A 51,881-nucleotide genomic window follows, 5' to 3' on the forward strand; every position below is an offset into this window, starting at 1 on the left:
GGCCACGGCCGCCTCGGCGTCGGCGACGGAGGCGTCCGGCGCGTAGCCGAGGACCTCTCCGGTCGCCGGGTTCAGCGACGGAAACGTCCGGTCGGCCTCGAGCAGCTGCCCGCCGATCAGCAGCCGGCGATCGGCGCGGGGTGAGTCCCCCCCGGCATCCCCGCCGTCCCCGCGATCACTCGAGATCGTGGCTGTTTCCTGCATCATCCTCCTCAGGGAGCGGCACCGTTGGTGTGACTGAAGTGGGCTCACGTGCCCAAATGTGATGGAAACTGCATTCTCATCTTCGGCGAATCATACATTCGCGAGGAGAGAACTCAAGAAAATGCGAGGAACCGTCGGGGCCTGCGCAGAACTGTGCGACAAAGCGCCGCCAAACGTCTCACCAGTGCGAACGCGAGGGGTGCCATGTCTTGCGATAAGGCAGTATGCGAGAGTACGGTTCTCATAATCGGAAGGATGATTCTTGATGCTTGAGGGCTGCGCGTGAAAACCGCTGTCGTAACCGGGGGCGCCTCCGGCATCGGCGCCGCGATCGCAGACCGGCTGCGCGCCGACGGCCTCCGGGTGGCGATCATCGATCTGAACCCCGGCGAGGAGAAGTTCTCCTACGCCGCCGACGTCACCGACCGCGCGGCCGTCGACGCCGCGCTCGGCGAGGTCCGCGCCGAGCTGGGCCCGATCACCGTGCTCGTCAACGCTGCGGGCCTGGATCGCTTCAAACGGTTCACCGACCTGTCGTTCGACGAGTGGCAGAAGGTCATCGACGTCAACCTCAACGGGACGTTCCACTGCATCCAGGCGGTGCTGCCCGACATGCTCGAGGCCGGCTGGGGCCGCATCGTGAACATCTCGTCTTCGAGCACGCATTCCGGCCAGCCGTTCATGTCGCCCTACGTGGCCGCCAAGTCCGCGGTCAACGGGCTGACCAAATCCCTGGCGCTCGAGTACGGCCCGCACGGCATCACCGTCAACGCGGTGCCGCCCGGATTCATCGACACCCCGATGCTGCGCAAGGCCGAAGAGCGCGGATTCCTCGGCGACACCCAGAAGCAGATCGAGGCCACTCCGGTGCGCCGCATCGGCCGACCCGAGGACATCGCCGCGGCCTGCGCGTTCTTCATCTCCGACGAGGCCAGCTACATCACCGGACAGATCCTGGGCGTCAACGGCGGCCGGAACACCTAGCGACAGCGAAAGGAAGCCACATACATGGGACGCGTTCAGGGGAAGGTCGCCTTCATCACCGGCGCCGCACGCGGGCAGGGCCGCAGCCACGCCGTACGGCTGGCCGAAGAGGGCGCCGACATCATCGCCGTCGACCTGTGCGAGGACTTCGAGACCATCGGCTATCCGATGGCAACCACGGCCGACCTCGAGGAGACCGCCGCATTCGTGGAGAAGACCGGCCGGCGGGTCGTCACCGCCAAGGCCGACGTCCGGGACGCCGCGCAGCTCAAGAAGGCCCTCGAGGACGGCATCAACCAACTGGGCGGCCTGGACATCGTGGTCGCGCAGGCCGGCATCGCCGGCATGAAGGGCAACCCGCCGATGCAGGCGTGGACGGACGTGATCAACACCAACCTGGTCGGCACCATCAACGCCATCCAGGTGGCGCTGCCCCACCTCAATGAGGGCGCGGCGATCGTGGCGACCGGCTCCACAGCGGCCATGATGGACGCGCACAACAAGCCGAACCCGGGCGCCGACCCCGGCGGGATGGCCTACATGACCTCCAAACGTCTGCTCTCGCAATATGTTCACGATCTGGCGACGAACCTGGCGGTGCGAGGCATCCGGGCCAACGTGGTGCATCCGACCAACTGCAACACCGACATGCTGCAGAGCCCGCCGATGTACCGGTCCTTCCGGCCCGATCTGGAGAATCCCACCCGGGCCGACGCCGAGCCGGTGTTCGGCGTGCAGCAGGCGATGAAGGTCAATTTCATCGAACCCGAAGACATCAGCAACGCGATCCTGTGGCTGGTGTCCGACGAGGCCAGGTATGTCACCGGCATGCAGATGCGTGTCGACGCCGGTGGCTATTTGAAGTGGTACGACTACCACGTCTAGGAAGGACAGTGGCGTGAAGGTTTTTGTTGACTCGGGACGGTGCCAGGGGCACACGCTGTGTTCGATGATCGCCCCGGACTCCTTCGAACTCAGCGACATCGACGGGACGGCCTCGCCGATCAACGAAGTCGTTCCGGCCGATCAGCAGGATGCGGTCCGCGAGGCCGCACACTCCTGCCCGGAACAGGCCATCTCGATCGAGGAATGACCGTCGCAGCCCTTGCGACAGCAACTGAAGATCACAGCCAACTGATCCGAAAAACACAGAAAGACAAGAGCCTTGAGTGTCGATGACGTCGTAGACGGCACCGCCGACGACAACCGCAGGCAGCCGACCTATCACTTCGACCGGCACACGCCCGAGTACCGGCTGCAGTTCGAAAAGATCACCGAAGAGATGCAGACCAAGTGCCCGATGGCGTGGACCGACACGTACAGCGGGCACTGGGTGGCCGCCGGCAGCAAGGAAGTATTCGAGCTGGCGCGCTGCCCGGTGGTGTCCAATCACCACGACATCTCCGGAGACACCCCCTACCAGGGCATCACGATCCCGAAGGCCAGTCGCGCCACTGTCGTGCGCGGCGGCATCCTCGAGATGGACGAGCCCGAGCACAGCATCTACCGCGGTGCGCTCAACCCCTATCTGTCCCCGGCGGCGATCAAGCGCTGGGAACCGTTCATCGATGAGATCACCCGTGCCGCACTCGATGAACACATCGATTCCGGCCGGATCGATTTCGTCGATCACCTGGCCAACGTGGTCCCCGCGGTGTTCACGCTGGCGATGATGGGCATCGAACTCAAGAAGTGGAACGTCTACAGCGAGCCCACCCACGCATCGGTGTACACCCCGGAGCATTCGCCCGAACGCGAGAAGATCAACGAGCAGCACCGCGAGATGGGCATCGACATCATCAACAACATGATGGAGATTCGCGAGAATCCCCGTCCTGGGCTGGTGAATGCGTTGCTGCAGTTGCGTATCGACGGTGAGCCCGCGCCGGACATGGAGATCCTGGGGAACCTCGGTCTCATCATCGGCGGCGGGTTCGACACCACCACGGCGCTGACCGCGCACGCCCTGGAGTGGCTCGGCGAGCACCCCGCCGACCGCGACCGGCTCAGCCGCGAACGCGACACCCTGCTGCACCCGGCCACCGAGGAGTTCCTGCGGTTCTTCACCCCGGCTCCCGGTGACGGCCGGACGTTCTCCGAGGACGTCGAGATCGACGGACACCAGTTCAAGCAGTACGAGCGGCTCTGGCTGTCCTGGGCGATGGCCAACCGCGACCCTTCGGTTTTCGAGGACCCCAACGAGATCATCATGGACCGGAAGGGCAACCGGCACTTCAGCTTCGGCATCGGCGTGCACCGGTGCGTGGGGTCCAATGTGGCGCGCACGGTGTTCAAGTCGATGCTCACCGCGGTCCTCGACCGGATGCCCGACTACGTGTGCGACCCGGAAGGCACCGTGCACTACGACACCATCGGGGTCATCCAGGGGATGCGGAATCTGCCCGCCACCTTCACCCCGAGCAAGCCGCTGGGCCCTGGCCTCGACGAAACACTGGACAAGCTGCAGCGCATCTGCAACGAGCAGGAGCTGGCCAGGCCGATCACCGAGCGCAAGGAACGCGCCGTCATCGATTAGGGCTGATGCTGCCCATGATTCGTAACGAAGTGGTTCGATAGGCATTCCATGGTATGAGCCGAAGCTTGGGAGGTGGGCGATGAAGCTCAAGATCACGTCTGCGTTCTCGGCGCTCTTCGTCATGGCGACTTTTCTGGCTCCACCTTCGTCGGCCGGCATGCAGCTCGGTAACTACGACCTGTGGACCAACCGGTATGATCGCGCGTCATGGTTCTGGTACGTCGCATTGTGCATCCCCGAAAAATCGCCGGACTGCGTCTACGTCTCGGGGGCCCCGCGGCTGGCCTACTACGCGCCTTACTCAAGCAAGGCGTGGTTGGTCGACGGCCGGTATAGCTTCACCGTCGACGTGCCCGACGGGCTGCGCTGCCCCGGCTACAACCTGCCGACCCATGAGACGTATTCCTGGGACGCGGTGACGCTGGTCGGCACCATCGACTCGAAGTACGACGTCGGGTGTTTCAACGGTCCACCCGGTACCCAATTCTGGACGTTCAAGCTCGTGCGGCTCTAAGGAGTCACAGCGACGCGTAGCGCTGGCGAATCCCGTTGAACCGCTCCCACATCTGGGCCACCCGCTGCTCCTCGGTGACCGACACGGTGTCTGCCGGAAGCTCGGCGGCCAGGTCGGCGTGCTTCACCAGCCGGGTGTGCAGTGCCGCGGGCTGCCCGGCGAGCATGTGCCGATAGGTGACATTGCCGCAGTCGAAGCCCTGGGTGTCCATCCAGTTGTGAAAGCCGGGATCCCGGTGGCCCAGGATGATGCGCACTCTGCCGTCGGAGTCCACCGTGGTGCGGCTGGGCGTGTAGCTGACCGGGCGGTACCGGAAGTCCATGCTGTCGAAGAACACTCCCATGTTGGTCAACATCCACAGACCGTCGTGCGCATCGAAGGAGATGATCAGCGCTTCGTCAGAGGCCAGCTTCCAGTGCATGTTCGTCGCCGCCCGTCCCCGTTTGGCGTCCGCATCGGTGGAACCGGCCGCCGGGAAACTGTTCGGCCGGGTGGCATCGACTCCCCCGTGGCTGAACGGATACTCCGGCCAGTCGTGCATCAACCCGGTGACGAAGTCGCCGGCCCACCCGATCGCATCGGCCAGTTGCCCCACGGTGGGCAGCGGCTGCGGTGAATCCATGTCCACCCGCTCGATGCGCAACCGTGCGGGCCGCTCATCCCAGGAGTCGAACCCCTGCCGGATGAACACCTTTCGCGACTCGGCTGTGGTGGGCAGCCAGTTCGGGCCGCGCCGGGACCCGCCGACATGGATCTCGAATGTCCCGTCCTCGGCCACCGCCAGCCGGTCGCCGGCCAGGTTGGCCTCGGGCACATCCCCGAAGGGTTCGTGCAGCACACCCGGTCCGTCCCGGCGTGCGCCCTGCACGGTGATGTTCAGGAAGCGCGCGCTGCCCCGCTCACCGGCGATGCGGTAGGTCGAGGAGCCGTCGATCCAGGCCTGCTGATAGGTGAAGTCGGCGCAGTCGCCGCCGAGCTTGCGGGTGGGTCCACAGAAGGCGTGCAGACTCGGATAACGGGTGTCCCTGGTCTCCAGTGCGAGGTCGAAGGCCTGGCCGAGGTTCTGCGTCAGGAACCGCAGTGCATCGACCCGGTGTGCGTCCGAGGTCGGGTTGAGGTCCTTGAACGCCTGTTCGCCGGCGGCTCTGAGGGCGTCGCAGAAGCCCGCCCACGCCTGGTACAGCTGCGCATCCGCGGACCCGTCACCCAGCGCCATCGTCAGTCCAGGTCCAACCGGGCCAGCATCGCCGACACCGTCTCGCAGGCCCGGACGGCGGCGGCCAACCGGCCCTCCCGCTCGATCCGTGGCCCGATCAGTTCGAGATCGATCCCGTGGCAGTACCCGCTGCCGAGCACCTGCCCGAGCAGCGCTTCGAGCGGAACCGCGCCGTCCCCGGGCACGGCGCGGGCGGGCAGCGCCCGGTCCCCCAGGACGTAGTCGCTGACTTGGAGCATCTCCATGCGCGGCATGGCGCGGTCCAGCAGCGCGGGTAGGTGTGCTTCGGTCCAGCAGTGGAACAGGTCCACGCAGATGCCCACGCCGGCCATGTCGGCCAACTCGATGGTGTCGCGCAGAGAGTGCGCGATGTGCAGGTCGGCGTACAGACCGGAGGCGTTCTCGATCGCGAGTGCGAGGCCGGCATGTTTCGCCTCGGCGATGCAGGGGGCCACGCCGTCGCAGAACCGCGCGGCGGCATTCTCCCAGGACGACTCGCCCCGGCCGCCGGTCAACATGTAGACGACCCGGGCATCCACACCGGCCGCGGCCTCGATCACCCGCCGCAGGCCGTCGGTCGAATCGAACAGGTGGTAGACGGACTCGACCGAATACCCCTCGCCGTCGATGACTTTCACCAGCTCCGGGTCACCGAGCTGGGCGTCGATCAGACTGAGCCGCGACACCCCGAGTTCCCGCCACGTCACACGCATCTCGTCGAGCGTCGCTCCGAGGAACGTCACGCTGTGCACCGACAGACGCGGGTCAGTCACGCGACTCGATCTCCACCCCGAAACGCTGCCGGAACGGCGCGAACTCCTCGTGCAGGGCGCCGAGGTCCTCGCCGATGTCGGTGAGCAGCGTCGTCGAGTACCGGAACTTGCCGTGCCGGTCACCTTTGTTGTTGCGCAGGTAATCCCGCATCGCCGACTCGGCCGCAGCACCGAGTTCCCGGCCGCAGAAGCGGTGGTAGCGGCGCACGGTACCGACCGGGTCGGCGACGAAATCGGTGTAGCGCACGTGCAGGATGCGCGGATCGTGCACCAGCGGTTCGGACATCGTGTTGGCGATGCCGGCGCGGGTCAGCTCGAGATGCATCTTGGCCGCCGCCCGCAGGTCCACCGGTCCGACGATGCCCTCCAGGATGTCGGCCATCATCATCGTGCGCGAGGCCGCGACCTGAACAGGGTCGCGGTGCAGCCACACCAGCCTCGCGTCGGGATATTCGGCGAACATCTCGGCCAGCCGAAAACCGTGGAATCCCTTCAGCACCCAGTACTTGTGGGGGCGGCCGTACTGGCACTGCTGCAACATCGCCTTGTGGACGCGGTACTGCGCGGCGGCATCGGTGGGCAGGCCGCCGACCACCGTCTGCATCGGCACCCGCCACCACGCCGTGGGTGTCAGCACCCGGAAGTCGAAGGCCCAGGTGCGCTCGTCCTCGGGCAGTCCGTCGCCCAGCATGTCGTTGTAGGGATGGCTGTGCAGCCATTTCGGCATCGTGGCGTTGATCTCGCGCCAGTCCGCGTCGGCCAGCGCGCGCCGCGGGTCATCGGGACCGGTGCTGCCCGGTGGCGGCGACGGGTACATGACCTCCCAGAACCGCAGCGCCCGCGCATCCGGGTCCACCGACATCAGCGCGTGCATCAGGGTGGTGCCCGAGCGGGGCTCACCGGTGACGAACATCGGCGCTTCGATCACTTCGTCGGGCACCGGATAGCGGCGACGATCGGCGAAGAACTCCAGGCGGCTGGTCAGCAGGCCGTGGCAGACGGCCTCCGCGCGGCGGCAACCGTCCTCGTCCATGCCGAGGCTGTTGAGATGGTCGACGACGAGGCCGAACCGCTGCGGCAGCGTCGGGTCCCCGTAGTCCGAGGACCCGGTCTCGGCCTCGGCGCGGGCGAGTATCTGCCCGGCACTCAACCGCACCGTCATCGAACGGCCCCGCACAGAGCCATCAGTTCGTCCTCGGCGGCCCGGACGTTCTCGGCCGAGGCGGCGGCGAAGTCGAGCCCCGCCATCGCGCCGTAGTCCAGGATCTTGGGCACCCGCAGCCCTGCCTCGACGTACTCGGAGACGATTCGCGCGACCTGTTCGGGCGTGCCGTGCGGGACCACCGCCAGAATCATCTCGGGTTCGACACGACCGAGGAACTCCAGGATCCGCTCCCGCGTCAGCACCGCCGGGTCGATGTCGTGGAAGCCGCGCCAGTCCGGCCCCATCGGATGCTCGAAACCGTGGCCGGCCAACAGCTCCGCCGAGACCTGCAGCAGGAAGGATTTCACCAGCGGCGCGTCGAGGATCTTCGCCAGGTCGGCGTCGTCGCGGCCCAGCACGCACACCTGGATGAAGCACGGCGTGATCGCCATCGGGTCGCGGCCGGCCCGCTCGGCCGAGGACCGCACCCGGAAGAGCTTGTCGGCATAGTCCTCCGGGGTCCACGCTCCCGCCGGCCACCACCCGTCGGCATAGCGACCGGCGATCTCCAGTGAGCGCGGGCCGCTGGCCCCGATCCAGATCGGTGGGAACCGGCCGTCATAGGGTTCGGTGTCCAATCGGGCGTGGGCGAGCCGATAGAACCGCCCGTCGAAGTCGACCGGTCCGTCACTTTCCCAGAGCAACCGGATGACCTGCAATGCCTCCTCGAAACGGCCGACCGGCCGGGTGAAGTCGAATCCGTAGGGTTCGATGTTCTCGCTCTCGCCGCTGCCCAGGCCGAGGATGAACCGGCCCCTGGACAGATGGTCGATCGTCAGAGCGCTCTGCGCCAACGAGGCCGGATGGCGCCGGACGGTGTCGACCACGCTGGTCGCAAGCGGCACGTTCTCGGTGAGCACCGCGGCTGCGGCGGCGACTGCCATACCGTCGAGGTGGCGGTGCGGGGACGGTGAGGCGAGCGCCAGGTCGGTGAACTCCGGAGTCCAGATCGAGTCCGGCCAGAAACTGACCATGTGGTCGGGCAGCCAGATCGAGTGGTAGCGACCGCTGTCGAGCCGCTCGAGCACCCCGAGGTCCAGCGGCAGCGTGGTCCGCAGGAACGCGGCCGGCTGCACCTTCACTGGCGTGTCCTCGCTACCCGCTCACCGCCGAGGTAGGCCGAGGACCTGCTGGGCGATGATGTTGCGCTGGATCTCCGAGGTACCGCCGGCAATGGTGCCCCCGAAGCTACGGGCGTAGCGTTCGAACCAGCTCGCGAAGTAATGGTCCAGATTCATGTGTTCGTAGGGCCCCGATGTCGACGGGTGCACCAGCCCCTCCGGACCGGCCGACTCCAGCGCCAGTCCCTCGACACGCTGCTCGGCCTCGGCGCCGAACAGCTTCGGGATCGACACCGACGCCACGTCGACCTCGCCACGGGCCGCCTTGGCGATGCCGACCGAGCCGAGCAGGCGCAACGCCTCATAGTCCATGATGCTGGTCGCCAGCGCGTCCCGCTGCAGGACGTCCTTCGGCTTGAAGTCGGCGATGCAGTTGGCGATCCGGTCCGCGAAGCCCAGCCACATCATGGTCCGCTCGTGCCCGAGGGAACCGTTGGCCACACCCCACCCGCCGTTGAGCGGGCCGACAAGGTTCTCGGCAGGCACCCGCACATCGGTGAAGAAAACCTCGTTGAAGTCGAGGTTCTCCATGCCGCACATATCGGCGAACGGCCGGCACACCACACCGTCAAGACCGGTGGGGATCAACAGCACGCTGATGCCCTTGTGTTTGGGCGCATCGGGGTCGGTGCGCACGAACGTCAACAGGAAGTCGGCGTCGTGGGCGCCGGAGGTCCACACCTTCTGACCGTTGACCACGAAGTAGGGCGCTCCGTCGCCGTCGGAAACAAACTGAGCTTTGGTGCGCAACGACGCCAGGTCGGATCCGGCGCTGGGTTCACTCATGCCCAGTGACGCGGTGCGTTCTCCGCGCAGCACCGGAACCGCCCACTGGTGCTTCTGCTCGTCGGTACCGAAGGTGAGCAGCGACGCGGCGATGATGTTGACGCCCTGCGGATTGAAGCTGTGATAGATCCGGCGCCGGCACAGTTCCTCGGCGTGCACGAAGGTCTGGAGCACGTTCGCGTTGCGGCCGCCGAACTCGGGCGGTTGGGCAGGCAGCAGCCAGCCGTTGTCGAACAGCAGCCGCTGCCAGTCCCGCGCCCATTGCGGCATGTGCGACACCGAGCGGGGCCGCTCGAGGGTCTGGGCCGCGGTGGGGGTGTGCTCGTCGAGGAAGGCGGAGAACTCGGCGCGGAACTCCTCGACGTCGGAATCAAAGGTCAGCTGCATTAAATTCCTCCGCAATCAATGCGCGGTGCTCGGCGGCACCGCCCAGCATCAACTCACCGGCCTTCGCGCGCTTGAGTGCGAACTGCAGGTCGTTCTCCCAGGTGAAGCCCATGGCGCCGAACAGTTGGACACCGTGCTTGAACACCAGCGTCTGGCACTCACCGGCCGAGGCCTTGGCCATCGCGGCGGCCAGCCGGCGGCGCGGGTCGTCGGCGGCGATGGTCAGCGCGGCGAAGTAGGACAGCGCCCGCGCCCGCTCGATCGCCACGTACATGTCGGTGGCCTTGTGCTGCACCGCCTGGAACGTGCCGATCAGCACGCCGAACTGCTGGCGGCTCTTGGCGTGTTCGAGCACCAGATCGAGGATGCGCTGGCAGGCCCCGACCATCGTGATCGCCATGCCCATCAGCGCGACGTGCTGGGCCCGCTCGGTGTCGGCCGGCAACCGGTCGGCGTCGGCCACGCGCGCACCGAGGAACGACACCTCGGCCACGTGCAGGACCGGATCGAACACCTCGACACGCCGGGCGGTGACCTGGTCGGCACCGACCAGGAAGACGCCGGCCGGGGTGACGACGGCGAATCGCTCGGCACGGTCCCCGTCGAGCACGAACCGGTCGGTGCCGGTGAGCACCCAACCCTGTTCGTCGCGGATGGCACTGACCCCCGAGTACACGGCGGTACCGGAGCTCATCGGGTCGAAGCGGTCCCCGACCAGCGGCGCGAACTGGGACAACGTGGCCAGAAACGGCGTCGGGTCGGTGGCCCGGCCCAACTCCTCGAGCACGATCGCCAGTTCGACGGCGTTCTCGGGGTCGGCCAGTTCGGTCCAGCCCGCTTCGAGGTAGCTGTTCCACAGCGGAGCCGGGTCGACACCGTTCTCGGCGATGTCGCGGATCAGCGAGGCCGGGCATTGCTTGGACACCGCGTCACGCACGGTCTCCTGCCACAGCCGCTGGTCAGCATCGAATTCCAACAGCATGCAGCGCCTCCGAGGCTCGACAACGGTATTCGGAGAATATCATTCTCTTTAGGTGTAGTAACCGTTCTCCCGCTACGGTCATCGGATTTCAGCCGGGCAATGCCACGTCTGGCCTCTGACCTGCACAGAAGTAAGCACTTTGCTTGGAGAACCTTGTTCTTGCCAATGAAGAACTACGATCTACACTGGGTCCATGTCCGGTATCGACGCCTGCTGCCGTAGCGCTGGCGCCGGTCAGCCCACCGGGCGATTCTGAGAGGACTCGCGTGATCGAGATCAACGACGGCACCCAGACGGTGAAGACTCCCGTCATCGATGCCAGCGTGCACATTTTCTTCGGCTCGAACAAGGACCTGCGGCAGAACTTCCTTCGTGAACCGTTCTCCAGCCGGGGCTTCCCCGACTACGAGATGGACTGGTACGGCGCACCCGGCGGCGAGTACGCCAAGGGCACCAAGGGGCCGAACAAGGAATACCCGGGCTCCGACGTCGACGTCGTCGCGCAGCATCTGTTCTCCGACCGGGGTGTCGACGTCGCCGTGCTGCACCCGATGACCCGAGGCATCATGCCCGACCGCCATCTGGGCACCGCGCTCGCCGCTGCCCATAACGAGATGATGGTGACCCGCTGGCTCGACCACTCCGAGTTCGGTGAGCGATTCCGGGGAACCATCCGGGTCGATCCAGACGACATTCCCGGGGCGATACGCGAGATCGCCAAGTACAAGGACCATCCGCGCGTCGTGCAGATCGGCATCCCGCTGCAGTCGCGCGAAGTCTACGGCAAGCCGCAGTTCTGGCCGCTGTGGGAGGCTGCGGTCGACGCCGGGCTACCGGTCGCGGCCCACATCGAGGTGGGCTCTGGAATCGCCTACGCCCCAACCCCTTCGGGCAACACACGAACATACGAGCAGTACGTGTCGTTCATGTCGCTGAACTACATCTACCACCTGATGAACATGATCGCCGAGGGCGTGTTCGAGCAGTTCGACGACTTGAAGTTCGTCTGGGCCGACGGCGCCGCCGACCTGCTGACCCCGTTCATCTGGCGGATGGACTGCTTCGGGCGCCCGCACCTCGAGCAGACCCCGTGGGCGCCCAAGATGCCCAGCGACTACCTTCCGGGTCACGTCTTCTTCGTCGACGGAGCGTTCGACGGCCCGGGCGATGCGGAGTTCGCCGGTGAGTGGCTGGGCTTCACGGGCAAGGACGACATGCTGATGTTCGGTTCCAGCTATCCGCACTGGAACCTCGCCGAGTTGGAGGTGCCGAGTTCCTACTCGGCCGAGCAGCGCGACAAGTACTGCTGGCGCAACGCCGCACAGCTCTACGGGATAGACATACCGGCCGGTCTGGTCGCACAGTAGACGCCAACCACAGGAGAGGCCAACGCATGACTGTCACAGCCACGACCCACACCCAGGACAGGATGACCCCGGCTGAGCGCGTTCCCATCCGGTGCGTCGACTCCGATGTCCACCCGACTCCGCGCCGCGGCGAACTGGTGCAATACATCCCCGAACCGTGGCGCAGCAAGTACTTCCTCACCCGCAATATCGGCGAGCAGATCTACTACGACGCCCCGGACTACGCGCACTCCTACGCGATGCGCGTCGACTCCTTCCCGTCCGACGGGGAGTTCGCCTGCAGTGACCCCGATCTGGCTTTCAAGCAGCTGATCATGGAAGCCGGTTCCGACATCGCCGTTCTCGAACCGGCCGCATATCCGGCGCGCCTGCCGGAAGCCAACCACGCGATGAACGTCGCCCTCAACCACTGGCAGGCCAACCACTGGCTCGACAGCCACAACAACTGGCATCAGCGGTGGCGCGGTTCGGTCTGCGCGGCGATCGAGATGCCCGAGGATGCCGCTCGCCAGATCGACGAGTGGGCCGACCATCCCTACATGGCCCAGGTTCTCATCAAGGCCGAGCCGCGCCCCTCATGGGGTGACCCCAAATACGACCCGATCTGGGCGGCCGCCACACGCAACGACATCACCGTCAGCTGCCACCTCTCGCGCAGTCATCACGAAGAACTGCCCATCCCGCCGGTGGGGTTCCCCAGCTACAACCACGACTTCATGGTTTCCTACTCGCTGCTGGCGGCCAACCAGGTGATGAGCCTGGTCTTCGACGGGGTCTTCGATCGGTTCCCGGAACTGCGCATCGTGTTCGTCGAGCACGCCTTCACCTGGATCCTGCCGCTGATGTGGCGGATGGACGCCATCTACGAGAAGCGCAAGTCCTGGATGGACATCAAGCGCAAGCCCAGCGAATACGTCAAGGACCACATCAAGTTCACCACACAGCCACTGGACTACCCGGAGGACAAGACCGAGTTGATGCGCGCCTTCGAATGGATGGAGTGCGAGAAGATCCTGCTGTTCAGCAGCGACTATCCGCACTGGACGTTCGACGACCCGCGTTGGCTGGTGAAGCACCTGCCCGAGCACGCCCGCGAAGCCGTGATGTTCCGCAACGGAATCGCGACGTACAAGCTGCCGGAGACCGTCCCGGCACTCGAGGGTCAGGTTCGGGTTTTCTGATCCATGCGGAGGGCAGGAGCGAAGCGACCAGGGAAGGATTGATGGACCAGCAGAAGACACCCCGCCTCGCGCAGGGCCGCGAACATGTCGTCGCCACCGTTGACGAGATCCCTCCCGGCACACACAAACTGGTTCCGATAGGGCGCCACGGCGTCGGCGTGTACAACGTCAACGGTACGTTCCACGCCATCGCGAACTACTGCCCGCATGAGGGCGGTCCGCTGTGCTCCGGGCGTGCCCGGGGCCGCAACATCGTCGACGAAACCGTTCCCGGCGACTCGGTGATGGTCCGCGACCTGGAGTACATCTACTGTCCGTGGCACCAGTGGGGCTTCGAGCTGGCCACCGGCACCACCGCGGTCAAACCCGAATGGAGCATCCGCACCTACCCCGTTCGGGTCGTTGGCGACGATGTGTTGGTGCAGGCATGACGACGACGGCATCCTCAGGACCCGAGCTGAAGCCGGGTGAACGCACCATCGAGATCAACGGCGGCAACGTCGTCTACGAAATCCTCGGCGAAAAGGGCGATTTCATCGTCCTGACGCCCGGGGGCCGGTTCAGCAAGGACATCCCCGGGCTGCGGCCGCTGGCTGAGGAACTGGTCAAGGGCGGCTACCGGGTGGTGCTGTGGGACCGGCCCAACTGCGGCAAGTCCGACGTACAGTTCTACGGCCAGAGCGAATCGCACATGCGCGCCGAGACCATGCACCAGCTGATCACCAAGCTCGACATCGGCCCGTGCATCATCGCCGGCGGCTCGGGCGGTGCCCGCGACTCGATGCTGACCACGATGCTCTACCCCGAGATAGTCCGCAAACTCGTGGTCTGGAACATCGTCGGCGGGGTCTACGGATCGTTCGTGCTCGGTTCCTACTACATCGTCCCGAGCATCCTCGCGGTGCGCGGCACCGGCATGAAGGGCGTCGTCCACATCGACGAGTGGAAGGAGCGCATCGCCGAGAACCCCGCCAACCGGGAGCGGTTCCTGGCCCAGGACCCTGACGAGTTCCTCAAGCTGATGCTGCGCTGGCTCAACGCCTTCGTACCCAAGCCGGGTCAGACGATCCCCGGGGTCGAGGACGAGATGTTCGACAACATCACGGTTCCGACGCTGATCATCCGCGGCGGCGAGAACGACCTGGATCACCCTAAGCGCACCTCGCTGGAGGTGAGCTGCCTGATCAAGGGGTCGACGCTGATCGATCCGCCGTGGCCCGAGGACGCTTGGGAACGTGCCGCAGAGGACCGCGCGTCAGGAAAGGTCAAGCATTTCAACATGTTCGACACCTGGGTCCAGGCGGCACCACCGATTCTAGACTTCCTGGGCCGATGATGAGCGGTCCGAACGACTCACCCCTGGACGACGATGCGGACCTCGCAGTTGGTCGCGGCTTCCAGCGCGGTGTGGACCCGGCTTTCCGGTATCCGCAACAGGTCGGACTTGCGCAGGGTGACCGTGATGATGTCCCAGCCCTCGTCGCCCGGGACGCGCTCGATGATGCCGGCAAGACCGAAACCCTCCAGGACTCCGCGGGCGTCGTCGTCGGTGCCGTGACTGACGAACGTGAGCACACCGAGCACAGGATCGGTCGGGAATGCCTTGGCGCACAGGCCGGCAGCCACCCTCTGCAGGCTGCCCGGGTCGCCGCCCGTCATCAGGATCTCGACCTCCCGGCGCTTCGGTGGCAGCGCGGCCAGGTTGTTGTCGATCACCTCGGCGTCCACCCCGGTGGCGAGCCGGGTCAGTTCAGCCATTCCCTCGGCCAGCTGATCGCCGGTCAGCTCGCCCGCAGGGTCAACGCCGATCCGCACCACAGCCGTTCGCATGCAGCAAAGGGTAGCCGGGCATGCACACAGAACGCGTGATCCACGTACGCAGGAGGTATCGATGAGCACGGCGATGAACACCGAACTGACCGTCGCCGCCTGGCCCGGACTCACCCCCCGACTGCTGCGTGACGCCTCCGGTGTGGAGACCGCTGCCGAGTACCGCGCGGCCGGCGGCTATCTGCCGTTGACCGACCCGGGCGCGCTCCTCAACGGAATCGGGGAAGCCGGCGTGCTCGGACGTGGCGGAGCCGCATTCCCGATGGCGGTGAAGTTGTCCACGGTTCGCCAGGCCTCCCGGCGAGGCTCGGACACCGTGCTGGTGGCCAACGGCGAGGAGGGCGAGCCTGCCTCGGTCAAAGACCGCTGGCTGTTGCGCAACCGGCCACACCTGGTGCTGGACGGTCTCCGCCTCGCCGCCCAGATCGTGGGCGCGCCCGTCGCGCACGTCTACGTGTCTGACCCCGCGGCCGGTCAGGTGGTGCAGTCCGCTCTGGACGAACTCTCCGGGCCCGAACTCGACGGGGTCACCGTCAGCGTGCGGGTCGTTGACCCCGGCTATGTCGCCGGTGAGGAGACCGCCGCGGTCCGGGCCATCAACGGCGGCCCGGCCAAACCGACCGACAAGCCCCCACGGCCGTACGAGCAGGGCGTGGGCGGACTGCCCACTCTCGTCAGCAATGTGGAGACACTGGCCAACCTGCCATTCGTGCACGAGCACGGTGCGGTCGCGTACCGCCAGGTGGGCACCAAGGACTCCCCGGGCACATTCCTGGCGACCGTGACCGGCGGAGCCGGCCCGGCCGGCCTGTACGAGGTGCCGTTCGGCATCGCCGCCGCCGAACTCCTCGCGACGCACGGTGTCGCCGCCGATCAGGTGCAAGGCGCTCTGATGGGCGGATACTTCGCCGGGCTCCTCGACCGCAAGCTCCTCGACATCACGCTCGATCACGAAACTCTGCGCGGCCTGGGCAGCGGCCTGGGATGCGGGGCGATCTCCGTGTTGACCGGCGAATCTCCGGTGGCCGTGGCTGCATCGGTGCTCGCGTACTTCGCCCGCGAGAACGCCGGGCAGTGCGGATCGTGCTTCAACGGCACCGCCGCCATGGCCGCCGCGGCCGTGGCGTTGCGCGACGGCATCGCGAGCCAAGACGATCTGGACCGACTGAAACGGTGGTCGGTGGTGCTGCGGGGCCGTGGTGCCTGCGCGACTCTGGACGCAGCCACCAACATCGCCGCCAGCCTGCTCACGCTGTTCCCCGAGGACGTCGCCCGACACCTCGGCGCGCAGGACACGGCGGCGGACGCACCCGCATTCACTGCCGACCGTCCCTTCGAGGTGGAGCCACTGTGACCGAGAACATGCGAGTCAAACTCGACCGAACGCTGTGCGACGGGTTCGGCATCTGCGCCAAACACGCACCGGAGTACTTCCCCCTCGACGACTGGGGGTATGCGGTCCTCGCCGGTGACGGCAACATCCCCGAGCGTGACCACGACGCGGTCGCGCGGGCACTCATGGACTGTCCGGTGCACGCCATCATGGAGCTGGGCGAACGACGCCCCGATGACGCGCCGCCCCCGGAGCTGATCGAGCCCGACCTCGAGGACTTGAAGACCGAGAACAACGAGGCGGAATGGGGATTCACCCGGTGAGCCGTCTCCCCCTGCCCCAGCTGACTTTTGACAACGAGTTCTTCTGGACGTCAGGAGCCGACGGGGTACTGCGGATCCAGGATTGCGGCGACTGCAAGTCGTTGATCCATCCGCCTCAACCGGTGTGCCGCTACTGCGGCAGCCGCAACATGGGCGTCCGGGAGGTCTCCGGACGCGCTGTGCTGTCGGCGTTCACGGTCAACGAGCGGTTCTCGATTCCGGGCCTGCCCGCACCCTACGTCGTCGCACAGGTCGCCATCGAGGAGGATCCGCGCGTCCGGCTGACCACCAACATCATCGACTGCGACCCCGACGAGCTCGAACTCGGCCGGGTGGTCGAGGTGGTCTTCGAGCAGAACGAGGACGTCTGGCTGCCGCTGTTCACCCCGACCGCCGAGCCCGAGACGGGACCGCTGCCGGCCGACGAGATCGCGCCGGAGGATTTCGGCAAGTTCGTCCGGCCGATGTTGACCACCGAGAAGTTCGAGGACGCCGCTGCCATCACCGGCATCGGTGCGTCCCGGATGGGCCGGCGGCTGATGGTCTCGCCGCTGTCGCTGACCATCGACGCCTGCGAACAGGCGATCGCCGACGCCGGACTGACGCTGGCCGACATCGACGGGTTGTCGACCTACCCGGCTATGGATGCGATGGGCATGGGCGAAGGCGGCGTCACCGCTCTGGAAGGCGCGCTCGGCATCAGGCCGACCTGGATCAACGGCGGGATGGACACGTTCGGCCCCGGCGGCTCGGTGATCGCCGCGGTGATGGCGGTCGCCACCGGCATGGCCCGCCACGTGCTGTGCTTCCGCACCTTGTGGGAGGCGACGTTCAACCAGCTGATGAAGGAGGGCAAGGCGGCCCCGCCCGGCGGAGCCCGGGTCAACAACTGGCAGGCGCCGTTCGGCGCCACCTCGGCGGCGCACACTCTGGCGCTCAACGCGCAACGGCACTTCCACCGCTACGGCACCACCAAGGAGACGCTGGGCTGGATCGCGCTGAACCAGCGCGCGAACGCCGCCCTGAACCCGACGGCCATCTATCGCGACCCGATGACGATGGACGACTACCTCAACGCCCGCCCGATCACCACCCCGTTCGGGCTCTACGACTGCGACGTGCCCTGCGACGGCGCCGTCGCGGTCGTCGTCTCGGCGGTCGACGCCGCGGCCGACTGCCCCAAGCCCCCGGTGTTCTTCGAGGCCGTCGGCACCCAGATCATCGAGCGCACCGACTGGGACCAGACGACGCTGACCCACGAACCGCAGGTGCTGGGCCAGGCCGCGCACCTGTGGACGCGCACGTCGATGCGTCCCGCCGATGTCGACGTCGCCGAACTCTACGACGGCTTCACGTTCAACTGCCTGTCCTGGCTGGAAGCGTTGGGGTTCTGCGGGATCGGCGAGGCCAAGGACTTCCTCGACGGCGGTGCGGCAATCGCCCGCGACGGCGTGATACCGCTGAACACGCACGGCGGTCAGCTGTCGCACGGACGCACCCACGGCATGGGACTGGTGCACGAGGCCGTCACCCAGCTGCGCGGCGAGGGCGGCGAGCGGCAGGTCACCGACGCGAACGTCGCGGTGGTCAGCAGCGGCGGGCTGACGCCCAGCGGGGTGCTGCTGCTCCGGACGGAGGCCTGAGGCCTCCGTGACCGACCCCGCAGCCCGCCCCCGCGTCGTTGTCGTGGACGGCGTCCCGATGTCGGGGCTTGTCAGCGCGGCTTCGGAGCCACGCGCGGTGATCGTCGCGGTGCACGGCGGTGCCACCTCCTCGGCGTACTTCGACTGCCCCGGGCATCCGGAGCTGTCGCTGCTGCGGGCGGCCGCCGAGCGCGGATTCACCGCGATCGCCCTGGACCGGCCCGGCTACGGCGCCTCTGCGGTGTACGCCTCAGAGTTCGCCGACCCCGCCCGCCGGGTCGGCGCCGCGTTCGCGGCGGTGGACAAGATGCTCGGCGCCGGCGGACGCGGAGCGGGACTGTTCCTGGTCGGCCACTCGGCCGGTTGCGAGCTGGCACTGCGGATGGCGACCGCCGGCGCGGAGGTCATCGGCGTCGAGCTGGCCGGCACCGGCCTGCGCTACAGCGAGAACGCCAAGAGCATCATCAGCGAGGCGACCGTCACCTCGCGGCCGGCCGGACTACGGGATCTGTTGTGGCAGCCCACCGATCTCTACCCCGACGATGTGCTCACCGGAGCGCTCTCGGCCCCGGGTGTGGCCTACGAGTCCGAGGTCACCGCGAACTGGGCGCGGCGCGACTTCCCGGCCATCGCCGCAGACGTGCAGGTCCCGGTTCAGTTCAGCGTCGCCGAGCACGAAAGCGTGTGGGAGTCCACCGCGGAGGCACTCGCCTCGATCACCGGATTGTTCACCGGGTCGCCGCACGTCGGGCTGAATCCCATGGCAGCCAGCGGCCACAATCTCAGCGTCGGCAAGACGGCCGGCGAGTATCACGCAAAAGTGTTGTCGTTCATCGAAGAATGCATCGCGCGCTGCGGCCGCGATCGAGACGAAGAGGAGGCGAGCTGATGCGCGTCGGATTCATCGGCCTGGGCAGTCAGGGCGGACCCATGGCTCGGCGGATCGCCGAAGGCGGATTCGAGACCACGCTCTGGGCGCGCCGGCAGGCCAGCCTGGAGCCCTACGCCGACACCCCGGCCAAGACGGCGGCCACGCCCGCCGAGATGGCCGCCGCCAGCGATCTGGTGTGCCTGTGCGTGGTCGGTGACGACGACGTGCGCCAGGTCCTCGACGGGGAGACCGGTGTGCTGGCCGGACTGGCCGAGGGCGGGATCGTCGCGATTCACAGCACCGTGCACCCCGACACCTGCCGCGAGATCGCGGAAAAATGTGCGGCGCAGGGCATTTCGGTGATCGATGCTCCGGTCAGCGGTGGCGCACCCGCCGTCGAGGAAGGCACCCTGCTGGTCATGGCCGGGGGCGATGAGGAGGTCGTGGACCGCTGCCGGCCGGTCTTCGGGACCTACGCCGACCCGATCGTTCACCTCGGGCCGCTGGGTGCGGGGCAGAGCACCAAGATCCTCAACAACCTGCTGTTCAGCGCGAACCTGGGAAGTGCGGTGAGCACGCTGGAGCTGGGTGAGGCGCTGGGCATCGCCCGCGACAAGCTGGTCGATGTCCTCAACCGGGGCTCGGCGACGAGCAAGGCGGTCGGCAGCATCTCTATGTTCGGCGGCACGCTGGAGGGCCTCGCACCGATCGCCGGGGCGCTGCTGCAGAAGGACGTCCGGCATGCGGCCAGCCTCGCGGCTGCCGCCTCGGCGCCGGAAGGGGCGGTGTTCACCGCCGCCGACGCGGCGCTGGAGTCCATGGAGCACGGCCGATGAGCGCTTGCGCGAAGAGAAGAGCAGTACGGTGAGCCGGGTCGGTTTCGTCGGCGCCGGCCGGATGGGCGCACCGATGGCGCGCCGACTGGTCGAGGCCGGTCACGAGGTGCGGGTGCTGGGCCGCACCCCCGAGAAGCGGGAAGCGATCGGCGAACTGGGCGCCACCGCGGTGAGCACGCTCGCCGAGGTCGCCGAGGCCGCCGATGCGGTGGTGCTGTGCGTGTTCACCGCCGATCAGGTCACCGAGATCTGTGCCGATGACGGGCTGCTGGAGATGATCCCGGCCGACGCGGTGCTGATCATCCACACCACGGGCAGCCCCCGCACCGTGCAGGCGCTCGCCGCGCGGCGCCCGGCGCTGGGGGTGCTCGATGCGCCGGTCAGCGGCGGACCCCACGACATCGCCGCCGGTCACATCACCCTGTTCGTCGGCGGCGACGAGGCCGTCCTCGAACGGGCCCGCCCGGTGCTGTCGGGCTACGGTGATCCGATCCTGCACGTGGGCGGACTCGGGGCCGGTCAGTGGGTCAAGTTGATCAACAACACGCTGTTCGCCGCGCATCTCGGCGTACTGCGTCAAGCGGCCGCGTTCGGTGCCGAGGTGGGCGTCGACGAGGCGGGGCTGCTCAGCGCCGTCTCGCACGGCAGCGGCGCCAGCAAGGTGGGTGACATCGTCGGGACGCGCGGATCGGTGCAGGGCTTCATCGATTCGGTCGGCGAGTTCATCGGCAAAGACGTCGCGGTGGTCCGCACCATCGCCGCGGAGGCGGGAAACGACCTGGGACTGCTGGGGCCGCTGCTCGACAGCGTCGTGCCGGCGCGGTCCGAATCATGAGTTTCGCAAAATCCTTGGCGCGAAGCCTGAGTGCTGGATAACGCCAACTGTTAGCGTTACAGTTGTTTCGACTACCGTAACGCTTCCCGGCCCTCAGCCAGCCGCGAAGGAGGAACCCAATGACTGCTCCCAAGCTCGTCTTCAACCCGGTCTCGCAGGAGTTTTTCGACAACCCCTACGAGATCTACCAGCGAATGCGTGACGAGGAGCCGCTGTACTACGACGAGACAGAAGACTTCTACGCGCTGACGCGGCACGCCGACGTCGCCGCGGCCTTCAAAGACCACGAGTCCTTCTCGTCCGCCCGCGGGTGCGACCTCGGGATGGTGCGTTCGGGCGAGGTGCCGCAGAAGTCGATCATCTTCATGGATCCGCCCGACCACCGGCACATGCGCAGCCTGCTGAACAAGGCGTTCACGCCGCGGGCCGTCCAGGCGCAGCGCGACACGGTGATCGAACTCGTCCGGCACTACCTGGACAAGGCCGACCCGGACAACTTCGACGTCGTGCAGGATTTCTCCGGCCCGTTCCCCGTCGAGGTGATCACCCGGATGGCTGGCGTGCCCGAGGAGTACCGCCAGCAGGTGCGGCACTGGATCGACACCAGCCTGCACCGCGAGCCGGGGCAGATCGACTGGAGCGAGGAAAACCAGCAGGCCAACATCAACTCGGCGATGTACTACTTCAGTCTCGTTGAGGAGCGCCGCAAGAATCCGCAGGAAGACATGATCAGCCGGCTCATCGCGGCCGAGATCCCCGACGACGAGGGCAACCTGCGCAAGCTCGACGACATCGAGATCACCGCGTTCGCGACGCTGCTCGGCGGCGCCGGCGCCGAGACGGTCACCAAGCTGATGGGCAGCGCGGTGGTGGTGTTCGCCCAGCACCCCGAGCAGTGGCAGATGCTGCTTGAAGATCGCAGCAGGATTCCGGACGCGGTCGAGGAACTGCTGCGCTATGTCGGCCCGGTGCAGTACAACGTGCGCTACAGCCTGCGCGACGTCGAGTTGCCCAGCGGCACCGTGCCCGCCAACAAGCCGGTGTTCCTGATGGGAGCGGCGGCCAACCGGGATCCGCGGGCGTTCACCGATGCCGAGACGTTCGACATCACCCGCGACCGCACCCAGTCGCAGAACCTCGGCCTCGGGTACGGCATCCACAGCTGCCTGGGCGCGGCGCTGGCCCGGATGGAGAGCGCGATCGCGCTGGAGCACCTGCTGGATTTCATGCCGCGCTTCGAGGTGGATTTCGACGGTCTGCAACGGGTGAGCATGCAGAACGTCGCGGGCTATCACCACGTGCCCGTCAAGGTGTTGCGGTGAGCAGGGGATCCCGATGACGCAGAAGATCGAAGTCGATTTCGGCCTGTGCGAAAGCAACGGGGTGTGCATGGGCATCATCCCCGAGGTCTTCGATCTCGACGACGACGACTACCTGCACGTGCTGCAGGACGAGGTGACCCCGGACAACGAGCAACAGGTCAAAGAAGCTGTCCGGCAGTGCCCGCGGCAGGCCATTTCGATCGTCGAGGCCTGACCGGGCCCGGATGCGGTTCGTCCTGGTCCACGGCGGGTTCCATGCGGCGTGGTGCTGGGAGAAAACCGTCGCGGAACTGCGCGCGCTGGGACACGAGGCGGTAGCGGTCGACCTGCCCGGCCACGGGGCACTGGTCGATCAGGAGTCCACGCTGGCCAACCGCCGGGATGCCGTCGTCACCGCGATGCAGTCCGGGACCGGCCCCTGCGTGCTGGTGGGGCACTCCGGCGGCGGTTTCGACGCGACGCTCGCCGCCGATGCCCGCCCCGATCTGGTGCACCACATCGTCTACCTCGCCGCGGCGCTGCCGCGCGAGGGTCGCACCTATCCCGAGGCGATGGCCATGCGCGACGATGACGATCAGCTCGCCGAGGACTTCGACGGGGACGTCGGGGAGATGTTGGGCTACTTGACGTTCGACGACGACGGTGCGATGACCTTCGCCGATTTCGAGGGTGCGTGGAAGTACTTCTACCACGATTGTGACGAGCAGACCGCGCGCTGGGCATTCGAGCGGTTGGGCCCGGAACGCTTCGGCGACACCACGGTCACACCGGTGTCGGTGCCCGGATTCTGGGCGGCCGATCTCCCGCGTAGTTTCATTGTGTGCGAACAGGATAGGTCGATGCCGAGGTGGCTCGCCGACACCGTAGCCCGGCGGCTGGGTGTCGAGCAGCTGCTCATCGGCACATCGCACTCGCCGTTCCTGTCCCGGCCGCGCGAGCTGGCCGAGCTATTGGTGCACGCCACCACCACGAGCCCGGTCGGCCCGCTGTCTGCGCACTGAGCCGATCAGGCGCGCAACGCAATGCTGAAGGCGCTGTTGCGCACCCGAGGCTTCACATACCGGAGAGAATCACACCATTGCAGTCCGCAGCTGCCTGGCGCAGCTTCGCCGCCGCCTGGTACGCGTCTGAGTTGTACCACTCCCGGGCCGCCTCGACCGAGTCGAACTCCAGCAGCACGGTCTGCGTGCCGTGCCACTCACCTTCGATCGTCTCGGCCTTGGTGTCGAACGACAGCACCGTCGCTCCGGCCATGGCCTTTCCGGCCAGCTTGCCGTACTCGGCCATACCGGCCGGGTCCTTGACGTCCTCGGTGATGACGATATATCCCTTGGGCACTCGAATCTCTCCTGTTCTCAGTCGATCTCGCTGATCGCGCGTTCGGGGCAGTTCTGCACAGCTTCTCGGGCCGCATCCTGTAGACGCGGTGGGATCTCGTCGGTATCGGCGACCGCCCAGCCGTCGTCGGTCATCTCGAACACCTCGGGGCACAGCGTGAGGCACATGCCGTGACCGGCGCAACGGTCTTCGTCGACGACAACTCTCATGCGCGGTCGAACTCGAGGTGCAGTTCGGTGAGCCCGCGCAGGATGTAGGTGGGGATGTAGTCATAATGCCGGTTGCCGGCAGGTCCGTGCTTGGCCTGCGAGATCCGGATGTCGGTGGTTCGGTCGAGGAGACGTTCCAGACCCACCCGGGTCTCCGCGCGGGCCAGCGGCGCGCCTGGGCAGCTGTGGATGCCGCGGCCGAAGGCCAGATGCTGGCGCGCATTCTTGCGTTCCGGGTCGAAACTGTCCGGCTCCTCGAAACGACGCGGATCGCGGTTGGCTGCCCCGTTGATCACCATCACGGTAGTACCGGCGCCGAGCTGCTGATCACCGACCGTGGTCGGCACCCGGGACAATCGGAAGTCCCCTTTGACCGGGCTCTCGATCCGCAGGCATTCCTCGATGAAGTTGGGCAACAAGCTGCGGTCGGCCCGCAACTTGGCCTGGACGTCGGGGTTGTCCCCAAGCACCTTGAGCGCGGTGGACAGGAGCCGGACAGTGGTTTCCTGGCCGGCCGAGAACACGTTGGTGGCAACCCGAACGACGTCACCGACCTCAGGCATCGTGCCGTCGGGGAACGTCGCAGTGGCCAGGCCGGTGAGCACATCATCGCGTGGCTCGGTGCGACGGTCCTCGACGTAGGTGGCGAAGACCTCGTAGAGGTACTCGAGCGGAGTCTTGGTCAAGGTCTTGTCAGCGTTGCCCAGACCGCTGCCGTGGGTCCCGCGGGCCAGCCTCTCGATCAGCTCGTCCCGGTCGCCTTCGGGCACACCGAGCAGGTCGGCGATGACCTGCAGCGTGAACGGCCCGGCGAAGCCCTTGATGAACTCACCCTCTCCCGGCGCCAGGAAGTCATCGAGGATGTCGTCGGCGAGCTGCCACATCGCGTCCTCGTTCTCCTTGAGGCGCTTGGGCGTGATCAACCGCATCAACAGCGCGCGGTGGTTGGTGTGGGTCGGCGGGTCCAGGGTCGGCAGCTGGTCGCTGAACGGGATCTCGTCGCGGTGTTCCTTGATGATCTCGGTGATGTCCTCGTCTTCCATCCCGTCCAGGGACACCGGGAAACCGGGGAACGGACCGGTCACCGAGATGCACGACGAGAAACTATCGGCGTCGTTGTAGACGTCGACGGCTTCCTGCCAGCCGGTGACCATCGTGACCCCGTAGTGCTCCTCCCGGCTCACCGGGCATTTGTCGCGGAGTGCCGCATAGAAGGTATACGGATCGTCGGTCAACCGGCTGTCCCGGAAGAAGTCGACCTTGGTGAGGTCTTCGGTCATGCTCACTCCATTCGACGATCTCGCCATTTGAGAATGCTATTCTCATTCTTGCGTATTAGGTTTTCATACCGGCCACGCGGCGTCAACGAGGCCGACTCTCACCGTCCTCCTCGGGCTGGATGCGCAGCGCGTTCACCGCCACTGCCAGCATTTGATAGCAACCGATCACGAAGATGAGGTCCATGATCTGGCGCTCGTCGAAGTGCTCCTGCAGTGCCGCCCAGGTCGCATCGCACACGGTGCTGGCCTGGTCCATCTCGTCGACGACCTGCACCACGACCCGGTCCGACGCGTTGGGTGGCGCCACCCCGGCCCGGAGGGCGTCGATCTCGGCGATCTCCAGACCCGCCCGCTCGGCGATCGAAATGTGGTGCTCCCAGAGATAGTCGCAGCCGCGCAGCTGCACCGCGCGCAGCACCGCCACTTCGCGCATCCGGTCCGACAGGGTCGAATCGCGGAGCAGGTATGCGTTGAAATGCAGATAGGCCCGGGCGAGGCCCTGGTTGTGCACGAGCGTGCCCAGTACGTTGCCCGCGTCGCGGGGGTTGGCCCGCGCACGGGGCAACAGCGGGCTGAGCGCGTCAACCACTGCATCGTCCCACTCGCCGCCGGCCAATGGGGTGATCCGGGGCCGGGCCATCTACTGGATCGGTTCGTCGCCGAGCACCGTGGTGCGCAGCATTTCGCGCGGGGAGTCGGGGTCGTACGGCGCAGCGCGGTGCAGCACTCCGTTGTTGTCCCAGATGACCATGTCACCGACCGACCAGTGGTGGCTGTACACCAGTTCGGGCCGGGTAGCCCGGTCCAACAAATCGGCGAGCAATGCGCGCCCCTCATCGAGATCCATCCCGACGACATAGTCCGCCGAAGCGCCCAGCACCAGCGACTTCCGGCCACTACGGTGTGTCCAGAGAAGCGGATGCTCATGGGTGGGACGGGCGCGCCACCGCGCCAACTGCTCCGGCGTCGGATCCGGCGTGATCCGGCGTTGTGAGGCCTCCAGCGAGTGCACCACCCGTAACGAGCCGAATCGGCGCTTCTCCTCATCGCTGAACGCCTCGTAGGCTGCATAGGAGTTGGCGAACTCGGTCTCACCGCCACGTTCGGCAACCTGTTTGGCGGAAAGCACCGTGGCCTTCTGCGGACACTCATCGTTGAGCGGCGTACAGCCGTCGATGTGCCAGTCGAACGTCGCGCGCAGGTACGCCGCCGACGAGTTCTTCGACGTGTTCAGGGTCACCGGGTAGATTCCCGCGACCGGATGATGACCGTCAGACGAGTGATCGATCTCGCCGAGCCGCCGGCAGAACCTCACCTGTGCCTCCGGCTGCACATGCAAATCCGGAAACACCAGGACGCCGTTTGCTTCCAGCGCGTCGAGCACCGCCGACCCCAGCGTATCGTCACCCGCCAGCCTGTCGGGGTCGATGCCGAGCACCTCGGCTCCGACCGTGCCGGTCAATTTGTTCAGGGTCAGAACACTCATCGTTGGTCCTCTCCCGCCGCGGGGCGGTTCACGGTACCGGTGCGCTGACGCGGTCGATGACGGCGTCGGCGGAGTCGACCGGTTTCTGGGTGCCGAAGACCTCGACGGCCATCGACACCATGATCATCGAATAGATCAGGTGCAGCAGGTTCAGCACGTCGTCGGGAATGTCGTCGAGAGGGAACTTGTCGCAGTAGTCGATCGCCTCTTCGAATCGCGGCGCGAAAGCGTCGTAGAACTCGTGGATCTCCGGCATCGGGGTATTCAGCCGAGTCTCCCACCGCTCTGGTTCGGTAGATAGACACCACTTCTCGGCGAAAGGTTCGAACTCCGCGAATGTGCTTGGCAAGCTCTTGGCCGTCGTCGTACCAGGCATTGTCACACCCCCACCGGACGGCGTTCGGACTTGTACTCCTCGACCCAGTCGACCGCCACCTTGTGCAGATGTCGCACCAGGATCTCCTGATCGTTGAGCGGGTAGTCGTCGACTATCGGCTCGTCCAGGCCGTACTCCAGTGCCGCCTGCGTGCCACCGAGCATGCCGGCGTCCTGCAGGGCGAATTCCTTGAGCACGACCGAAGCCACCTCGTGCTCGATGCGTTCGCGCACCGTGCGGGCCGGATGAAAGGCGTTGTAGGCCTCGAACTTGTGGGTGTTGTGCGAGGTCGGCCAGTAGCGGTAGAGCAGGTACCAGCCGTGGTAGATCAGGATCTCCAGATTGGGAAAGATCTGGAAGTTGGTGATGCCCCACGGTTCGATCCCGCCCGGGTTGAGCCCGGCCGACTGGTGTGTCTCGGGCGTGCGCCACGGCCCGACCAGCCCGCTGCGGGTGGCCCGCTCGACGGGGTACATGTACTCCGGGTCGAGCAACCAACGTCGGGTGCCGGCGGTGGAGACCAGGCGGTGCGGCCCGTCGATCTGGAAGTGGCCGCACTCGAATGTCGCGTTGGGCTGGCGCACCGCGGTGGGCACCTGCTGCGAGTGCAGCGACGGAACATGGTAGTACTCCTGGAAGGCGTCGGCGAAGATCTTCCAGTTGCTGTTGTTGTGCGCGACGAAATCGTAACGCTCGGTCATCATCTCGAACGGATAGTCGTCCAGGGCCGTTATCATCGGGCCGAGGAATTCGCGCAACGACTGGCGGGGCTCCCGGTCGAAGTTGATGAAGATGAAACCATTCCAGATGTCGCAGTGCACCGGTGCCAGACCGTACTTGGCGGGGTCGAGATCGAAGAACTCGCCAGGCTGTTGCACGAAGGTCAACTCACCGTCCAGCCCGTAACGCCAGCCGTGGTACTTGCAGGTGAACTGGCGGCAGGTGCCCTTCACCTCTTCTTGCGGGTAGTCGTTCCACACCAGCTTGTTTCCGCGGTGCCGGCAGATGTTGTAGAAGGCTCGGATCACATCGTCCTTGCCTCGCACGACGATCACCGAGGTACCGACCGCGTCGATGTCCTTGGTCAGGTAGCTGCCGACGCGCGGGAGCTCCTCGACACGGGCGACGTTCAGCCACGCGCGTTTGAACACCGCTTCTCGCTCGAGTGCGTAGAACTCCGGCGAGGTCGAGTCCCGGAACGACACCGGCCCGGTACCGAGCTCGGGATAGTGTTCGGTCCAGCTGCCCTCCGTGGGCTTAGGCCACCGACCCATGTGCATCTCCCTGTCGTCGTTGCTTTTCCGAAGATCCGGCGCACATCACAACACCGATCCGCCGTTGACGCCGAGCACCTGGCCGGTGATGAAGCCGGCCTCCGGCGAACACAGGAATCCGACGGCGGCTGCGATGTCCTGCCCGGTCCCGAGATGACCGACCGGGATACTGGCGGCCATCTGTTCGTTAGGGGGTAGATAGCCGGCCGCCTGGGATTTGTGTTGCATCGGCGTCTCGATACCCGAGGGCGGGATGTTGTTCACGGTGATGCCCATGGCCCCGTACTCGCGCGCCAGCGACTTGGTCAACGAGATCAGCGCACCTTTGGACGCTGCGTAGTGCGCCATCTTCGGCGATCCGCGCTGGGCACTCGACGAGGAGATCATCACGATCCGACCCCAGCCGGCCTCGAGCATGTCCGGCACGGCAACCTGGGCGCAGTGAAAAGTCCCGTTCAGGTTCACGTCCACCACTTGCCGCCACCGCTCCGGTGAGATCTCCACGAACGGAGCCCAATCCACCAGACCGGCGCTCGTGACCAGGATGTGCACCGGCCCCAGCTCCGTGCGCACCTTCGCGAACGCATCGTCGACAGCGGCACGGTCGGTGACGTCGACCGCCACCCCCAGAGCCACCACTCCCTGGCCCCTCAATTCCTCGGCGACCCGCTGCACGGCGTCGCCGTTGACGTCGAGAACGGCAATCTTGTGCCCGCGGCGGCCGAGTTCGTGGCAGGTCGCTTCCCCCATGCCCGACGCACCGCCGGTCACGACAGCGACCCTGGCCATCGAATCATGCTCAGCAGAAATGCTATTCATAGACCACATGCACCCTTCGGCTGGTGGGAAGCGACTGACACGTCAGAACCCAGCCCTCCTCCACCTCGTCCGGCTCCAGCGCGTCATTGTTGAGCATGCGGGCACTCCCCTCGACCACCCGCGCCATACAGGTTCCGCAGGAGCCTGTTTCACACGATGACGGAGCCTTCAGCCCGGACATGCGCGCGGTCTGCAGCAGCGTCTCCCCTTGACGGTAGGTCGCTTCGGTCACCTTTCGGTCGAGTTCGATGACGACCTCTTCGGTGACTGCTGTTTCTCCGACCAGGTCCGGAGTCGGTTCCGCCACCGTGAACCGCTCGAGATGTACCCGCTTGCCGGGAGCGCCGGCCGCGGCCAGGGCGGACTCGATCGTCTCCATGAACGGGCCCGGACCGCAGATGTAGTAGTCGGCCGCACCGACCGCGCCGACCCGGCTGACGAAAGCCTTGACCGCCGTCGGCGTCACCACGCCGGCGTCCTCGTCGAAGTGATGCTCGACGACAAGCCGATCGGGATACAGCGCCACGAGACGCTGCAGCGCCTCGGAGAAGATCACCGAATCGCGGGCGCGATTGGCATAGAACAACCTGACTCGACGAGGCGACCCGGTCAGCACGGTTCGGATCAGCGACATGATGGGGGTGATCCCGCTACCACCGGCGAAGGCGACCAACTCGTCGTCGCTTGAAGGCCCCTCGCGGAGGACGAATCTCCCCTCGGGCGGTGCCGCGTGCAATTCGAGGCCGGCTGCGGCGGTGTCGTTGATCCAGTTGGACACCAGCCCCCCGGGATCCCGTTTGATGGTGATCCGCAGCTCGTCCTCGACGGGTGCGGACGACATCGAATAGCACCGGCGCAGATCCTGGCCGTCCACGGTGACCCGCAGGGTGAGGAACTGGCCGGCTTGGTACCGGTACCGCGCAGAGCAGTGCTCGGGCACGTCGAGCACCAGCGACACCGCATCCGAAGTCTCTCGGACCACCCGCTTGATCCGCAGCGGGGCAAAGGTGTCGGTGGTGCTGTCGTCGGCCATCGCCGCAATGTTATCAAGTACTTGTCATTGACCTCAAGTACTTGCGATAGACGGACCCCACCGGACGGCGCCGCTAGTTGTCCACGTGATCGGGATACAACTTGTGCCCAGTGCCCTGCTCGACCACACGGCCGAGCAGATCCCGCAACGTCTTCTGTTCCGCATCGCTGAGCACACCGAACACCTCGTCATGCGCGGCGACTGCGTCGTGCACGACCGCTTCGGCCACCTTGCGGCCCTGCTCGGTCAGGAAAGCCCGCAGGATCCGCCCATGCTGCGGGTCCTGCCGACGCTCGACGAGATCACGCTTCTCGAGTGCGGTCAGCGCGAGCTGCACACCCTGGGGACTGATCAGCAACCGTCGAGCCAGCTCCGCTCCGGACAGTCCCGGCTCATTGAAAAGCTGGCGCAGCACGCCGATCTGCGCGGTGCTGACGCCGTGGTCGCTGACCGCGTCGTTGACGGTGGTCAGCGAGAAGTAGAAGGCCTGCTTGAGCAGCCAAAGGATGTTGCCGGTCAGCTCGATACCCAACTCCGGCTCGGCCTTCATGCGCTGCTCCATTCCTCGACGTTAGCGCTTGTAGACCATGCCGTCCTTCATCACGAAGCGCACGTCGAGGGTGGTCTCGATGTCCTGGGAAGGGTCCCCTGGCACGGCGATGACGTCGGCGAGGTAGCCCGGGGCGAGCCGGCCCAGCTCGTCATCGGCGTCGATGAGCTCGGCGCTGGTGACAGTCGCGGCACGCAGGGCCTGCATCGGCGTCATTCCCCGAGCGACCAGCGCACAAAGCTCCTTGGCGTTCTGTCCGTGCGGGACCGCCGGGGCATCGGTACCGCACGCGATCCGCACTCCGGCCGCGATCGCCTTGGGCAGCATGGACTGCGCCCGCGGGAAGACCTCTTCGGCCTTCTTCCGGAGCTCCGGGGCGATCCGGTCGATGGCCATCGCCTCGGTCAGATACGTCGTCGACACCAGGAAGGTGCCATGGTCGACCATCATCTGAATGGTGTCGTCGCTGGCGAGGAACCCGTGTTCGATGCAGTCGATCCCCGCCCGGATACACGCCCTGACCGCGCTGTCCCCCACGGCGTGCGCGGCGACCCGGACCCCGGCCCGGTGGGCTTCGTCTGCGATCGCGGCGAACTCGGCATCGGAGTACTGCTGCGCGCCCGGCGCGGTGCTGTGCGACATCACCCCGCCCGAGGCTGACACCTTGATCAGCTTGGCGCCGTGGCGAATCTGGTAGCGCACGCAGGCCTGGACGTCGGCTACCCCGTTGGCGATGCCCTCGGCCACCGACAGCGGCATGACGCCGGGCGCGAGCCGTTGGAACACCGTGGGGTCGAGGTGCCCGCCGTAAGGGGTCACCGCATGCCCGGCCGGAAAGATCCGCGGCCCCACATGCCAGCCCTGGTCGATGGCGCGTTGCAGCGCGACATCGAGTAGGTAACCGCCGGTCTTGACCATGAGGCCCAGGTTGCGCACGCTGGTGAAGCCGGCATCGAGGGTGGTGCGGGCGTTCACCGCGCCGCGCAACGTCCGGTACGCGGGATCGTCCTGCACCCCGTGCATCGGGCTGGGCAGGCCCTCGGGGCCGCCTGGACCACCGATGAGCAGGTTGAGTTCCATGTCCATCAGCCCCGGCAGCAGGGTGACGTCTCCGAGGTCGATGTCGTGCTGCGGGTCGGCGGGCTCGGTGGCCGGGTTGATCGACGCGATCTTGTTGCCTTCGATCACCAGCACAGCGGGTGTGCGGACCACGCCGCTGTCGATGTCGGCCCACCGGGCGGCGCGCAGGATCGTGACTGCAGCGCCTGTCACGGAACGGGCTCGGCGTCGCAGTCCAGGGTCGTTGCGCCGGAGTCGGGAACCCGCGGCTGCTTCCAGCATTCGACCGGGAAGGACACCATGATCATCGAATACAGCAAATGCATCAGGTTCAGCACGTCCTCGGGCAGATCGTCGAGGGAGAACTTGTCGCAATACGCGATGGCTTCCTCGGCGCGCGCCGTGACGGCGTCGTAGAAGGCCTGCATCTCCTTCATCGAGCTGGCCAGCCGCTTGGCATAACGCTCGCCTTCCGACCCGAGGCACCAATCGGAGAACTCTTCCAGATCGGCGAACTCGGGCGGCAGCATCGCCTTGGCATCGATGCTCGTCATGGTCAGACCTCCGCCGTCTTACGCTGGTAGTCCTCCACCCAGGCCGCCGTCTCCTTGTGCAGGTGCCGGATCAGCACCTCTTGATCGCACAGCAGGAAATCGTCGAGCACCTCCGATTCGATCATGCTCTGGGTGGCCTCCAGGGTGTTCGCGTCCTGCAGGCCGTACTCCTTGAACGACACCGCCGCGAGCTCCTGGGCGATCCGCTCGCGCGGGGTGCGTGGCTGCGGGAAATAGGCCGTGCCCTCGAAGATGTGCGTGTTGTACGACGTCGGCCAGTAGTGGTAGGTGAGATACCAGCCCTGCCCCCAGAACAGCAGGACGAAATTCGGGAACAGCTGAAACGAATCCAGCCCCCACGGGTCGCACTTCGCCGGGTTCAGCCCGGCGGGCATCTCGCCGAGATCCGGCTTGTCCCAAGGTCCGAAAAGCCCGCTCTGACAGATGTCCTCGATCGGCTTGCGCATCTCCTCGGCCATCTCCCAGGCCCGGATACCGGAGGTGCTGACCAGCCGGTGCGGACCCTCGATGCGGTAGTGCGGTGCCTCGAATCCAGCTTGCGCAGCGGCCTTCGAATACGCCGTCGGCGACTGGTTCGCATGCAGGACAGGCGCGTGATAGAACTCCTGGAACGCGTCCATGTAGAGCTTCCAGTTCGCCTTGACCTCGGACTGGTAGTGCCACCGCGAGGTCATCTTGTCGAACGGGTAGCCCTCGAGGTCGGTGATCATCGGCCCGAGGAACTCGCGCAGCGACTGCTCGGGTTCGCGCGCGAAGTTGACGAAGATGAAGCCCGCCCAGACCGCACAGTGCACAGGCACCAGGCCGTAGCGATCCTTGTCGAGGTCGAAGAACTCGCCTTCCTGCTGCACGAAGGTCAGATTGCCGTCGAGGTCGTAGCGCCAGGCATGGTACTTGCAGGTGAACTGCCGGCAAACCCCGCTGGTCTCCTCCTGCGGCATGTCGTTCCACACCAGCTTGTTGCCCCGATGACGGCAGATGTTGTGGTAGGCCTTCACCTCACCAGCGGTGTTGCGTACGACGATGATCGAGGTGTTGGCGACCTTGAGTTCCTTGGTGAAGTAGCTGCCCTTGCGCGGGATCTGCTCGACCCGGCCGACGTTGAGCCAGGCGCGCTTGAAGATCGCCTTGCGTTCCACCTCGTAGAACTGGGGGTCTACGGAGTCGCGATAGGACACCGGGCCCGTCCCCAACTCCGGGTAGTGCTCGGTCCAGCTGCCTTCTGCCGGCTTCGGGAATCGGGCCACGGCGTCTCCTCCTCGACTGCAATTCCTGCCTCACCGTCCACGCACGAGGCGGTGAGATTCAACCTCGGGCAAACAGCTACGCACAGCTGCCTTTTCGCCATTCCGCAGGAGACGGCATGGCCGACGGTATATGCTCGCCTCACTAATCGCAAGTAGTTGATATTGATCGTTTCGAAACGGATCGGGGGCTGACAGCGTGCGCACTGACGAGCTGTTCATCGGAGGGACCTGGCGCGGTCCCAGCACCGGCGCGCAGATCGAGGTCATCTCGCCACACACCGAGGCCACCGTGGCGCGGGTGGCGGCGGCCGGACCCGACGACGTGGACCTCGCGGTGCGGGCCGCACGCACGGCGTTCGACGAAGGCCCGTGGCCACGGACGGATCCCGCCGAGCGCATCGATGCCATCCGCCGACTGACCAAGATCTACGGCGACCGGCGCTCGGAGATGGCCGACCTCATCACCGCTGAGATCGGCGCCCCGATCAGCTTCGCCCAGCGCGCCCAGGTCGGGCTACCCGCGATGATGATGGGCGCATTCTGCGATCTGGCCGAGTCCTACCCTTGGCGGGAAACCCGCGCCGGTCTGTTCGGTTCGGACATCACCGTCGCCCACGAGCCGGTCGGCGTCATCGGCGCGATCGTGCCGTGGAACATGCCGCAGTTCCTCGTGGTGACCAAACTGATTCCGGCGTTGCTCGCCGGCTGCGCAGTCCTGGTCAAACCGGCCCCCGAGTCGCCACTGAACGCGCAACTTCTGGCCGAGATCGTCGCCGAGGCCGGGTTGCCACCCGGCGTGGTGAGCGTCTTGCCCGGGGACCGCACGGTGGGCGAGGCCCTGGTCGGGCATCCCGGTGTCGACAAGGTGTCCTTCACCGGCTCCACGGCAGCGGGACGCACCGTCGCGACAGCCTGCGCCGCCGGCCTGCGCAGGGTGAGCCTCGAGTTGGGCGGCAAGTCCGCGGCCATCGTTCTCGACGACGCCGATCCCGCCGCCGTCGCCACAGGCGTGCGCTCAGCGAGCCTGTCCAACAGCGGACAGATCTGCAACGCGCTGACCCGAATTCTGGTCCCACGCAGCCGTGCCACCGAGTTCACCGACGCCCTCGCCGCAGAGGTGGATTCGCTGCTCGTGGGCGACCCGACCGACACTGCGACCCAGGTCGGACCTTTGGTCGCGCAGCGCCAACAACATCGCGTCACCGGCTACATCCAGCAGGGCGTGCGCGACGGCGCCCGAGTGGTGACCGGCGGCGAGGGCATGCCGGACGGCATCGAGCGCGGCTGGTATGTGAAACCCACCGTGTTCGACCACGCCGACAACTCGATGGCGATCGCTCGCGAGGAGATCTTCGGCCCGGTGCTGACCGTCATCGCCTATACCGACGTCGACGATGCGATCGCCGTGGCCAACGACTCCGAGTACGGGCTGGCAGGCTCGGTGTGGACCGAGGACGACGACCGTGGCGTCGCAGTCGCCGACGCCGTCCGCACCGGCACATTCGGGGTCAACCAGGGCTACCCGATGGATCCCTTTGCTCCGTTCGGCGGCGTCAAGGCCAGCGGCTACGGCCGCGAACTCGGACGCGAAGGCATCGACGGCTACACCGTGACCAAATCGATTGCCGTGGCCGCCCGCGCGCAAAGCTGAGCGGTCAGCGTGCCGGCAGGCCGAGAATCCGCTGCGCGATGATGTTGCGCTGGATCTCCGAGGTGCCACCGGCGATGGTGCCCGCGAAGCTACCGATGTAGCGGGTGAACCAGCCCGCGGTGAACTGTTCCGGCCCGTAGGGGTTGAACGATGCGGTGACCGCGGGCTCACGCAGCGCCTCGATGCCGACAGCCTCCAGCACCTGCCGATAGGCGTTCTGCTCCGCCTCGGACCCGAGCACCTTGAGCACCGAGACCGCCGGCACGTCACGCTCACCCCGAGCCGCCTGGCCCAGAGCCGCAGAGCCGAGCAGCCGCAGTGCGTGGAGGTCCATCACGCTGGTGGCGAATTGATCCCGAGCCAGCCCAGCGTCCGGCCGCTGCTCGGTCAGTGTCTGCGCGAGCCGGTCCGCGAACGCCATCCACATCAGGGTGCGCTCATGGCCGAGCGATCCGTTGGCGACCTTCCAGCCGCCGTGCAGCGGACCCACGAGGTTCTCGGCAGGCACGCGGACCTCATTGAAGAACACCTCGTTGAAATCCAGGCTGTTTCGGTCATGAACGCTGGCGAAGGGACGGCGCTCGACGCCCGGCGAGTCGGCTGGAATGAGCAGTGCGCTGATCCCCTTGTGCTTGGGGGCGTCGGGGTCAGTGCGCACGAAGGTCAGCAGAACGTCGGCGTCGTGGGCGCCGGATGTCCAGACCTTCTGCCCGGTGACGACGAACTCGTCGCCCTGCTGCGTCGCGCGGGTGCGCAACCCGGCCAGGTCCGACCCCGCTCCCGGCTCGCTCATCCCGAGCGCCGCGGTGATCTCGGCGCGCAGGATCGGAACAGCCCACCGCGACTTCTGTTCGGCAGTGCCGAAACTCAGCAGCGACGCTGCGATGATTCCGACGCCCTGCGGGTTGAACGAGTGGTAGATCCGGCGTCTCGCCAGTTCCTCGCGATGGACGAACTGCTCGAGAATCCCGGCGTTGCGCCCGCCGAACTCGGGCGGATTCCCCGGCAGCAACCACCCGTGGTCGAACTGCACACGCTGCCAGCTCGCCGCCCACTGCGGCACATGCGCGGTCGACCGCGATCGCTCGGAAACCGCCTCTGCCTCCGCGGGCAGGTGGGCGTCGAGGAACGCGACGAACTCGGCACGGAACGCCTCGACGGAGTCGTCGAATGTCAGTTGCACGAGTCCCCCAGGTCGACGGCCGGCTATATCAAGTACTTAACACTAGAGAACCTGATGCGGTATGACTAGAGGCGGTAATCGCGGCGCCGAACATCGGGAGGAGTGCCCGGAGTGCTCGGAGAGAAGATCCTCATCACCGGAGCCACCGGCAAGATCGCCTTCCCCATCGCGCGAGCGCTCGCTGCCGGCAACGAGGTGTGGGGCGCCGCGCGACTGCGGGATCCGGTGACCCGGGACAGACTGGTCGACGCCGGAGTGAGGCCGGTGTCGATGGATATGCGCTCCGGCGACTTCTCCTGCCTCCCCGACGATTTCACATATGTCTTCCATGCCGCCGTCGACCCTGGGCTCGACAGCTGGCCGGACTGCCTCGAGGCCAACGCCCACAACTCCGGCGAGCTCCTCTACCATTGCCGCGCCGCCAAGGGATTCGTGCTGTGCTCCACCGGATCGATCTACGCATATCAGGGCCGGCGCCCACTCACCGAAGCAGACCCGCCTGGGGTACCGCTACGGGCCAACTACAGCTTCTCGAAGGTCGCCGCCGAAGCGGTGTGCGGGTGGATCGCCCGGCGCCACCGCATCCCACTGACCGTCATCCGGATCTGCTCCACCTACGGGCCCGAAGGCGGCGCACCCGCTGACCGGCTCGACGCCATCCTCACCGGCAGACCCATCCGGCTACATCCCGACGCACCGAACAACTACAACCCGATCTACGAGGATGACTACGTCGAGTTGGGCATTCGAGCCATGGAGGTCGCGACGTCGCCGCCGGTGGTGGTGAACTGGGCGGGCAGCGAAACCGTCAGCGTCGAGGACTACTGCCGCTACATGGGCGAACTGGTCGGCATCGAGCCGGTTTTCGAATACACCGCCGAGGCGCACACCCCACTATGGCCCGACGTGAGCTACATGCATGAGCTGCTGGGAACCACGAAGGTCCCCTGGCGTCAAGGGTTCCGGCGGATGATCATTGCACGCCATCCAGAGGTCGACCTCGCCGACACCCCCGCAGAAAGCTGACCACGATGCAGCTGCCCGGAATTCCTTCCGACGAGGTCGACTCCATCCTTGCTACCGGGAGCGGCGACATATCCACGCTGTTCGTGTCGATGGCCACCCGCCATCCGGACGGCCTCGATGCCGACTATCTGCGCTGGCACACCCTCGACCACCGCCCCGAACAGCACCGGCTGACGACGGTCCGGGCATCACTGCGCTTGGTGTCGACACCCGAATGCCGCCAGGCACGGCTGCCCGGAGACGACCGCCTGGCGGCAGTGGACCATGTCATGACCTACTTCTTCAGCAACCCCGGCGGGATGACCCCGTTCATGCAGTTGTCGTCCGCGCTCGGCGAGGCCGGCCGCAAACTCTCACTGCTGCCTCCCGTGCAGCGCGCGGTCTGCACGGTGACCGCCAAGTCGGCGGCGCCGCGGGTCAAGGTGGGCTCCGATGTGCTGCCCTGGTGGCCGGTACGGGGCGTGTTCCTGCTGCTCGAACACGAATCCGCGCCTGCGCCCGAGCTGCTCGACGTACCCGGCGTGATCGGGGTCTGGTCGACGACCACGATGGACGTCGACGCCCGACTGGGCAGCGCGCCACCCGGCCAGCACCTCAGCTATATCTTTCTCGACGACGACCCGGTCGCCACGGCGCGGTTACTCGCACCGACACTGCGACGACGATGGCGACAGGCCGGGACGGAACCCCTGCTGGCAGCGCCGTTTCACCCCGTCGTGGCCCATGAATGGGACCGCCATGTCCCGTGAGAAGGACGAGGCATGCGTATCGGCTTGATGGTCGGCAGCGACAAGGAACGACCCCGCAGCGAACGACTCGCCGGACTCCTGGCCGACGGCGTTGCCGCGCAGGCCGGCGGGTTCACCTCGTTCTGGTTCCCGCAGGTTCCCGGCTACCTCGACGCGATGACGGCCCTGGCGCTACTCGGCGCCCGGACCGCGACGATCGAACTGGGCACCGCCGTCGTCCCGATCCAAACCCGCCACCCGATGATCATGGCCCAGCAGGCCCTGACCACGCAGGCCGCCTGCGCCGGCCGTTTCGCCCTCGGGCTGGGCGTCTCCCACGACTGGATCATCGACGGCCAACTGGGCATCGATTACGGACACCCGGCCCGACTACTGCGCGACTACCTCGAGGTGCTCTCGGGCGCCCTCGTCGGACCCGGCTCGGTCGACGTCGAGAACGAGCACTTCCGGGTACACAGCCCGGTGGATGTCAGCGACATGGCCCGGCCGCCGGTGCTCCTCGCGGCCCTTGGGCCGGCGATGCTGCGGTTGGCAGGTGAACACGCCGACGGCACCATTCTCTGGATGGCAGACGAGCGCACCGTCGCCGGGCACATCGCGCCACGAATCAACGCGGCCGCCGAGACGGCGGGCCGCCCGGCGCCTCGAGTGGTCGCCGGCGTACCGGTCGCACTGTGCACCGACGATCAGGTCGACGCTGCTCGTGCGCATGCCAGTGAGGTGCTCGGGCACGCCCACTTCTCACCCAACTACGTGCGACTGCTCGAGCACGGCGACGCCGAGGACGTCGGCGACACCATGGCCGCGGGATCCGAGTCCGCCGTGCTCGAGCGACTGCGCCGCTACCGCGACGCCGGGGTCACCGACCTGGCAGCACGGGTGGTTCCGCTCGGCGAGGATGCTTCGGCCCGCCGGGCGTCCCGAGAGCGGACCGAGCGGTTCCTCGCGTCGCTGGGCCCGACGCTGTAACCACGCTGGGCCCGATTCCCGCCGGCAGGCCACCGTCGGCGGGGATCGACGGGGACGGGTTCAACAGCTCCAGTTAGTTAGACGACGGTCAACTATTGGCAGTGTTCAATCACACTGCTAGATTCGCAGTATGGGCCGCAGTAACCAGACGATGAGCGCTGATCGTGGTCAACGCCGCGCATCATTCCAGCGGGCTCGCTCCGCGGAGACCAAGCGCATGCTCGTGCAGGCGGCGATGGCGTTGTGGCGTACCAAGGGCTACGCCACCACCACGGTGGCCGACATTTGCACAGCAGCAGGCGTCTCCAAGGCGTTGTTCTACTTCTATTTCCCCCGCAAGGAGGACGTGCTCTTCGAAATCGGCGTGATGTCGACGCGGTCTGCGCAGGAGGCGATCCGCCGACTGCTGGACAAGCCCTACGACATCCCTGATGTGGTTTCGGCGGCGCTGACGGCATTCGAGCAGTCGATGCGGCGCAACCCGCCGGAACTCGTCGTCGAAACCATCCTCGAGGGCTACCGCCACGAGCACCGCATCCTCTCCGAGGGTGCTGCACCGGACAGCGATCCCGACATGTTCACCGAGTTGTTCACCCGAGCCGCCGCCGACGGCAAGCTCGGGGCCGCCGTCGCCGCCGAGGATGTGACGCACCTGGCCTACCTGGCCCGGACGCTGGTCAGTGAAGGCGCGCGGCACTGGGCCGCAGGTTCTTTCGGAACCCGCACATTCACCGACGTCGTCACCACCGACATCGTCACAGTGATCGACGGATTCACTGCCCGACGCACCCCGTAACGGCAAGGAGGCCACATGTGGGATTTCGAGACCGACCCCGAATACCAGAAGGTGCTCGACTGGGCCGACGAATTCGTCCGGGAGGAGGTCGAGCCACTCGACCTCGCGTGGCCACACCAGCAGTTCATGCCGCTGGACGGAATGCGCCGCAAGGCCGTCGACCCGCTCAAGGAAGAGGTCCGCAGCCGCGGGCTGTGGGCCACCCACCTGGGCCCCGAACTCGGCGGGCAGGGCCACGGCCAGCTGAAACTGGCGCTGCTCAACGAGATCCTGGGCCGCTCCCAGTGGGCGCCCATCATCTTCGGCTGCCAGGCGCCCGACACCGGCAACGCCGAGATCATCGCCCACTACGGCACTGACGAGCAGAAGCAGCGCTACCTGCGCCCACTACTCGACGGCGAGCTGTTCTCCTGCTACTCGATGACCGAACCACACGCCGGCGCCGACCCCACCCTGTTCACCACCTCGGCGGTGCGCGACGGCGACGACTGGGTGATAAACGGCTGGAAGTTCTTCTCCTCCAACGCCGCCACCTCCTCGTTCCTCATCGTCATGGTCGTCACCAACCCCGAGGTCAGCGCCTACCAGGGCATGTCGATGTTCCTGGTGCCGACCGACACCCCCGGGGTGAACATCGTCCGCAACGTCGGCCTCTACGGAGAGCAGCCCGGCGAGGGCTCGCACGCGCTGATCCACTACGACAACGTGCGGGTACCGGCCGAGGCGCTCCTCGGCGGAGAGGGACAGGCCTTCGCGATCGCCCAGACCCGCTTGGGCGGCGGCCGGATCCACCACGCGATGCGCACCATCGGGCTGGCCCGCAAGGCGCTGGACATGATGTGCGAGCGCGCGCTGAGTCGCCAGACCCAGGGCAGCCGGCTCTCGGACAAGCAGTTCGTCCAGGGCTACATCGCCGACTCCTACGCCCAGCTGCTGCAGTTCCGCCTCCTGGTGCTCTACACCGCCTGGGAGATCGACAAGTACAACGACTACAAGAAGGTGCGCAAGGACATCGCGGCGGTCAAGGTCGTGATGCCCACGGTCCTGCACGACATCGCCTGGCGGGCCATGCAGGTGCACGGCGCCCTCGGCGTCACCAACGAGGTGCCGTTCCTCGGGATGGTCACCGGGGCGGCCGTGATGGGACTGGCCGACGGCCCGACCGAGGTACACAAGGCGACGGTCGCCAAGCAGGTCCTGCGGGACCACGCACCGACCGACGGCACCTGGCCGACCGAGTGGATTCCGGCCAAACGGGAAGCGGCGCAGGCCAAGTTCGCCCAGTACCTCGAGCACGAGGTGGGCAACCGGTGACCGATCAGATCGACACCGCCCGGCTGGCCGACTGGATGGACGGCGCGGCGCTGCCGGGCAAGGGTGAACCACTGACCACCCGATTCCTGTCCGGCGGAACCCAGAACGTCATCTTCGAGGTTCGTCGCGGTGAGCAACGCTGCGTGCTGCGGATGCCGCCGCCGGGCGCTCCCCCGGACCGCGACAAGGGCATCCTGCGGGAATGGCGCATCATCGAGGCGCTGGACGGCACCGAGGTGCCGCACACCAAGGCGGTCGGGGTCTGCGCCGACCCTGATGTGCTCGGCCGCCCGTTCTATCTGATGGGTTTCATCGACGGCTGGTCACCGATGGACACCCACGGGCGCTGGCCCGAGCCGTTCGACAGCGACCCCGCCACCCGCCCCGGTCTGAGCTATCAGCTGGCCGAGGGCATCGCGTTGCTGTCCAAGGTCGACTGGCGAGCAAGGGGTTTGGCCGATCTCGGACGACCGGACGGCTTCCACGAACGTCAGGTCGACCGCTGGATCGGCTTCCTGGAGCGCATCAGGAATCGCGACCTTCCGGGCCTGGAGACGGCTACGTCATGGCTGCGTGCCCACAAACCGCTCGACTTCATCCCCGGTCTGATGCACGGCGACTACCAGTTCGCCAACGTCATGTACCACCACGGCGCACCAGCCCGGATGGCCGCCATCGTGGACTGGGAGATGGGCACCGTCGGTGACCCGAAACTCGATCTGGCGTGGATGGTGCAGTCCTGGCCGAAGGACACCGCCAACCCGGAGCCGTCGGAGATGGGCTACGTCGACATGCGCGGGATGCCCGCGCGCGACGACGTCGTCGCTCACTACGCGGAGGTTGCCGGTCGGCAGGTCGACGATCTCGACTACTACCTGGTGCTGGCGAAATGGAAGCTGGCCATCGTGCTCGAACAGGGCTTCCAGCGCGCGGGTGACGACGAGAAGCTCCTGGCGTTCGGCCCGGTGGTCACCAGCCTGATGGCCTCGGCAGCCGAACTCGCCGAGTCGACCGACTACCGGGGCTAGCCGACGTGCGAGCTGCCGTCTGCCCCGAACACGGGCCGCCGGAAGTCGTGCGGGTCGCCGAACACACGCCGGCACCGGCCACCGGCAACCAGGTCGGGGTGCGGGTTTCGGCCGCGGCGGTCAACTTCCCCGACGTGCTTCTGGTCGCCGGCTCCTATCAGGTCGGCGTGCCGGCGCCGTTCGTGCCGGGCAGTGAGTTCGCCGGTGTGGTCGACGAAGTCGGTTCCCCGGCAACGGGATTCTCCGCCGGCGACCGGGTCACCGGAACGGCGATGGTGGGCGCCTTCGCCGAACGTGTCGTGGTCGACGCGGCGACCCTGTCCCGGATTCCCGACGGTATCGACGACTTCACCGCGGCCGCGTTCGGCGTCGCGCACCGAACCGCGTATCACGCGCTGCGCTCGACGGCCCGGTTGCGCGCGGCTGAGCAGCTCGTGGTGCTGGGGGCCGGTGGCGGTGTGGGACTGGCCGCGGTCCAGCTCGGCGTGGCGCTGGGCGCGACGGTGACTGCGGTGGCCTCCTCGGCCGAGAAGCTCGACGTCGCAGCGCAATACGGAGCAGCCCGCACGATCGACCACACCGCCGGCGATCTGCGCGGGGCCCTGCGCGGCGCACTGCCCGACGGTGCCGACGTCGTCATCGATCCGGTGGGCGGCGAACTGAGCGAGCCCGCGCTGCGGTCGCTGCGGCGCGGCGGGCGATTCGTCACCGTCGGCTTCGCATCCGGGGTGATTCCCCGCATCCCGCTGAACCTGGTGCTGATCAAGGGGATCACCGTCCTGGGCTTCCAGTTCCAGGACGTCCCGGCCGACGAATTCGACCGCAATGAGACGGAGTTGCGCGAGTTGCTGGTGTCGGGCCGGGTGACACCGCACATCGGTGCGGTCTACACCCTCGACGACACCGCGACCGCGCTGCGCCACGTCGGTGACGGGCGGGCGATCGGCAAGGTGCTGATCGACCTGAGCTGAGCCGCGGCGGAGCGCTTCCCCGCCGGTCGGATCAGCTGGCCGGGACGAGGTCGGCGGCTACCGAAGCCATCGTGCCCGAGCAGAACGTCTCGATCTCGCCGACCGGCTCACCGGCCACTCCGCACGCCGCGAGCGCCTGGGCCTTGAAAGCGCGGGCAGCGGCGCTGAGCCGGTGTTCGACGGAGTCCACGCTGCTGTCCAGTTCGCCGGGCAGCGGCTGGCCCCACAGTGTGACCTCGGTGGCACCCTGCTCCAGTGCGCCGAGCACACCGGTGCGAACCCGCTCGTCCCGGTCGAACAGGTCAGCGGAGACGGCGACGGTCTGCGGATGCGGTCGCTCCTCCCACGATTCCAGCACCGACTCCAGATCCAGGGTTGCTGCGCCGAGGATCCCCAACGGGCGGACGTCTTCGTCGGAGCCGACGAGCACCGTGACATCCCAGCCCGCCATCACCCGGTCGTAGAGCCAGCCACCGGCGTTGCGCACCGCGTCGAGCACCGTCGGCGCCACCACATCGAGCCGGTACCTCATATCGACTTGGGCTCCGGATTTGTCCCTTCCAGCTCCCGAGCCAGCGAGTCCGCGTACTCCTTGAACACCTCGGTCAGCGGGATTGATGGATCGAGCAACCATAGGGTCTCCATTCCGTTGATGAAGGCGAGGATCTCGACGGCCTTGTTGGCAGCGTCGAAGTCGTTGCGGTAGTCACCGTTGCGCTGGCCACGCTCGATGATCGCCGTGACGATGTCGGCGGCGTCGCGGTATCGCTTGTGCAGCCGGTCGTGCAGCGGCGCATCGGGGGCGATGTTCTCGGCCAGCAGGACGGTGAACGTCCCGGCCAGTTCGGGCTCGCGCCGGAAGCGCTCCGGCACCCGGCTGATCTCGGTGATCAGGTCGCCGCTGCGGTAGTCCGCGTGGATGGCGTCGTCGGCGTCACGCGCATCCAGCACCGCGTTGAGCAGCTGCTCCTTGGATTCGAAATGGTGCAGCAGGCCGGCGGGGGTGACGCCGGCCTCCTTGGCGATCTGGGCCAGTGAGGTGTTGCGCCATCCGTTGCGGGCGAGCAGGCGCTCGGCCACGCCCAGGATTCGTTGCCTGCGGTCCTCGCCCTTGGCGAACAGGGTCGCGTAGGGCCGCCTGGACGACTCCAGCGCGGCAGTGGGCTCGGGGGCTGACACTCGACTCCTTCGGCTTGAACCAACCTAGTGAACACACAGTAGGTAGGTTTGGCCGCTGTGACAAGCGTCTCACTTAACATTTTTCCGAGCAGGTGTAACGGCGCAGGTCAGCGGCACTGCGCGGCGGAATCTCGGTCTCTAGTGCTGGCGGGTCACGGGCGCCGCCGGACGCGACAGCCGTGACCCGCCGGCACTACAGGCCGAGTGACTTGGCGATGATCACCTTCATGACCTCGCTGGTGCCCGCGTAGATGCGGGCGACCCGGGCATCGGTGTACAGCCGGGCGATCGGGTATTCCATCATGTAGCCGTAGCCCCCGAACAGCTGCAGGCACCGGTCGACCACCCGCTGCTGCATCTCGGTGCAGAACAGTTTCACCCGCGCCGCATCCGGCCCGGAGAGCTCACCCTCGACGTGCAGCGCGACCGCGCGGTCGAGCATCACCTGGGCCGCCTCGACTTCGGTGGAACAGGCCGCGAGCTCGAACTTGGTGTTCTGAAAAGATGAGACCGGCGTGCCGAACGCCTTGCGGTCGCGGGTGTAGTCGATCGCCGCGACGATGGCCGAGCGCGCCTGCGCGACCGACCCGACGGCCACCGTCAACCGCTCCTGGGCCAGGTTGTGCCCCAGATAACCGAACGCCTCGTCGACCTCGCCCAGCACGTTGGCGGCGGGCACCCGGACATCGACGAACGACAGCTCGGCGGTGTCCTGCACCTTGCAGCCCATCTTCTCCAGCTCCCGGCCGCGGGTGAACCCGGCCATGCCGTCCTCGACCACCAGCAGGGTCAGCCCCTTGCGGCGGTTGTCCGGATCGGTGGAGGTGCGGGCCACCACGATGACCAGGTCGGCCTGCATCCCGCCGGTGATGAAGGTCTTCGCCCCGTTGACGATGAAATGGTCCCCGTCCCGGACGGCCGTGGTGCGCATCCCGGCCAGATCCGACCCGGTGCCGGGCTCGGTCATCGCGATCGCGGTCAGCAGCTTGCCCGAGGCCAGCCCGGGGAACCACCGGTCACGCTGCTCGGCGTTGGCGTAGTGCAGGAAGTACGGCAGGATCACCTCCAGCTGGGTGCGCACGGTCGACAACGTCACCAGCGCCCGGGCGGCCTCCTCCTGCAGCACCACGTTGTAGCGGTAGTCGGGCTGACCACCACCGCCGTACTCCTCCGGGATGGCGACGCCGAGCATGCCGAGCGAACCCATCCTCTCGAAGACCTCACGCGGCATCCGGCCGCCCTTCTCCCAGAGCGGATAGTCCGGGACGACTTCCTTGTCGACGAAGTCGCGGGCGAGCTCACGGAACGCCTCGTGGTCCTCGGTGAACAGATCTCTACGCACGTCAGCCTCTCCTGCGTTCTGTCTACGCGATCAGTTCGACGAGCGTGGCGTTGGCGGTGCCACCGCCCTCGCACATCGTCTGCAGACCGAAACGAATCCCGTTGTCTCGCATGTGATTGACCATCCGCGTCATCAGCACCGCACCCGATGCGCCCAGCGGATGCCCGAGTGCGATGGCCCCTCCGAGGGGGTTGAGCCGCTCCTCGGCGCCGCCGGTCTCGGCCAGCCAGGCCAACGGCACCGGCGCGAACGCCTCGTTCACCTCGTACACCCCGACCTCGTCCAGGCTCACCCCGGACTTGTGCAGCACCTTCTCCGTCGCCGGGATCGGGCCGGTCAGCATCAGCACCGGATCCGCCCCGGTGACCGCGCCGCCGCGGTAACGCGCGATCGGTGTCAGACCCAGCGAAACCGCGTTGTCCTCGGCCATGATCAGCAGCGCCGCCGCCCCGTCGGAGATCTGTGACGAGTTTCCCGCGTGGATGACACCGTCCTCCTTGAAGGCGGGCTTCAGGCCGGCCAGCTTCTCGGGCGTGGAGCCACGGCGGATTCCCTCGTCCGCCGAAACCGGCCCGGCATCGGTGAGGACCGGATGAATCTGTGACTCGAACGCCCCGGCATCCTGGGCGGCAGCGGCCAGTTCGTGGGAGCGTGCCGAGTACTCGTCGAGCCGGGCGCGCGAAAAGCCCCACTTCTGGGCGATCAGTTCGGCCGAGATGCCCTGGTTGAACGAGAAATCACCGTAACGGGCAAGAACTTTCGGCCCGTAGGGCATCCCGGTCGAACGCGCCGCACCCAGCGGCACCCTGCTCATCACCTCGACCCCGCCGGCGACCACGACGTCCTGCTGGCCCGACATCACCGCCGCGACGGCGAAGTCGAGGGCCTGCTGACTGGAGCCGCAGGCCCGGTTGACGGTCGTGCCGGGGATGTGTTCGGGCCAGCCGGCGGCCAGCACCGAGTAGCGGCCGATGTTGCTGGACTGGTCGCCGACCTGGGAGACGCATCCCCACACCACGTCGTCGACGATGTCGGGGTCGATGCCGGCCCGTTCGACCAGTGCGTTGAGCACCACCGCGGACAGATCGGCGGCGTGCATGTCCGACAGACCGCCGTTGCGCTTCCCGACAGGGGTGCGCACCGCCTCCACGATCACGGTGTCGCGCATGTCTACTCCTTCGTCTTCGGATAGGGCGACCAGTCGCCGGTGAACACCGGGTCCCGCTTCTCGGCGAACGCCGCGTAGGCCTCCGCCGAGTCGGTCGTCGCGAAATTGCCGGGTTGCGCCCGGGCTTCGTTGGCCAATGCGTCCCGCAGGGTGGCGTTGGCCCCGTCGTTGAGCAGCGCTTTGCTCTGCGCCAGCGCGAAGGCCGGCCCCTGAGCGAGCCGCCGGGCCAGCCCGGTGACGAACTCGTCGATCTCGTCGGCGTCCTTGACCCAGGTGACCAGGCCCATCGAATGCGCCTCGGCCGCGTCGATCATGTCGGCCAGCAGCACCAGCCGCTTGGCCTGCTGCAAGCCGACCAACTTGGGCAACAGCCAGGACCCACCCAAGTCGACGGACAGTCCACGCTTGGCGAAGATCTGGCAGAACCGTGACTCCGGCGTCGCGACCACCAGATCGCAGCCCAGCGCCAGATTCCAGCCGGCACCGACGGCCACGCCGGTCACCTTCGCGATCGTCGGCACCGCCAGTTCGTGCAGCGCGAGCGCGACCTCGCTGAGGCGGCGCAGTTTGTGCCGCGGATGGATCGTCTCGCCGGTGCCGACGTCGGCTCCCGAGCAGAACGCGCCGCCCGCGCCGGTGATCACTAGGGCCCGCAGGTCGTCGCGGGCCGCCGCCCGCAGCGCGTCGGCCAGTTCCTCCCACAGCTGCGCATCGATCGCGTTGCGCCGGTGCGGCCGGTTGAGCGTCAGGGTGCGCACGCCGTCGTCATCGTCGACGAGCAGCACCCGCTCGTTGTCGGTCATCGTGCCGGTCCGATCACGCCACGCTCCCGCAACGCCTCGAGATCCTCGGCGCTGACACCGATCCCGGACAGCACGGCATCGGTGTGCTGGCCCAATGCCGGCACCGCACCCATCGGCGCCTCGTAGCCGTCGATCACCGCAGGTGGCAGCAGCGCCTGGATCGCGCCCCGCTCGGTCTGGACCTCACGCCAGCGGTCGCGCGCCTGCAGCTGCGGGTGGGCCACCACCTCGCTGGGGACGTTGTAGCGGGAGTTCCCGATCCCCGCGTCGTCGGCGGTCTTCTGGATGTCGGCGAGGTCATGCTCGGCGCACCAGGCGCCGATGGCCTCGTCGAGAACGGCTCGGTTCGCCACCCGGCCGGCGTTGGTGGCGAACCGCTCGTCGTCGGCCAGATCGTCGCGGCGCAGAATCTCTGTGGCGAGCCGCCGCCATTCGCCGTCGTTGGTGGTGCCCAGCACGACCGTCTGCCCGTCGGCGGTGGCATAGGAACCGTAGGGGGCCACCGCGGGTGAGCTCATGCCGAGGGGCTGTTGGTCGATCCCGGAGTGCTGGGTGTAGGTGAGCTGGTATCCCATCACGTCCATCATCGTGTCGAACAGGCTGACCGCCACTCCCCCACCGCCGGAGCGTCGGCCGGTGTCGCGGGCGTAGAGCAGTGCCATGATCGACAGCGCCGAGTACAGACCGGAGGAGACATCGGCCACCGGCGGGCCGGGTTTGGCCGGCGCCCCGGCCTGCCCGGTCACCGCGCAGGTGCCGGACTCGGCCTGGATGAGCAGGTCATAGGCCCGCTTGTGCGACAACGGCCCGCCCGGGCCGTACCCGTCGATCTCGACGGCGATCACCTCGGGGTGACGCTCGGCCATGTCCGCCGGGGTGATTCCCAGCCGCGCGGTCGATCCCGGCGCCAGGTTCGACACCAGCACATCGGCCTCGCCGAGCAACCGGTGCAGCAGATCGAGTCCCTCGGGGGACTTCAGGTTGATCGCCACCGACTCCTTGTTGCGGTTGCACCAGACGAAATGCGCGGCCAGACCACCGGGCCCGAGCACGACGTCGTCGTAGTAGCGGGCGAAGTCGCCCCCCTTGGGGTTCTCCACCTTGATCACCCGGGCGCCGAAGTCGGACAGCACCCGGGTGCACATCGGCGCGGACACGGCCTGTTCCAGTGTCACCACGGTGATGCCGGACAGCGGGCCGGCAGCCTTGTTATCGGCGGTCATGAACCACTACATAACCATCCCGCCGTCGACCGGCAGCACCTGGCCGGTGACGTAGGACGCAGCGTCGGAGGCCATGAACACGAACGCCCCCGCGACCTCCGCGGGCTCGGCCCAGCGCTTCATCGGGATGCGGTTCATCATGTTGGCGGCGAACTTCTCGTTGGTACGGATCGTCTCGGTCATCGGGGTGGCCGCAAGCGGGGCCAGCGCATTGACCGTGATGCCCTTGGTCGCCAACTCCCGGGCCAGCGATTTGGTGAACCCGATGATGCCGGCCTTGGCGGCCGAGTAGTTGACCTGCCCGAGGGTGCCGGTCAGCCCCGCGGCCGAGGTGACGTTGACGATGCGCCCGCTGCCGTCGGTCGGGATGTACGGCAGCGCGGCCTGGGTGACGTTGAACGCCCCCATCACGTGGATGTCGAACAGCAGCCGGAACGTCTCCTGGGTGGTCTTGTCGAACATAGCGGGTTTGGTGACGCCGGCGTTGTTGACCACGATGTGCAGCGACCCGCCGGCCAGGGCGGCGGCCTGTGCCGCCGCGGCATCGGCGGAGTCGCGATCGGACACATCCAACGCGGTCGCTTCGGCACGGCCACCTTCATCCGAGATACCTTCGGCCACAGCGGCTGCGGCGTCGGGGTCCAGGTCGGTCACCAACACCGCCGCACCGGCACCTGCCAGCGCGGCGGCGACCGCCGAACCGATTCCACCGGCGGCGCCGGTCACCAGCGCGGATCGACCGGTGAGGTCGAAATAACCCATCGAGAAGCTCCTGGCTCAGTAGCTGCGCGGCAAGCCGAGCACGTGCTCACCGAGGAAGTTCAGGATCATCTCCTGACTCACCGGCGCGATCTTCATCAAGCGCGACTCCCGGAAGTACCGCGAGACGTTGTACTCCTCGGAGTAACCCATGCCGCCGTGCAGCTGCAGCGCGCGGTCGGCAGCGCCGAAACCGGCGTCGGCACAGAGATACTTGGCCGTGTTGGCTTCCCGGCCGCACGGCTTGCCGTTGTCGTAGAGCCAGGTGGCCTTGCGCAGCACCAACTCCGCGGCGTCGAGGCGGGCCAGCGAGTCCGCCAGCGGGAACTGCAACCCCTGGTTCATCCCGATGGGCCGGTCGAACACATATCGTTCGTTGCCGTACTTGACGGCTTTCTCCAGCGCGACCCGACCGATGCCCAGCGCCTCAGCGGCGATCAGCATCCGCTCCGGGTTCAGGCCATCGAGGATGTACTTGAAGCCCTTGCCCTCTTCGCCGACCCGGTCTGCGACCGGCACCATCAGGTCGTCGATGAACAGCTCATTGGAGCTCACCGCGTTACGGCCCATCTTGTTGATCGGCCGGATGTCCACGTTGTCGCGATTCAGGTCCGTCATGAACAGCGTCATGCCGTCGGTCTTCTTGGCGCCACGCTTGGCCAGCTCGTCGGGTGTCTCGGTGCGGGTCAGCAGCAGGATCTTCTCCGACTCCAGCGCCTTGGAGATCCAGACCTTGCGACCGTTGACCCGATAGTGGTCGCCTTCGCGTTTGGCGAAGGTCGTGATCCGGCTGGTGTCGAGGCCGGCTCCGGGCTCGGTGACACCGAAGCAGACGTGCAGGTCTCCGTCGACGATACGGGGCAGGGTGCGGGCCTTGAGTTCATCGGATCCGTGTTTGACCACGGGCTGCATACCGAAGATCGACAGGTGGATCGCACTGGCGGCGTTCATCGCGCCACCGGAGCGGGCCACCTCCTCGAGCAGCAGGGTGGCCTCGGTGATGCCCAGGCCGTGGCCGCCGTATTCCTCGGGGATGGTCATGCCGAGCCAGCCGCCCGAGGCGATGGCGTCGTAGAACTCCTGCGGGAACTCGTGGGCCTGATCCTTGGCCATCCAGTAGTGGTCGTCGAACTTGCCCGCGAGTTCGGCCACGGATTTGCGGATCAGCTCCTGATCCTCGGTCAGCTCAAAACTCATGCCGCCCGGCATCGCCGTCTCTCCTTGTTCTCTTCCCCGCCGAAACGGCATTCCAGCAGCGGCTCACTCGAACTTTCGCTGCCGGAATGTTATTTCGGCGAAATGGGTGGTGTTCAGTCCTTGTTGCCGGTCAGCTCTTTGGCGCTGGCCGCGAAGTCGGCGAACGAGGTGCTGCCGGACTTCTCCTTGTTCGACAGTGCCTGGATGGAGACGTCGTGGCCTTCGGCGGCTTTGCGTAGCGCGCCGATGGTGGCCTGTTCTTTGGAGATGTGGGTGAACGGGTCCCAGTTGTACCAGCGCATCGCGTTTTCGTAGGTCATCTTGTTGATCTCGGCATCAGGCACGTTGTTGGTGGTGAACACCTCGGCCAGCTGCTCGGGGGCCCCCGGCCACATCGAATCACTGTGCGGGTAGTCGGCTTCCCAGCAGATGTTGTCGATCCCGATCTCGTTGCGCGTGGACACCCCGACCGGATCGGCGATGAAACAGGTCAGGAAATGCTCCCGGAACACCTCCGAGGGCAACTTGCCCCCGAAATCCTGACCCGTCCACGTCGAATGCATCTCATAGGTGCGATCCACCCGCTCCAGGAAATACGGAATCCAACCCGTACCGCCCTCACTCAACGCGATCTTCAAACTCGGATACTCCTTGATCGGACGCGACCACAACAGATCCGCCGCCGCCTGCACGATGTTCATCGGCTGCAACGTGATCATCACATCCATCGGCGCATCCGGAGCCGTGATCGCCAACCGCCCCGAGGACCCGATATGGACGTTGAGCACCGTGTCGGTCTCGACCAACGCCTCCCACATCGGCTTCCAATACTCGAAATCATGAAACGACGGATACCCCATCGCCGACGGATTCTCCGAAAACGTCAACGAATGCACCCCCCGGGCAGCGTTACGCCGAATCTCGGCCGCACACGCATGCGGATCCCAGATCACCGGCAACGTCATCGGAATGAACCGCGCCGGATACGCCCCGCACCACTCCTCGACATGCCAATCGTTGTAGGCCTGC

General features: G+C 66.8%; 56 protein-coding genes and 1 pseudogene. 26 read left to right on the top strand and 31 right to left on the bottom strand.

Going from position 1 to position 51,881, the window contains the following annotated elements; translation table 11 throughout:
* Positions 1–204: pseudogene (locus ACXAID_RS07580) on the bottom strand (aldehyde dehydrogenase); the annotation flags it as partial.
* A 282-nt stretch (positions 205–486) separates the two neighbouring features.
* On the opposite strand from ACXAID_RS07580, the gene ACXAID_RS07585 reads away from it, so the two are divergent.
* From ACXAID_RS07585 to ACXAID_RS07605, 5 genes are all read left to right on the top strand, one after another.
* The gene (locus ACXAID_RS07585) at positions 487–1,188 is read left to right on the top strand and encodes an SDR family NAD(P)-dependent oxidoreductase (protein WP_475021585.1); all 702 of its coding nucleotides are present in this window, start codon (positions 487–489) and stop codon (positions 1,186–1,188) included.
* A 24-nt stretch (positions 1,189–1,212) separates the two neighbouring features.
* Positions 1,213–2,073, top strand: coding sequence for a mycofactocin-coupled SDR family oxidoreductase (locus ACXAID_RS07590; RefSeq protein WP_475021586.1), 861 nt, complete (start codon positions 1,213–1,215; stop codon positions 2,071–2,073).
* A gap of 13 nt (positions 2,074–2,086) precedes the next feature.
* Positions 2,087–2,281: a ferredoxin gene (locus ACXAID_RS07595; RefSeq protein WP_475021587.1), complete on the top strand. Its 195-nt coding sequence runs from the start codon at positions 2,087–2,089 to the stop codon at positions 2,279–2,281.
* A gap of 72 nt (positions 2,282–2,353) precedes the next feature.
* Positions 2,354–3,724 (top strand): cytochrome P450, encoded by a 1,371-nt coding sequence (locus ACXAID_RS07600; RefSeq protein WP_475021588.1) that lies wholly within the window; start codon positions 2,354–2,356, stop codon positions 3,722–3,724.
* Between the two features lie 79 nt (positions 3,725–3,803).
* The gene (locus tag ACXAID_RS07605; RefSeq protein ID WP_475021589.1) at positions 3,804–4,238 is read left to right on the top strand and encodes a hypothetical protein; all 435 of its coding nucleotides are present in this window, start codon (positions 3,804–3,806) and stop codon (positions 4,236–4,238) included.
* Between the two features lie 4 nt (positions 4,239–4,242).
* Here the strand turns inward: ACXAID_RS07605 and ACXAID_RS07610 are convergent, their stop codons facing one another.
* Genes ACXAID_RS07610 through ACXAID_RS07635 form a run of 6 tightly spaced genes read right to left on the bottom strand, consistent with a single transcriptional unit; the run spans position 4,243 to position 10,707 of the window.
* Positions 4,243–5,454: a DUF1214 domain-containing protein gene (locus ACXAID_RS07610; RefSeq protein WP_475021590.1), complete on the bottom strand. Its 1,212-nt coding sequence runs from the start codon at positions 5,452–5,454 to the stop codon at positions 4,243–4,245.
* A gap of 2 nt (positions 5,455–5,456) precedes the next feature.
* Positions 5,457–6,167, bottom strand: a complete 711-nt coding sequence (locus ACXAID_RS07615; RefSeq protein WP_475021635.1) for a sugar phosphate isomerase/epimerase family protein — start codon at positions 6,165–6,167, stop codon at positions 5,457–5,459.
* Positions 6,168–6,219: 52 nt separating this feature from the next.
* Positions 6,220–7,389, bottom strand: coding sequence for a sulfotransferase family protein (locus ACXAID_RS07620; RefSeq protein WP_475021591.1), 1,170 nt, complete (start codon positions 7,387–7,389; stop codon positions 6,220–6,222).
* Complete coding sequence (locus tag ACXAID_RS07625; protein WP_475021592.1) at positions 7,386–8,513, bottom strand: LLM class flavin-dependent oxidoreductase; 1,128 nt, start codon at positions 8,511–8,513, stop codon at positions 7,386–7,388. The genes ACXAID_RS07620 and ACXAID_RS07625 overlap by 4 nt, the downstream gene beginning before the upstream one ends.
* A 21-nt stretch (positions 8,514–8,534) precedes the next feature.
* The gene (locus tag ACXAID_RS07630) at positions 8,535–9,725 is read right to left on the bottom strand and encodes an acyl-CoA dehydrogenase family protein (protein WP_475021593.1); all 1,191 of its coding nucleotides are present in this window, start codon (positions 9,723–9,725) and stop codon (positions 8,535–8,537) included.
* Positions 9,709–10,707 carry an acyl-CoA dehydrogenase family protein gene (locus ACXAID_RS07635; protein ID WP_475021594.1) on the bottom strand — a complete coding sequence of 333 codons (999 nt, stop codon included), beginning with the start codon at positions 10,705–10,707 and terminating at the stop codon, positions 9,709–9,711. The genes ACXAID_RS07630 and ACXAID_RS07635 overlap by 17 nt, the downstream gene beginning before the upstream one ends.
* Positions 10,708–10,973: 266 nt before the next feature.
* On the opposite strand from ACXAID_RS07635, the gene ACXAID_RS07640 reads away from it, so the two are divergent.
* Genes ACXAID_RS07640 through ACXAID_RS07655 form a run of 4 tightly spaced genes read left to right on the top strand, consistent with a single transcriptional unit; the run spans position 10,974 to position 14,591 of the window.
* Positions 10,974–12,074, top strand: a complete 1,101-nt coding sequence (locus ACXAID_RS07640) for an amidohydrolase family protein (RefSeq protein WP_475021595.1) — start codon at positions 10,974–10,976, stop codon at positions 12,072–12,074.
* A gap of 26 nt (positions 12,075–12,100) precedes the next feature.
* Positions 12,101–13,255, top strand: a complete 1,155-nt coding sequence (locus ACXAID_RS07645; RefSeq protein WP_475021596.1) for an amidohydrolase family protein — start codon at positions 12,101–12,103, stop codon at positions 13,253–13,255.
* A gap of 41 nt (positions 13,256–13,296) precedes the next feature.
* Entirely contained in the window at positions 13,297–13,686 is a 390-nt protein-coding gene (locus ACXAID_RS07650) for a Rieske (2Fe-2S) protein (protein ID WP_475021597.1), read from the top strand.
* Positions 13,683–14,591, top strand: coding sequence for an alpha/beta fold hydrolase (locus ACXAID_RS07655; protein ID WP_475021598.1), 909 nt, complete (start codon positions 13,683–13,685; stop codon positions 14,589–14,591). Before ACXAID_RS07650 ends, ACXAID_RS07655 begins: the two co-directional genes overlap by 4 nt.
* Before the next feature lie 17 nt (positions 14,592–14,608).
* Here ACXAID_RS07655 and ACXAID_RS07660 read toward each other — a convergent pair whose 3' ends face one another.
* Positions 14,609–15,085, bottom strand: a complete 477-nt coding sequence (locus ACXAID_RS07660; protein ID WP_475021599.1) for a hypothetical protein — start codon at positions 15,083–15,085, stop codon at positions 14,609–14,611.
* Between the two features lie 61 nt (positions 15,086–15,146).
* Here ACXAID_RS07660 and ACXAID_RS07665 point away from each other — a divergent pair, with 61 nt between their 5' ends.
* From ACXAID_RS07665 to ACXAID_RS07705, 9 genes are all read left to right on the top strand, one after another.
* Positions 15,147–16,439, top strand: coding sequence for an NADH-ubiquinone oxidoreductase-F iron-sulfur binding region domain-containing protein (locus ACXAID_RS07665; protein ID WP_475021600.1), 1,293 nt, complete (start codon positions 15,147–15,149; stop codon positions 16,437–16,439).
* 8 nt (positions 16,440–16,447) lie between these two features.
* On the top strand, positions 16,448–16,741 hold the full coding sequence (locus ACXAID_RS07670; protein ID WP_475021636.1) for a ferredoxin: 294 nt from the start codon (positions 16,448–16,450) through the stop codon (positions 16,739–16,741).
* Positions 16,723–18,384 carry a thiolase C-terminal domain-containing protein gene (locus ACXAID_RS07675; protein WP_475021601.1) on the top strand — a complete coding sequence of 554 codons (1,662 nt, stop codon included), beginning with the start codon at positions 16,723–16,725 and terminating at the stop codon, positions 18,382–18,384. The genes ACXAID_RS07670 and ACXAID_RS07675 overlap by 19 nt, the downstream gene beginning before the upstream one ends.
* A 7-nt stretch (positions 18,385–18,391) precedes the next feature.
* The gene (locus ACXAID_RS07680) at positions 18,392–19,273 is read left to right on the top strand and encodes an alpha/beta fold hydrolase (protein ID WP_475021602.1); all 882 of its coding nucleotides are present in this window, start codon (positions 18,392–18,394) and stop codon (positions 19,271–19,273) included.
* The gene (locus ACXAID_RS07685; protein WP_475021603.1) at positions 19,273–20,091 is read left to right on the top strand and encodes an NAD(P)-dependent oxidoreductase; all 819 of its coding nucleotides are present in this window, start codon (positions 19,273–19,275) and stop codon (positions 20,089–20,091) included. The genes ACXAID_RS07680 and ACXAID_RS07685 overlap by 1 nt, the downstream gene beginning before the upstream one ends.
* Positions 20,092–20,095: 4 nt before the next feature.
* A complete protein-coding gene (locus tag ACXAID_RS07690; protein ID WP_475021604.1) occupies positions 20,096–20,926 on the top strand; it encodes an NAD(P)-dependent oxidoreductase in 831 nt (276 codons plus the stop codon).
* A gap of 119 nt (positions 20,927–21,045) precedes the next feature.
* Positions 21,046–22,248, top strand: coding sequence for a cytochrome P450 (locus tag ACXAID_RS07695; protein WP_421458928.1), 1,203 nt, complete (start codon positions 21,046–21,048; stop codon positions 22,246–22,248).
* A gap of 13 nt (positions 22,249–22,261) precedes the next feature.
* Complete coding sequence (locus ACXAID_RS07700) at positions 22,262–22,462, top strand: ferredoxin (protein ID WP_421458930.1); 201 nt, start codon at positions 22,262–22,264, stop codon at positions 22,460–22,462.
* A gap of 10 nt (positions 22,463–22,472) precedes the next feature.
* A complete protein-coding gene (locus ACXAID_RS07705) occupies positions 22,473–23,249 on the top strand; it encodes an alpha/beta fold hydrolase (RefSeq protein WP_475021605.1) in 777 nt (258 codons plus the stop codon).
* 52 nt (positions 23,250–23,301) lie between these two features.
* Here ACXAID_RS07705 and ACXAID_RS07710 read toward each other — a convergent pair whose 3' ends face one another.
* The 13 genes from ACXAID_RS07710 to ACXAID_RS07770 form a co-directional block, all read right to left on the bottom strand.
* Complete coding sequence (locus ACXAID_RS07710; protein ID WP_475021606.1) at positions 23,302–23,586, bottom strand: DUF1330 domain-containing protein; 285 nt, start codon at positions 23,584–23,586, stop codon at positions 23,302–23,304.
* Positions 23,587–23,603: 17 nt separating this feature from the next.
* Positions 23,604–23,795 (bottom strand): ferredoxin, encoded by a 192-nt coding sequence (locus ACXAID_RS07715; RefSeq protein WP_475021607.1) that lies wholly within the window; start codon positions 23,793–23,795, stop codon positions 23,604–23,606.
* Positions 23,792–25,075, bottom strand: a complete 1,284-nt coding sequence (locus ACXAID_RS07720) for a cytochrome P450 (RefSeq protein ID WP_475021608.1) — start codon at positions 25,073–25,075, stop codon at positions 23,792–23,794. The genes ACXAID_RS07715 and ACXAID_RS07720 overlap by 4 nt, the downstream gene beginning before the upstream one ends.
* 82 nt (positions 25,076–25,157) lie before the next feature.
* The gene (locus tag ACXAID_RS07725) at positions 25,158–25,715 is read right to left on the bottom strand and encodes a carboxymuconolactone decarboxylase family protein (protein ID WP_475021609.1); all 558 of its coding nucleotides are present in this window, start codon (positions 25,713–25,715) and stop codon (positions 25,158–25,160) included.
* Complete coding sequence (locus ACXAID_RS07730) at positions 25,716–26,561, bottom strand: TauD/TfdA dioxygenase family protein (RefSeq protein ID WP_475021610.1); 846 nt, start codon at positions 26,559–26,561, stop codon at positions 25,716–25,718.
* Between the two features lie 28 nt (positions 26,562–26,589).
* Positions 26,590–26,937, bottom strand: a complete 348-nt coding sequence (locus tag ACXAID_RS07735; RefSeq protein WP_475021611.1) for a hypothetical protein — start codon at positions 26,935–26,937, stop codon at positions 26,590–26,592.
* A gap of 2 nt (positions 26,938–26,939) precedes the next feature.
* Positions 26,940–28,211, bottom strand: a complete 1,272-nt coding sequence (locus ACXAID_RS07740) for an aromatic ring-hydroxylating oxygenase subunit alpha (RefSeq protein ID WP_475021612.1) — start codon at positions 28,209–28,211, stop codon at positions 26,940–26,942.
* Between the two features lie 45 nt (positions 28,212–28,256).
* Positions 28,257–29,000: an SDR family NAD(P)-dependent oxidoreductase gene (locus tag ACXAID_RS07745; RefSeq protein WP_475021613.1), complete on the bottom strand. Its 744-nt coding sequence runs from the start codon at positions 28,998–29,000 to the stop codon at positions 28,257–28,259.
* Positions 29,001–29,022: 22 nt separating this feature from the next.
* A complete protein-coding gene (locus ACXAID_RS07750; protein ID WP_475021614.1) occupies positions 29,023–30,063 on the bottom strand; it encodes a 2Fe-2S iron-sulfur cluster-binding protein in 1,041 nt (346 codons plus the stop codon).
* A 73-nt stretch (positions 30,064–30,136) separates the two neighbouring features.
* Complete coding sequence (locus ACXAID_RS07755; RefSeq protein ID WP_475021637.1) at positions 30,137–30,589, bottom strand: MarR family winged helix-turn-helix transcriptional regulator; 453 nt, start codon at positions 30,587–30,589, stop codon at positions 30,137–30,139.
* A 45-nt stretch (positions 30,590–30,634) separates the two neighbouring features.
* Positions 30,635–31,885: a metal-dependent hydrolase family protein gene (locus ACXAID_RS07760; RefSeq protein ID WP_475021615.1), complete on the bottom strand. Its 1,251-nt coding sequence runs from the start codon at positions 31,883–31,885 to the stop codon at positions 30,635–30,637.
* Entirely contained in the window at positions 31,882–32,226 is a 345-nt protein-coding gene (locus ACXAID_RS07765) for a hypothetical protein (RefSeq protein WP_475021616.1), read from the bottom strand. Before ACXAID_RS07765 ends, ACXAID_RS07760 begins: the two co-directional genes overlap by 4 nt.
* Positions 32,227–32,228: 2 nt before the next feature.
* Complete coding sequence (locus ACXAID_RS07770; protein WP_475021617.1) at positions 32,229–33,494, bottom strand: aromatic ring-hydroxylating oxygenase subunit alpha; 1,266 nt, start codon at positions 33,492–33,494, stop codon at positions 32,229–32,231.
* A 196-nt stretch (positions 33,495–33,690) separates the two neighbouring features.
* Between ACXAID_RS07770 and ACXAID_RS07775 the strand changes: the two genes are divergently transcribed.
* Positions 33,691–35,145: an aldehyde dehydrogenase gene (locus tag ACXAID_RS07775; RefSeq protein WP_475021618.1), complete on the top strand. Its 1,455-nt coding sequence runs from the start codon at positions 33,691–33,693 to the stop codon at positions 35,143–35,145.
* A gap of 4 nt (positions 35,146–35,149) precedes the next feature.
* Here ACXAID_RS07775 and ACXAID_RS07780 read toward each other — a convergent pair whose 3' ends face one another.
* Positions 35,150–36,328 (bottom strand): acyl-CoA dehydrogenase family protein, encoded by a 1,179-nt coding sequence (locus ACXAID_RS07780; RefSeq protein WP_475021619.1) that lies wholly within the window; start codon positions 36,326–36,328, stop codon positions 35,150–35,152.
* Between the two features lie 111 nt (positions 36,329–36,439).
* On the opposite strand from ACXAID_RS07780, the gene ACXAID_RS07785 reads away from it, so the two are divergent.
* From ACXAID_RS07785 to ACXAID_RS07815, 7 genes are all read left to right on the top strand, one after another.
* Entirely contained in the window at positions 36,440–37,354 is a 915-nt protein-coding gene (locus ACXAID_RS07785; protein WP_475021620.1) for an NAD-dependent epimerase/dehydratase family protein, read from the top strand.
* A 5-nt stretch (positions 37,355–37,359) separates the two neighbouring features.
* Entirely contained in the window at positions 37,360–38,103 is a 744-nt protein-coding gene (locus tag ACXAID_RS07790; protein ID WP_475021621.1) for a hypothetical protein, read from the top strand.
* 12 nt (positions 38,104–38,115) lie between these two features.
* Positions 38,116–39,072: a TIGR03564 family F420-dependent LLM class oxidoreductase gene (locus tag ACXAID_RS07795; RefSeq protein ID WP_475021622.1), complete on the top strand. Its 957-nt coding sequence runs from the start codon at positions 38,116–38,118 to the stop codon at positions 39,070–39,072.
* A gap of 130 nt (positions 39,073–39,202) precedes the next feature.
* On the top strand, positions 39,203–39,868 hold the full coding sequence (locus ACXAID_RS07800) for a TetR/AcrR family transcriptional regulator (RefSeq protein WP_475021623.1): 666 nt from the start codon (positions 39,203–39,205) through the stop codon (positions 39,866–39,868).
* Positions 39,869–39,883: 15 nt separating this feature from the next.
* Positions 39,884–41,182 (top strand): acyl-CoA dehydrogenase family protein, encoded by a 1,299-nt coding sequence (locus ACXAID_RS07805; RefSeq protein WP_475021624.1) that lies wholly within the window; start codon positions 39,884–39,886, stop codon positions 41,180–41,182.
* 35 nt (positions 41,183–41,217) lie between these two features.
* Positions 41,218–42,210 (top strand): phosphotransferase family protein, encoded by a 993-nt coding sequence (locus ACXAID_RS07810; RefSeq protein ID WP_475021638.1) that lies wholly within the window; start codon positions 41,218–41,220, stop codon positions 42,208–42,210.
* 5 nt (positions 42,211–42,215) lie between these two features.
* Positions 42,216–43,181 carry an NADPH:quinone oxidoreductase family protein gene (locus tag ACXAID_RS07815; protein WP_475021625.1) on the top strand — a complete coding sequence of 322 codons (966 nt, stop codon included), beginning with the start codon at positions 42,216–42,218 and terminating at the stop codon, positions 43,179–43,181.
* Positions 43,182–43,212: 31 nt separating this feature from the next.
* On the opposite strand, the gene ACXAID_RS07820 is transcribed toward ACXAID_RS07815, so the two are convergent.
* From ACXAID_RS07820 to ACXAID_RS07860, 9 genes are all read right to left on the bottom strand, one after another.
* Positions 43,213–43,713 carry a hypothetical protein gene (locus ACXAID_RS07820; RefSeq protein WP_475021626.1) on the bottom strand — a complete coding sequence of 167 codons (501 nt, stop codon included), beginning with the start codon at positions 43,711–43,713 and terminating at the stop codon, positions 43,213–43,215.
* A complete protein-coding gene (locus tag ACXAID_RS07825; RefSeq protein WP_475021627.1) occupies positions 43,710–44,360 on the bottom strand; it encodes a TetR/AcrR family transcriptional regulator in 651 nt (216 codons plus the stop codon). Before ACXAID_RS07825 ends, ACXAID_RS07820 begins: the two co-directional genes overlap by 4 nt.
* A 193-nt stretch (positions 44,361–44,553) precedes the next feature.
* Positions 44,554–45,702, bottom strand: coding sequence for an acyl-CoA dehydrogenase family protein (locus ACXAID_RS07830; protein WP_475021628.1), 1,149 nt, complete (start codon positions 45,700–45,702; stop codon positions 44,554–44,556).
* Between the two features lie 22 nt (positions 45,703–45,724).
* On the bottom strand, positions 45,725–46,870 hold the full coding sequence (locus ACXAID_RS07835) for a thiolase family protein (protein ID WP_475021629.1): 1,146 nt from the start codon (positions 46,868–46,870) through the stop codon (positions 45,725–45,727).
* A 2-nt stretch (positions 46,871–46,872) separates the two neighbouring features.
* Positions 46,873–47,673 carry an enoyl-CoA hydratase/isomerase family protein gene (locus ACXAID_RS07840; RefSeq protein ID WP_475021630.1) on the bottom strand — a complete coding sequence of 267 codons (801 nt, stop codon included), beginning with the start codon at positions 47,671–47,673 and terminating at the stop codon, positions 46,873–46,875.
* On the bottom strand, positions 47,670–48,896 hold the full coding sequence (locus ACXAID_RS07845) for a CaiB/BaiF CoA transferase family protein (protein WP_475021631.1): 1,227 nt from the start codon (positions 48,894–48,896) through the stop codon (positions 47,670–47,672). The genes ACXAID_RS07840 and ACXAID_RS07845 overlap by 4 nt, the downstream gene beginning before the upstream one ends.
* A gap of 6 nt (positions 48,897–48,902) precedes the next feature.
* Positions 48,903–49,658, bottom strand: coding sequence for an SDR family NAD(P)-dependent oxidoreductase (locus ACXAID_RS07850; RefSeq protein ID WP_475021632.1), 756 nt, complete (start codon positions 49,656–49,658; stop codon positions 48,903–48,905).
* A gap of 15 nt (positions 49,659–49,673) precedes the next feature.
* Positions 49,674–50,852, bottom strand: coding sequence for an acyl-CoA dehydrogenase family protein (locus ACXAID_RS07855; RefSeq protein ID WP_475021633.1), 1,179 nt, complete (start codon positions 50,850–50,852; stop codon positions 49,674–49,676).
* Positions 50,853–50,965: 113 nt separating this feature from the next.
* A partial coding sequence (locus ACXAID_RS07860) for an amidohydrolase family protein (RefSeq protein WP_475021634.1) occupies positions 50,966–51,881 on the bottom strand: 916 nt, incomplete at its 5' end.

The sequence above is a fragment of the Mycobacterium sp. ABE4_509 genome, from assembly GCF_056160785.1.

What these genes read in the sequence shown, in the direction of transcription:
- ACXAID_RS07590 (WP_475021586.1), top strand. Translation starts at nt 1,213, where the DNA reads ATGGGACGCGTTCAGGGGAAGGTCGCCTTCATCACCGGCGCCGCACGC.
- ACXAID_RS07605 (WP_475021589.1), top strand. Translation starts at nt 3,804, where the DNA reads ATGAAGCTCAAGATCACGTCTGCGTTCTCGGCGCTCTTCGTCATGGCG.
- ACXAID_RS07610 (WP_475021590.1), bottom strand. Translation starts at nt 5,454, where the DNA reads ATGGCGCTGGGTGACGGGTCCGCGGATGCGCAGCTGTACCAGGCGTGG.
- ACXAID_RS07615 (WP_475021635.1), bottom strand. Translation starts at nt 6,167, where the DNA reads ATGCGTGTGACGTGGCGGGAACTCGGGGTGTCGCGGCTCAGTCTGATC.
- ACXAID_RS07620 (WP_475021591.1), bottom strand. Translation starts at nt 7,389, where the DNA reads ATGACGGTGCGGTTGAGTGCCGGGCAGATACTCGCCCGCGCCGAGGCC.
- ACXAID_RS07630 (WP_475021593.1), bottom strand. Translation starts at nt 9,725, where the DNA reads ATGCAGCTGACCTTTGATTCCGACGTCGAGGAGTTCCGCGCCGAGTTC.
- ACXAID_RS07635 (WP_475021594.1), bottom strand. Translation starts at nt 10,707, where the DNA reads ATGCTGTTGGAATTCGATGCTGACCAGCGGCTGTGGCAGGAGACCGTG.
- ACXAID_RS07645 (WP_475021596.1), top strand. Translation starts at nt 12,101, where the DNA reads ATGACTGTCACAGCCACGACCCACACCCAGGACAGGATGACCCCGGCT.
- ACXAID_RS07650 (WP_475021597.1), top strand. Translation starts at nt 13,297, where the DNA reads ATGGACCAGCAGAAGACACCCCGCCTCGCGCAGGGCCGCGAACATGTC.
- ACXAID_RS07655 (WP_475021598.1), top strand. Translation starts at nt 13,683, where the DNA reads ATGACGACGACGGCATCCTCAGGACCCGAGCTGAAGCCGGGTGAACGC.
- ACXAID_RS07660 (WP_475021599.1), bottom strand. Translation starts at nt 15,085, where the DNA reads ATGCGAACGGCTGTGGTGCGGATCGGCGTTGACCCTGCGGGCGAGCTG.
- ACXAID_RS07665 (WP_475021600.1), top strand. Translation starts at nt 15,147, where the DNA reads ATGAGCACGGCGATGAACACCGAACTGACCGTCGCCGCCTGGCCCGGA.
- ACXAID_RS07670 (WP_475021636.1), top strand. Translation starts at nt 16,448, where the DNA reads ATGCGAGTCAAACTCGACCGAACGCTGTGCGACGGGTTCGGCATCTGC.
- ACXAID_RS07675 (WP_475021601.1), top strand. Translation starts at nt 16,723, where the DNA reads ATGGGGATTCACCCGGTGAGCCGTCTCCCCCTGCCCCAGCTGACTTTT.
- ACXAID_RS07685 (WP_475021603.1), top strand. Translation starts at nt 19,273, where the DNA reads ATGCGCGTCGGATTCATCGGCCTGGGCAGTCAGGGCGGACCCATGGCT.
- ACXAID_RS07695 (WP_421458928.1), top strand. Translation starts at nt 21,046, where the DNA reads ATGACTGCTCCCAAGCTCGTCTTCAACCCGGTCTCGCAGGAGTTTTTC.
- ACXAID_RS07700 (WP_421458930.1), top strand. Translation starts at nt 22,262, where the DNA reads ATGACGCAGAAGATCGAAGTCGATTTCGGCCTGTGCGAAAGCAACGGG.
- ACXAID_RS07705 (WP_475021605.1), top strand. Translation starts at nt 22,473, where the DNA reads ATGCGGTTCGTCCTGGTCCACGGCGGGTTCCATGCGGCGTGGTGCTGG.
- ACXAID_RS07715 (WP_475021607.1), bottom strand. Translation starts at nt 23,795, where the DNA reads ATGAGAGTTGTCGTCGACGAAGACCGTTGCGCCGGTCACGGCATGTGC.
- ACXAID_RS07720 (WP_475021608.1), bottom strand. Translation starts at nt 25,075, where the DNA reads ATGACCGAAGACCTCACCAAGGTCGACTTCTTCCGGGACAGCCGGTTG.
- ACXAID_RS07725 (WP_475021609.1), bottom strand. Translation starts at nt 25,715, where the DNA reads ATGGCCCGGCCCCGGATCACCCCATTGGCCGGCGGCGAGTGGGACGAT.
- ACXAID_RS07730 (WP_475021610.1), bottom strand. Translation starts at nt 26,561, where the DNA reads ATGAGTGTTCTGACCCTGAACAAATTGACCGGCACGGTCGGAGCCGAG.
- ACXAID_RS07735 (WP_475021611.1), bottom strand. Translation starts at nt 26,937, where the DNA reads ATGCCTGGTACGACGACGGCCAAGAGCTTGCCAAGCACATTCGCGGAG.
- ACXAID_RS07740 (WP_475021612.1), bottom strand. Translation starts at nt 28,211, where the DNA reads ATGGGTCGGTGGCCTAAGCCCACGGAGGGCAGCTGGACCGAACACTAT.
- ACXAID_RS07745 (WP_475021613.1), bottom strand. Translation starts at nt 29,000, where the DNA reads ATGGCCAGGGTCGCTGTCGTGACCGGCGGTGCGTCGGGCATGGGGGAA.
- ACXAID_RS07750 (WP_475021614.1), bottom strand. Translation starts at nt 30,063, where the DNA reads ATGGCCGACGACAGCACCACCGACACCTTTGCCCCGCTGCGGATCAAG.
- ACXAID_RS07765 (WP_475021616.1), bottom strand. Translation starts at nt 32,226, where the DNA reads ATGACGAGCATCGATGCCAAGGCGATGCTGCCGCCCGAGTTCGCCGAT.
- ACXAID_RS07790 (WP_475021621.1), top strand. Translation starts at nt 37,360, where the DNA reads ATGCAGCTGCCCGGAATTCCTTCCGACGAGGTCGACTCCATCCTTGCT.
- ACXAID_RS07795 (WP_475021622.1), top strand. Translation starts at nt 38,116, where the DNA reads ATGCGTATCGGCTTGATGGTCGGCAGCGACAAGGAACGACCCCGCAGC.
- ACXAID_RS07800 (WP_475021623.1), top strand. Translation starts at nt 39,203, where the DNA reads ATGGGCCGCAGTAACCAGACGATGAGCGCTGATCGTGGTCAACGCCGC.
- ACXAID_RS07805 (WP_475021624.1), top strand. Translation starts at nt 39,884, where the DNA reads ATGTGGGATTTCGAGACCGACCCCGAATACCAGAAGGTGCTCGACTGG.
- ACXAID_RS07810 (WP_475021638.1), top strand. Translation starts at nt 41,218, where the DNA reads ATGGACGGCGCGGCGCTGCCGGGCAAGGGTGAACCACTGACCACCCGA.
- ACXAID_RS07820 (WP_475021626.1), bottom strand. Translation starts at nt 43,713, where the DNA reads ATGAGGTACCGGCTCGATGTGGTGGCGCCGACGGTGCTCGACGCGGTG.
- ACXAID_RS07835 (WP_475021629.1), bottom strand. Translation starts at nt 46,870, where the DNA reads ATGCGCGACACCGTGATCGTGGAGGCGGTGCGCACCCCTGTCGGGAAG.
- ACXAID_RS07840 (WP_475021630.1), bottom strand. Translation starts at nt 47,673, where the DNA reads ATGACCGACAACGAGCGGGTGCTGCTCGTCGACGATGACGACGGCGTG.
- ACXAID_RS07845 (WP_475021631.1), bottom strand. Translation starts at nt 48,896, where the DNA reads ATGACCGCCGATAACAAGGCTGCCGGCCCGCTGTCCGGCATCACCGTG.
- ACXAID_RS07850 (WP_475021632.1), bottom strand. Translation starts at nt 49,658, where the DNA reads ATGGGTTATTTCGACCTCACCGGTCGATCCGCGCTGGTGACCGGCGCC.
- ACXAID_RS07855 (WP_475021633.1), bottom strand. Translation starts at nt 50,852, where the DNA reads ATGAGTTTTGAGCTGACCGAGGATCAGGAGCTGATCCGCAAATCCGTG.